The organism is Microcoleus sp. B9-D4 (assembly GCF_036705105.1).
Lineage (GTDB): Bacteria > Cyanobacteriota > Cyanobacteriia > Cyanobacteriales > Microcoleaceae > Microcoleus.
Window position 1 is genome coordinate 1 of record NZ_JAUBTS010000029.1, and the last position, 57,671, is coordinate 57,671.

Here is a 57,671-nt window from a genome sequence, read left to right on the forward strand (position 1 = left end):
ATCTTATCTTCTCTGTTTGACCCTCACGAGTGAGTGTCAGTAACATGATACCTCATCTTTCGCTCGAAAGGCTATATAAAAATATCGTAAACACGATTAAAATGTGGTTTGGGGAGGTAGTAGGACATTTTGAACAAAGAACAAACAACGGAATGGTTGAAGGTATTAATAATAAATTAAAACTGTTAAAACGCAGTGTATTTGATTTGAGAAAGTTTTAAAATTTTTAAATGCGAGCTTTGCTGTTTTGGCATTTTCCTAAAGATTTAGCATACTAAGTACGGAAGAACCACAAAGGGCTGGGGATGGTTATAATAATTACTACTGGGGAAAGTTTTAATGGCGAGAGTGTTTAAGTGTTTAATTGGGAGCATCTCACTTGGGCAGCCCAGCTATAAATTGGAGTTTTGAGGCAGGAGGCAGGAGGCAGAACGAAAGAGAAAGAAGGAAGGAGCCAGAAGAAGTGTTTTTACAAGTATGAGATGTTCTCGTTTAATTGTTGGGTATGTTTTCGATAATAGTATACGATCGCAATTAAAGCTGAAATGAGGAGCGATCGCACAAACCGGGTTTTATCAAAAAATCGGGTTTTAGAGGTGGCATTAATGGGGAGACTGGGGATGGCGCAGACGGCCAATAACGCCTGCAATTGACACGGGCATCGAGGTGCGAAGGTTTTCGATAAAAAATATTATGTAGGAAAAAAACTTGACATCAGCGGGTCATCGAAAGTAAAAATAAATAATAGCCATAACAAAATGAGGCTTTATGTTTGATTCGCGATCGCGAATCTCGGCAAGTATGGCATTGAGAAGTTGCTATCCCCTAAAACAATTTCTGCTAAAATACATCCGGTAATATACGGAGTATCTAGGATTTTTTCCCAATCTAAAATCTCAAATCTCAAATCTAAAATGGCAACAGCTATTCTTGAGCTGGAAATCTCCAAACTCCCCCCAGAAATTACGGTTGAGGAGCGTTACAGTAAAGCCTTGATTTTAATTCGACTGCACGGAAAACCGATCGGTCAAGCTCTTTTGCCCGTAGTCGGAGGCCACCTTGGCGGTGACGAATTACGGGAAACACTGATGAATGCTGCTGGTGACAACTTGTGGAAAAACTGGCTCTACGACACTCTAGAATGGGATGAGCGGGGGTCGGTGGAGGCATTGCCGATCGCCACAGTAGCAGTTTGCACGCGCGATCGCCCGGAAGATTTGCGGCGCACTCTTGACGCGCTGATGCAGCTCCCAGACGAGGGTCAGGAATACTTAGTAATTGACAATTGTCCCAGCACGGACGCTACCAAGGAATTGGTAAAAAATTACCCACAAGTCCGCTATGTGCGCGAAGACGTACCAGGCTCCAGCGCTGCCCGTAACCGAGCTTTACGCGAAGCTAAACACGAATTCGTAGCGTTTACAGATGACGATGCTGCCCCCGATCCGAACTGGCTGCGATCGCTCTTGTGGAATTTTAGCGATCCGCGAGTTATGTGCGTCACGGGGCTGGTGATGCCCTTGGAACTGGAAACCGAAGCGCAAGAATGGTTTGAGTGGTACAGCCCGCACGGGCGGGGATTTGAGCGCCGAGTTTTTGATGGGGCGCAGTGCAATCCTCTGATTGTGCATCTTGTGGGAGTTTCGGCGAGTATGGCTTTGCGGAAAAGTTCGATCGACTACATTGGCCTGTTTGACGAAGCTTTGGGGGCGGGAACACCCACGGTGGGTGGCGAAGACTGTGAACTCTTTGCCCGCATTTTGCGCGCGGGCTACTGCATTGTCTACGAGCCGAGAGCATTGAGCTGGCACCGCCATCGGCGCACTTGGGAAGAATTGCGAAAAACGCTCCAAGGCTACGGCATCGGAGTCTATGCTTTCTGGACGCGGCTGTTTGTAATCAACAGAGAATTCAGTGTGCCTCTATTAGCTTGGGGATGGCTGCGGTATAAGCAAATTCCTGAATTAATTGCTTCTTGGCGAAAGCAACCGGATGCGGTTCCGAGGGATTTGCTGTGGGCTCAATTCCGGGGCTGCATTAGCGGGCCGATGGCTTATTTTGCTTCTCGGAAGTTGTTACAAAAAATTAAGGGGAGCAATGAATAGGGATTTTTAGATTATTTTTAACGCCAGATGAAGGGAGATGAAATGCAGATGAAGTTAATTGTTGTAATGTAAATATGGAAAATCTAACAGTTAGCATAATTATTCCTAGCCACAACCGAAGTTCTTCGCTGCGGCGCGCTCTTGATGCTTTGCACTCGCAGACTTATCCGATCGACCTGATGGAAGTTATTGTAGTGGCAGATAGCTGCATTGACGATACTTTGGCAATGCTACAAGACTACAAAGCTCCGTTTAAACTGCAGGCGATCGAGGTAAATTGCCGGAGTGCTGCCATCGCCCGCAATACGGGAGCGGCTTCGGCTACCGGGAAATTGCTGCTGTTTCTCGACGACGATATCGAAGCGCTGCCACCTTTGGTGGAAAGCCATGCGCGGGTTCACTCTTTGCGTCCGGGAGCGGCTGTCATGGGCCCCTATCCGCCTAAGTTGCATGGAGGAACTAGGTTTTTTGACGTGGAAGTGCGCTCGTGGTGGGAAGAGAAGTTTTATCAGATGAGCCAACCTGGTCACCGATTTACTTATCAAGATTTGCTCAGCGGCAACCTTTCTTTGGATGCAGAACTGTTTGCTCGTCTCGATGGCTTTGATTCGGCTTTCGGGAACTGTGGCGGAGAAGATTACGAGTTTGGGGTGCGTTTGCTGAAAGCTGGTGTACCTTTTGCTGTAGCGGGGGAGGCTGTGGGCTATCATTACGAACACGAAACTAATAATCTCGATCGCTCTTTCCGCCGCTCTCGTCAGGAAGGGCGATCTGATGTTTTGATCGGCCGCCGACACCCGGAACTCAGACCGACGCTGCAAATAAAAGACTACGAAACTCCTTATTTTTTGGTAGACAAGATTGTGGTGGCGATCGCGTTTTTATGGCCGGCGGTTGTCGATGGGCTGGCTGTAGGAGTCAGGAAATCTCTGGATTTGCTGGAAAGCTTGGGGATGCGGGGAACTTGGCGGTGGTTGCGGGCAAAATTGCGCGGTTATTGGTATTTGCGGGGTGTAATTGATGAGCTAAAAAGTCGTTCTGCTATTTCTAGTTTTATGCAAGGGGGCCCGGCCCGTGCTGATTTGGGCGGACATGAAATTAACATTGATTTGCAGCAAGGTTGGGAAGCGGCAGAAAGTCTGCTGGACGCGGAACGACCTGCTGGGGTTTACCTGTATTACGACCAACTAGCAGTCGGCCATATTTTTCCGCAAGCAGGCGCGGAACCGCTGCGAGGCGCTCACTTGCGATCGATTCTGGCGCTTCACTTTGCTCAACCGCTGGCGGGGGCGATCGCGGTTAACGGTATGCCCCGCACTGCTGAAACGCTTGAAGAAAAACCTTTAGTTGCTTTTGAAAGTTACGAGTTAGCAATTAATAACTAAGTAGGTAGGTGCAAATAAACATTACATGATTCGGGCAGATGAGTGCCTTCACCTTATGGCTTATATCTCGTTATCCTTAGCTAAACCAGCCCGTAGAAGATATTTTTTTCGTGCAGATATACTGAATTCGGGGAAGTTAAACCAAAAACTCAAACCTCAAAAGTTGGAAATTGGGAAATTGCAACCCCCAACTTAAAAGCCAAAACTCAAAATTTTTCGATCGAGTTACCGTTGCAAAATTTTACGGAGCAAGTTATGGCAATAAAAGTGATGGAAATTGAGTTTACCGAACAGATTAATCCGATTCGGCAACTCGAACAATACGAAGCAGTTCGCATTTTAGTTCGCTACCGGGGACGGCCTCTGGGCTGGGCTTCTGTTAGTAACAATCCCTGGGAGCAAACAATTTCCGCTGAGAGAGTGCGGCAAACAATTGTGGATCAGTTAGGAAAAGAGTTGGTGCGATCGACTTTAGGAGAGCAGTTCGGCGCTGTTTCTGAAGCAGTGGCGGATCGGCACCTGCCGTCAATTAGCGTTGTCATCTGCACGCGCGATCGCACAGATTTGCTCAAAGGCGCTCTGGAAGCTCTGCTCGCCCTCGACTATCCGCACCGCGAAATTATCGTTATAGACAACGCTCCTGCAAACAGCAGCACGGCTGAATTCGTCGCGCGATTACCGGTACGCTACGTCAAGGAAGAACGGCCAGGATTGGACTGGGCGCGCAATCGCGGGATCGCGGAAGCGCGGCATGAGATTATTGCTTTTACTGACGACGACGTGTGGCCCGATCGGGGTTGGCTGCGGGGTATTGCTGCGGCGTTTGCTGACCCGGAAATTATGGCAGTTAGCGGTTTAGTCGCGCCGGCGGAACTAGAAACAGAGGCTCAAATTCAATTTGAACTCCGCTACGGGGGAATGCTGCAATACCTCGACAGTTTTAAATTTGATGGTAGCAAGCTCTCGACGCGGGAGTTGCTGTGGGCGAGCAAATACGGCGTGGGGGCGAATATGGCTTTCCGGCGGCAAGTTTTCGAGGCTGTGGGCAATTTTGACGTTGCTCTCGATGTGGGTACTGCGACTTGCGGTGCTGGGGATATTGAGATGTTTCATCGGATTCTGGCGAAGGGATACTCGACTTTTTATGAGCCGAGAGCTTTGGTGTGGCATCGGCACAGACGCAGCGCCGAGGCTTTGAGCCGGCAGTTACAGGACAACGGGCGCAGCTTTGGGGCTTATTTACTCACGTGCGATCGCAACCGCACTGTGCCGCGCTGGGAAATTTGGAAATTTGCTATGTTTCAGTGGCTTGGTTGGTGGCTGGTGCGCCGCTTGGGGGTTCCGGGTTTGCTGCCGCGCAAGTTGGTAGTCAGAGAGTTGCTGGGAGCTCTCGACAGTCCTTTTGCTTACAGAAAAGCGCAGTTGCAGGCGCAGAAGTTAGCTGAGATTGAGCCGGAAGAGCAGCTACAGTCGGAACCTGAGCAAGTCGCCGGAGGTGTGCGATGAGAAGTGTTCCAAGGGTGGGTTACAGGCGCAAAATCGCTCATTTCTTCGATTTGCTGCGGGTGTTGGTCGATCGCGATATAAAATTACTTTACAAGCGATCGACTTTGGGGATTGCTTGGACTTTAATCAATCCGCTGTTGCAGTTAGCTGTATTTTCATTTGTATTTCGTTCTGTTGTACCGATTAACGTTCCGCAATTTTCTTCCTTTGCTTTCAGCGGTTTGTTAATCTGGAGTTGGTCTCAAACCGCATTATTTCAAGCAACGGGATTAATTACCAACAATAAAGCGCTAATCAGACAGCCTAATTTTCCCACGGCAATTTTACCGGTAGTCACGACCATGACGGGGCTAATTCACTTTATGTTAGCTTTGCCGGTGTTAATTATCTTTCTGGCAATTGATGGTGTTCAGCCGAGTTTAGTGCTGTTTGTGTTGCCACTGCTGATGGTTATTCAGTTTATTTTGACAGTCAGTTTGGCTTATCCCCTCGCCGCATTGAATGTCACTTTTCGCGATACTCAGTACACTTTGGGTGTACTTTTGCAGATGCTGTTTTACTTGACTCCGATTTTCTACGACATCAGCAGCGTCCCGAAACAATTTCAGCCTTTTTATCAGTTAAATCCTATGGTGCCACTACTTGGAGCTTACCGCGCCATACTGCTCAAAGGTATGCAGCCGGATTGGCTGGCGCTGTTAATTGTTAGCTTGGTTGTGGCTGCTCTTTTGCCGATCGGACTGGGAATTTTTAGACGGCAAAGCAATACTTTTGTGGAGGAATTGTAAATGCGTCAAGCTATTGTTGTCAAGGGTTTGGGGAAACGTTTCAACCGCTATTCTGCCGATCGACCTTATACGATTATGCAGGCCGCTTTGGCGGGTTTTCGGCAGATGAAACCGCAGGCGCGTTTTTGGGCACTGCGGGATATCAATTTCACTGTTTCTCCAGGGGAGATGCTGGGAATTCTCGGCAAGAATGGCGCGGGAAAATCGACGCTGCTGCAACTTGTTGGCGGTATCGGCCAGGCTCAAGAAGGAACTATTGAAGTTAATGGCAGAATTGGCGGTTTGTTGGATTTGGGTGCGGGTTTTCACTCGGATTTAACGGGCAGAGAAAATGTGTTTGTGGGTGCGGTGGTGGCCGGTTTGACTCGTCGGGAAGCGGCGCGCCGATTTGATGATATTGTTGAATTTGCGGAATTGCAACAGTTTATTGATAGTCCGATGCGGACTTACAGTACAGGGATGCAAATGCGGCTGGCTTTTTCGGTGGCGGTGCACACCGATCCAGAAGTGCTGTTAGTTGATGAACATTTGTCGGTTGGTGATGTGGCTTTTCAAAATAAATGTTTGAACAGAATCACCGAGTTTAAGAATCAAGGCTGTGCGATTGTTTTGATTTCTCACAACGCGGCGCAAATTCATAAACTGTGCGATCGGGCTTTGTGGCTGAAATCAGGTGAAATCGTGGCTTACGGGGAACCAGAAGTGGTAGTCGGTCAGTATTTGTCGGAAATGCGCCCACCAACCGAAAAACGCACTCCCATGCGTCCTCCTGAAGTGACGAGTATGGATTCACAACTGCGAATTAATGACAATCGCTTCGGTTCTTTAGAAGTAGAAATTACGGATGTCAAAGTCTTGCCGGATGATGAGATAAACAGTGGCGATTCTATTACTGTGGAAATTAATTATTCTGTACAAAAAGCAATTTTGTCCGCTATTTTTGGCGTGACAATCAGCCGGGAAGACGGTCAAAGTTGTTTTGAGACTAATACTAATCAAATGGGCCGATTGCTGCCGCTGGCGGAAGGTAAAGGCACAATCCGCCTGCACGTAGATAGGCTGGATTTAGGCAACGGTCAGTATTACGTGAATGCTGGGGTTTACGAGAAGAGTTGGGCTTACGCCTATGATTATCATTGGCACATTTATCCGCTGTACGTGCGATCGACTGTAAGCCAAAAAACGATTCTTTGTCCGCCCTACCGCTGGGAATTTGAGGACAAAATGCAGGTTGCGGATTTACCCGAACCAGCCGAGAAAGTTCACCCATTGAATAAGGATAATCCCGCCTATGCCAAAATTTCGGATCAGTTGAAAAATAAGCAGGAACCAGATTTTTTAATTATTGGCGCTCAAAAGTGTGGCACGGAACCTCTATCCGGCTATCTCGCAAATCACTTGCAAATTCTCAAAGAAGGTTCCCGCGAAATTCACTTTTTTGATTTGAATTTTGAGCGGGGCGTTGATTGGTACAGCAAGCAGTTGACTCGCAGTGTGGCGGGTGAAAAGGTGTTGCTGTGGGAGATGACTGCTTACTATATTTATCATCCATTGGTTGCCGAGCGGGTTTACAAGTGCTTCCCGGATGTTAAGCTAATTGTAATGCTGCGAAACCCGGTAAAACGAGCTTGGCTGCAGTATCATTTAGAAGTGGCGATCGGCTGCGAAAAGCTGGATTTTGAAAAGGCGATCGCTTCCGAGCCCGATCGCCTAAAAGGTGAAATTGAAAAGCTCAAAGCTGATCCAAGTTATTACAGTTTCAACCACCAACATTATTCTTATTTGTCGCGAGGAATTTATGTTGAACAAATCAGGAATTGGCTCGATTATTTTCCGAGGGAACAGTTGCTAATTCTCAAAAGCGAAGATTTTGAGGCAAATACCGACAAAGTTGTTTCCGAAGTGTTAGATTTCTTGGATATTAGAGCGTTCGCAAGTAAAGAATATGAGATTAATGCGATCGAGGAATACAGCCAAATACCAGCAGCAATAGAACAACAATTGACAGATTATTTCAAACCTTACAATCAAGAACTTTCTGACTTGTTAAAACAGGATTTTACTTGGAGTTAGGAAAAGAGTTTTTAACCGCAGAGATGGCACAGAGGAACATGAATCCTACCTCTTTATTCTCTCCCTCTGTGCCCTCTGCGCTCTCTGCGGTTAAAAATAATCTCATTCACAAACAACTTATAAAGTATAAAAATGAAACGAATATTTCTCGTAGGATCTCCTCGCAGTGGCACAACAATTCTTCAAAGCTTATTAGCCGCTCATCCCGAAGTTATTTCTTTTCCCGAATCTAAGTTTTTTCACTATTTGCTATACGATCAGTTTGCGGGAAAGTTGCCCGGTAGAATGGAAGCTTTTTTTAAGGATGAGATTAAACGTCCTGAACTTTTGAAAGATTTTGATGACAGCCAAAGTGTGGAAGCTAAAGCTAGTTGGTTTGTGAGAGTTTTGGATGGTTTGGCTGCTGAACAAAAAAACAGCGTTTGGTTGGAAAAAACGCCGGAACACATATATTTTATTGATGACATAGAGCGCTTTTTGCCGAATGCGAAATTCATACATATTTTGCGAAACGGTATGGATACAATAGCTTCTATGTATGAGGCTACTAGGAGTTTTAACGAATTGTGGGGCGCTGGTTGGGATTTAAACCACTGTATCAATCGCTGGGAACACGCGATGTTAACTAGCAACAAATATATTAATAAATATAATCATATATTAGTTAAATATGAGGAGCTTTTAGATAACAAAACACAAATTTTAGCAAAAATTTGTCATTTTATGGGCATTGAATATGACGGCACAATGCTCGTTAATTATCAAGAAAAAGCCGCAAAGCTAAGTTTAAATCTACCTTGGCACAAAGGAATTGAGAGAGATGTCAAAAGTAGTAACGTTCACAAATATCATAAAATTTTCACTCGAAAGGAAATCAGATATATTTTAGATAAAATTCAGCGAGTCCAAGGTGAAATTGCCTGGAAAGTTACGGTGGAAGTGAGCGAACCAATTTCGGATATTTACGCTTGGCAAATATGCGATCGCCTGTGCTGTACGATCAAACTAGAAGGAATTCAACTCGGTATTATTGAATTGCCGATTTGCGATGGCATGGTTGTGGCTTCGGTGTTGGCGGATGCGGTTGCAGCCCAGTTTGCTTGGCCAATTCTCGATCGCTTCTTTCGACGCAATCGCTGCGAAAAAGGCAATAAATTGTGGGAAACTTTGCTGGAACCATTGCACCGTAAACATGACTGGAGGCTATTTCTGCAAGAATTATGGGGGCGTCCGCATTGGCATTTGCAGGATTTCTACAAGCCAGAAATAGCAGAGGAAGTCCCCACAATTACCCTCGAAAAAGATTTGATTGTCTTAGAAATTAGCGAGGAATTTGCTAATATAAAAGTTGACCTTTCTGAAATAGACGTGCTGGTGAAAGTAGGCGGCGTTGCTGTCGGTATTGTCACTGTTGCGGTGGAAAATAATTTGGTTTCGGCTCAAAAATTGCGATCGACAATTACTCGAAATATGGGTTTTGAGTTGTGCGTCGCCGTCGTGCGAGAAGCTTTGCTGGGAAAACCACTCAACGGCAAGCAAGGGCTACGATCGCGCTTAGCCTCTTGTGCTCAACAAAGGTCTAATTTGCCCGACAGTTTGAATGCACCGGGTGCTGGGGGCATTTACCCCCAAAATGCGGTGATGTTCGGCAGGCGATCGGGTGCGATCGGGACAAGTGTCAGCCGCCGGGCCGCACTCCCGGCGGCGGCGCTGCCGGAAATCGAGTCAGCCGCGGCAATCGCGGGGGAACCGACAATGCAAATTCCCCAAGAAAACGAGTTTCCAAAGCAAGTATTTTACGCACCGGAAATCATTGGCTCAAAATCTTCTTATCGGGAAGTTTCTCACTCGGTGAAACCTCAAGTTTTGGACAATCATAGCGTTACAAAAAAAGTCCCGATTCTCTCCTACCGCCGCATTTCTCCTGACGGTTTAGACGCAGTTACTCCCCAGATTTTTGAACAACAGTTACACAATCTCAAAAATCTCGGTTATTACAGTGCGAGTTGGGAGAATTGGCGAAGCGCGAAACTGGCTAAAACTCCTTTACCCGGTAAAGCTGTATTGATGACATTTGACGGCGGCTATCTCGACTTTTTCCAATATGCTTGGCCTCTGCTAAAACGCTTTGATTTTACAGCAACTGTTTTTCTCGTAGCGGAGTCAATAGGAAAGACAAATAGTTGGGAAAAAGCCGAATTTGAAGAAGTGCAGTTAATGGGATGGCCGGAAATTTTGCAACTGCGGGATGCAGGGATTGAATTCGGTTCTATGTCTGCTACTCATCAACCTTTGACTGCATTGTCGCCGACAGAAATTGTGCGGGAGGCAGCCAAATCCCGTGCTATCTTGGAACGGGGATTAGAGAAACCTGTTAAATGTTTTGCCTATCCTTACGGCGATGTCGATCCAATTGTAGCGCATTTAATTGGAGCGAGTGGATATACTTTTGGTGTATCATATCACTTAAATTTTAGCATTTTTGACGATTCTTTATTGTCGCTGCCTCGCATTCAAGTCACCGCAGAAAATGCCTTAAAATTAGCTTAGAAATGAGAATTAAATAACTTAGAATGCGTGATGTTTCTTGTGGAATGGGCGTCCCGCCCGTCCAGAAAGGGCGGGCTATAAGCCCAACCCCTACTCCCCACTTTCAAGAGTGTAAATTATTTAATTCGTGATCCTTAGTAATGTGCGTCAATCCGCGACATTTTTGACTCAACTAAAAATCAATCAACGGACGCACCTTACAAGTGAAATTTATTAATCAATGCCTTGATTTTTCTCTGCAGATAACCGCCTAACCCTCTAGAAATCTTCTCAAACTTATAATAAAATAAAATCTCCATAACATCTTCAGTTTTCATATACTTTAAATAAGAAATCATTTTATCGGTTAGTTCATCATTAACATCATCGATATACTTTCTCACCGCCAAACTTTCCGAAATATTCCATTTCTGAGCAAACTTGCGGTGCATTTCCGTCTCGTAATCCCGAAAATCTGAGATTTTCCCCTCCAAATACCTTTGAATATATTTCCCGGCGATTTGGGCACCATCCATCCCGTGTCTAATCCCTTCGCCACCCAAAAAATTTACTGTCGAAACACTATCGCCGATCGCAATTACATTATTTTCTTTCCAATAAATATCCTTCAAGCCGCGACTGTACTTCAGCGTCGAACCGTGTTTGTCAATAATTTTATAATTTTTAGACTTCAGATATTCATCAATCAGTAAATCAATATATTTTTTCAGCGGTGACAAATGTCTCACCGTTTTCGGATCTAAAAAAATGCGACCCGCACCAACTTTCAGCCTGTTTGGTTCCATTGGGAATATCCAGGAATAACCCTTTGGCATCCATTTATCGCCCAAAAAGAAGATTAAATCACCGCTGTATTTATTGTAAACTTCTGGCTCTACTTCAATTAAATATTCAATTCCAGTTCCCGACAAAAAATCCGGCTTATCATTCTCTTTTTCGTACATAATCGCCCTAGCAAAGCCAGTAGCATCAACCAATACTTTAGTGCTAAATTTGATAATTTGACCGTCGGATAACTGTTTGAATTGTACTATTGTTTCGCCGTTTTCTTGTGAGTGTCGAATGTAGCGATAACCCAACAAAACTTCACCGCCAAATCGCTCAACTTCGCGGGCTAAAAATTCTCTAAACTTAGCAAAGTTGAGAACAACTCCCAAGCTTTCGGGAGACTCCCAAGTTTGACTGACTTTGCTAGTTTCAATAGTAAGTTTGTGCCAAAAACTGCCGATAACGGATTCAGGTAAATCGAATTTAGAGAGGGTTTCTAGAGGTGTAGCGGCGCTAGAAAAGTCATTTTTATTAAAATTGTCGTTTTGCTCGGCCAGCAAGACTTTGTTGCCGGATTGGGCTAGGATTCTCGCGCAGTGACCGCCAGCAGGGCCTGCTCCTACTATTACTATGTCAAAACTTTTTAAATTCATTTTGCTTTTAACTCGCTTCCAATGTCAAAACACCCGCAGACATATCAACTACTAACCGCCGAGTTTTCAGCCACTGGCGGCCGATTAAAATTTCCGGTACTCCCGCACCTACGTGAACAGGAATGTCAAATTCTTGACCCTCAATACGCACTTTTCCTGCATAAAGATCGAAATTAAATTCTCCCTTAGCTGTTCGCATTTTTTCTTGTTTGACATATGTCCAATCAAGTCCGTCTAAATCTTGATCGTTCATAGCTAACCAGCCAGAAAAACCTGTATCTAGCAGGGCATCAACAGGTAATTCTAAGCCGTTATCAGTAATCAATGAAATTTCAAAAAATAGCTCATCCTCATCACCCAATGTTCCTTGAATCATATCGTGCCACAAACTCCGGTTTCATTGATCCGAAAAACGTGCAATTTAGCTTTCGGGTATTTCTCATGGGCTATGTTTGCAACTAGCATATCATCCTTGTCGATAAAATATTCCCCGCTGTCGGGTTCAACTGCCATGTACCAGTTGTAGTGGGTTTTAATCAATTCTGGTTTGAGGCGATCGAAAATAGGTTTGCAGCGCTGATAAAATGCTTCTCTTTCAGCATACCATTGGGCTATTTCTTCTGAAGAACGTGTACGTTTTGGGTGTAATCTTTTTCGGGATACTGTGCGAGTTCGGTTGAGATAAGTCATTGTTGATTCTCCTTTATGTCAGATGGTACTATATTGTCTGGCGTCAAAAACTATGACAAATGACTGAAAGCATTGATTCATAGTTGGCTAAATTTTTCCTTGAAGCTGATTGGATTCAAACAACAGTCGCTTGACTTCTTCCTCAGTTAAACTATCTCTGTTCAACCGATTAACATAGTCAGCTACATAGGCAGCGGTTACATAACTGCTGAAAAAAATTACTTTCTTGTTAGCACCCCCCGAAATGGGTTCATCAGAATTTTTACCGACTGTAAAAACACAATTTTCTTCGGGATTACCGTAAGTATTTTTGGGAGCTTCTTGTGATTCGTACCAAAAAACTTTGTACTTTTTGGAAACTGGGGGCTTTACAACCAAAACGTTAATATTGGAAGGCAAATCATCATCCAAGATCGTTTTGCCTTGCGACAGCCAATCCATAAGCGCTTTTTTATCGCCCGACACTTCATAAACAGCATCGTCATCAGAATAATCACCGTAAGTCCCAATCAAACTGCTAATGAAATTGCTAGTAATTTGATCGTTGCTTTGCAGATGAAAATATTTAAGCTTAGATAAAATATCTTGGCAATAAACAAGTATTTTCCATGCGTCAAGGATGCTTGCGTGAGCTGATATAAGTCTGCGTTCTACGCTTCCCTTTCTTCCAATTCCAAGGTAGACAGCATGAGCATCGCTGGAAGTATAAGCAGCGATAAAACATCCAATATTAAGGCTGTTACCGTAATTTGAATCGAATCTTTTTCGGCGGTTAGCTTCTCCCATAAAATCCTCCTCTTCGATCGATGGCTATCAACTAATGACCTTAACTATATAGTAGGACTAATGAGTTTTTCAGTCCTCTTGAGAGGACTTTAGCTTTGAGGCAGGGGTTTAAACCCCTGCCGGACTTCGGGAAATAGGGTGTTTGTTGACACCAATGGTGGGGCAGCACCCACCCTACAATTCTAGCTATTTACACGCTAACGGGTGACTGTTTGCGGCTGAATGTTGCTAAGATACGATCGCACATTTGCGACGGAGTTAATCCTAAACTTGCAAATGATTGCTCTGGCGTTGCATGATCTACTAATGTATCCGGTACGCCCAGCCGGATCAGCGGCACCAGGATATTATTGTCGAGCAAAGATTCAGCTACTGCTGAACCAAAGCCTCCCATCAAACAGCCTTCTTCCATTGTGACAACTTTGCCGATTCGCTGTGCTAAAGGCAAGATTAATTCGGTGTCCAAAGGCTTGACAAAACGCGCATTGATGACAGTTGCTTCAATACCGTGTTCGCTCAGAATCTGGGCGGTTTGCATTGCCGGATAAACCATTGAACCGTAACCCAATATCAGCACATCGTCGCCGTTGCGGAGAATTTCGGCTTTGCCGATCGGCAACTCTTCCCAACCTTCCTCCATCAAAGGCACGCCGTAACCGTTGCCGCGCGGGTAACGCATGGTGATCGGGCCACTTGTGTGGTTGATTCCTGTGACTACCATCCGCTGCAATTCTGCCTCATCTTTTGGTGCCATAACTACCATATTTGGCAGGCACCGCAAGAAGGCAATGTCGTACATTCCTTGGTGAGTTGGCCCGTCAGCCCCGACAATGCCGGCGCGATCCAAACAGAAGAAAACTGGCAAATTTTGGATACAAACATCGTGAATTATTTGGTCGTATCCCCGCTGCACAAATGTCGAGTAAATTGCCACAACCGGGCGCATTCCTTCGCAGGCTAAACCAGCGGATAAAGTCACGGCGTGCTGTTCGGCAATCCCGACATCAATGTACTGTTTAGGCAGTTTTTCATGAAGTTTATCCAGACCTGTTCCGGTTGCCATCGCAGCGGTAATGCCGACAATTTTGGGATTATCTTCTGCTAGCTTGACTAGGGCGTGGGCAAAGACTTTCGAGTAAGCTGGAGGCTTGGGTTTAGTGGAGGGAATGCCTTTGCCTGTGGCTAAGTTAAAAGGATTTTGGGCATGATATCCTACTTGGTCTTTTTCGGCGATCGCATATCCTTTGCCTTTTACCGTCACCACATGAACCAACACCGGCCCTTGAATAGTATGAGCTTGTTTGAAAGTGGCAATTAACTCTTCCAAATTGTGTCCATCTACCGGGCCCATGTAAGTAAAGCCCAATTCTTCAATTACTGCTCCAACTTTCGAGACGGCCAAGCGTTTCATCCCTTCTTTGAGGCGTTCCATTTCAGGAGTAAAAGTTTCGCCGACAAAGGGAATGTGTTTGAATTGTTCCTCTAAGTTATCTTTGAGAAACTGCACCGGTGGCGACAATCGCATCTTGTTCAAATAGCGGGTAATTGCGCCGACGTTGGGCGAGATTGACATCTCGTTGTCGTTGAGCACAACTAACAAATTGGTTTTCGGCATATGGCCCGCGTGGTTAATCGCTTCGAGTGCCATGCCACCAGTCAAGGCGCCGTCGCCGATGACTGCTACAGTTTTAAAGTTTTCCCCCTTGAGATCGCGCGCCATCGCCATTCCTAACGCTGCGGAAATGCTTGTGGAAGCGTGGCCTGCGCCGAAGTGGTCAAATTTGCTCTCGCAGCGCTTGAGATAGCCTGCAACGCCGTCTTTTTGGCGTAGCGTGTGGAATTGGTTGTAGCGGCCGGTGATTAATTTGTGAGGATAAGCTTGGTGGCCGACATCCCAGGTAACTTTGTCGCGATCGAGGTCGAGTGTTTGGTAGAGTGCTAAGGTCAGTTCGACTACACCCAATCCTGGGCCGAGGTGGCCGCCGCTAGCGGCTACAGTTTCTAAATGCTTTTCTCGAATTTGTCGGGCAATTTGTTCGAGTTGATGAATCGAGAGGCCGTGTAATTGGTTTGGGTGAGTCAGTTCGCTGAGATGCATATTTTAAAATCTTGCTCCTGTGAATCAGGACGAATCCTTAACAGATATAGGTTGTGCCTGCAACGTTGGGTACGCGCAAACGTTAGAATAGTTTAACGGTTATTTGAGAAAAACTGTTAGGCGTAAGATTTTTGTTAGTTTTGGCCTGGTAATTATAGTTAATAAATTGTGCGCCGTCAATCGATTTTAGATTTTAGATTTTAGATTTTAGATTTTAGAGGCGACCCCACGGATAAATGCTCTTTCTTGAGGATTTTCGATTTTCGATTTTGGATTGATTCCACGGATAAATCAGGTGGCGGATACCACCTTTGAAATTCGTGGTCAATATAAAAAAGCTTATGTTGTTATACCATTTATCTAAAGATGTGCTATGGATGAAGTCTTAGCCCCCCCGCGGGAGGGGGGGTTGGGGGGGTAATATCTAGCGCTACTTTATGAAATTGGTATTAGTTCCTAATCGCTAATTGTTAGCTGCATGGAGATTCTTAAGCATTTTTAACTACTTTTTGTAGTGATGGCTGACTTTTTAGCCATCTTGTTTCTACCAGCGGACTATGATACAAAACCATTAACTGTGATGGGAGCATCTCATATTTGTAAAAACACTTCTTCTGGCTCCTTCCTTCTGCCTTTTTCCTTCTGCCTCAAATTAATTCAATAGACCTCTTGCAAAAATAATTAGGACGGGCTCTGGGGCCCATCAATTGAGAAAAAATAACTCTTGTGGGATGGGCCCCAGAGCCCGTCCCATCAATTGAGGAAAAGAATTTTTGCAAGAGGTCTAATCTCCCTTACTCCGCTGATGGCAAAGGAGTTTCCGCTTCTTCGGGCGGCGGAATTTCTGCAGGAGTCGATTCGGGAGACGGCGAGGGACTCTCGCTATCGGGCGACGGAATTTCTGCAGGAGTCGATTCGGGAGACGGCGAGGGACTCTCGCTATCGGGCGAGGGAGTCTCCGAAGGACTTGGGGCGGGAGTTTCCGGCGGTGGCGGAAGTTGTTCGGGTTGGGGCTGGGGGCTTTGGAGGCTTTGCACCCACAAACCTAAACCGCCGCCTGCTAATATCAGCCCCAACACCCCCAGTAGAGGCAGTGGCAGCTTGGAGCGCTGTTTTTGAACGGGTTCCGGGGCGGGGGAAGTTTCGGGGTACAACAACTGTTTGGACGATTCTGAAAGCGGAGATTCTGGAATCCTCCCGGACTTCTGGAGGGACGCAGCGACGAGGGAAGGCGGCAGCGACACCGAGGCTGACACTGGCGCTGACGCCGGCGCTGAGGCCACCGCCGGATCAAACAGTACCAATCTCTCCGGCGACATCCGACAGTGAGTCGCCACCACGGAGGTGTTGTCATAACCGTTTTTCTCGTTGGCGAGACGAATCCAAGACTGAACTGCGGCTTCCAAAGACATTTTGCCCTCAAGCACCTCTGGGCTATAATTCTCCCAAGATTTCTCTACCCAGTCGTTGTCGCTCAAACCGTCGGAACACAGCAGCAGTAAGCCTTCTTCTTCGATAATAAATCGCTGAATCGTCGGGCGCAGGAAATCGGCATCCCGCGTGCCCAAAGCTTGAGTCAGGGCTCCTGCATCCGATCGCAGTTGAGTCTCCCAGTATAAACTGTGTCCTAGCTGGACTTCCCTTGAGGCTACGTCGTCGTCCACAGTCAGCCGGTGACAGTAATTTTTGCCAATCCAATAAGCGCGGCTGTCTCCAACATTGACTAAATAAAGTTCGTGGCTGTTATTCGAGGGCAAATCCTCGGAAATTTTCACTTTTTGAGGCAACTGGAGGGCCATCACCAAAGTCGTCCCCATCCGTTGCCGCAACTCTTTTCCCTGCTCATTATTTTGAGCAGAAATCACATTATTCACAACTCTGACTATTTCTTCGAGTTGCTTGATCACCATTGTTGGCGTCATCAACTCTTCTTGTTGAGCAATTTCTGAGAGCAAATTTTGGATTAAAGCTTTCAGGGACTGCACGGCTAATTGACTGGCAACTTCTCCTCCTTCGTGGCCTCCAACCCCGTCGCAAACCATTGTTAAGTAAGGAATTAATTTCTCGCCCCCTGAAGTTTTGCTAAATTGAAAATCAGCAGCAACCGGATAGCAACTGTCTTCATTTTGGGAGCGCTGCGGCCCGGTATCGGTCATGCCGACTACTTCTAAGTGCAGAGGCAATTTAGCGGCTTGTTCTAATAATAAATCGTTTAGTTCCAGGGCGATCGCGTCGAAATTCATGCTGCTGCGGCGCATAAACTGACAAATCTCTCCGAGTTTTGACTGCACCTCGGGCCCGGCTGATTCCACCAAACCTGACCACACATCTCCCAAATCCCGCAGCGTCGGTACAAAATTGCCCCGGTGCAGTTCCAGCAGGCGTACCCGCCAACCTTCCACCCGCAAATTTTCCGGTACCAGCAAACTCGAAGCGACTCCCTGTTCCGATAGCGGCGCCCACAGTTGGAGCATTTGCCACAGCCAGTATACTTGGCGCGCGCCGGTTGTCCCAGACCAAGCTTCTAAAATAGAAGGATACAGGCGACCAAAATTATTGATGGGCACATTTTCCAACAACAGCACTTCTGTCGCTTCGGGTGCTTCCCCCAGGGAACAATAACCGTATACTTCCGGCGTATGCAGCCGTTGGGGATACAAATGCAGGTAAGGCATAATGGTATCCGGCAGGTGTTCCGGGACGCTCGGAGGCAAAGCTGGACGGCTGTCGAGCCAGATTTGCGGTGCAATGACAAAGTATCGATCGGCTATTACCTTACCCGCCGACACTTCCTCGGCTGCTTGCCCCACCACCCACACATAGCGATAAATTAAATCCGTTTCGCACGCTGCACAGTGCTGGCGGCCAAAGGTATTGCGGGGATCGGCACAGCTAAGATTCGGGCAATAAATGGGTTCGGAGAAACTGCTGATCATATCGAAATAGTTTGTGTAAAAACATTCTGAAGATATTTGATTCGCCAGCCCAAATTCATGAGCTTGAGAATAAACTGATTTTAGCCCCTATCAATTTCTTAACTGCCTTTGGGCCCCTAGAAATTGTAGTTTCTGCCAGTCTGCACCGGCTTAAATTGTAATTTAAGTTACTTAACTCAGACTTGGAGTACGATGGAAGCCTCAACCTGGTACCACGGCGCGAAAAATCGCTCTGAGGGCCAGCAAGTCGCAAACCCTTGCAGAGTCAGTTGTTTGCATTTCTTAAATCTTAAATTTCCAATCTAAGATCTAAATAGTATCACCTATTCTTTTTATGATCTGGACTCCGACGCTCCTTTGGCTGATAGCTGGGTCTTTGCTCTGTTTGGCAGAGATATTTCTCCCCACTGCTTTTGTCGCTTTTATGATGGGACTGAGCGCCTTCGCCGTAGCTGGATGCTCTCTAGTTCTACCTTACGTTAATTTACAAATATTCCTCTGGATGGTATTTTCGACAGTTTTTGTGCTGCTGTCTCGGCGGTTGATACCCAAAGGCACCGCAAGGGCGATCGCAGATTCTCAGGAAGCAAAAACTTTAACAGAAATTCCCCCCGGAGAAGCCGGCAGAGTCATTTATGAGGGGAATTCTTGGCAAGCTCGCTGCGAAGACACGAAGGCTACTATCCCCCCCAACCAAAACGTAATTGTCGTCGGACGGAAAGGCACTACTCTGATAGTTTTGCCAGAAAATCTCTTGCATTCTTAAACAAAATGCGTAATTAATCACAGGCAATTAGTAGTCATTAGTCAGTAGTGATTAGTCAGTAGTCAGTAGTCAGTAGTCATTAGTCATTAGTCATTAGTCATTAGTCAGTAGTCATTACTCATTAGTCATTAGTCATTAGTCATTAGTCCACAAACATTTAACAGTCAACAGTCAACAGTCAACAGTCAACATTTATAGGAGGCAACCGTGGAACAATTTTTTTTACTTGTATTTTTAGCACTCGGTGGCTCAGCCCTCGCAGGTTCCGTCAAGATTATCAATCAGGGAAATGAAGCGCTGGTGGAAACTTTAGGTAAATACAGTGGCAAGAAACTGGAACCAGGTTTAAATTTTGTCACGCCGTTTCTCGATCGCGTCGTGTACGAGCAAACAATTCGGGAAAAAGTTTTAGATATTCCCCCGCAAGCTTGTATTACCCGCGATAATGTTTCCTTCACCGTTGATGCTGTGGTTTACTGGCGCATTGTAGACTTGGAAAAAGCTTGTTACAAAGTAGAAAATCTCCAGTCAGCAATGGTAAATATGGTGCTGACTCAAATTCGCGCCGAAATGGGTCAACTGGATCTAGAACAAACCTTTACTGCTCGTTCTCAAATTAATGAAATCTTGCTCAGAGACTTAGATATTGTTACAGATCCTTGGGGAGTGAAAGTAACGCGGGTAGAATTGCGGGATATTATCCCTTCTAAAACTGTACAGGAATCGATGGAATTGCAGATGGCAGCCGATCGACGCAAGCGGGCGGCAATTCTGACATCCGAGGGCGAACGCGAGTCAGCAGTTAACAGCGCCAAAGGTAAAGCAGAAGCGCAAGTTCTGGATGCAGAAGCGCGCCAAAAAGCGACTATTTTGGAGGCGGAAGCTCAACAAAAGGCGATCGTCCTGAAAGCTCAAGCAGAACGCCAAAGTCAGGTTTTGAAAGCTCAAGCTACTTCCGAGGCTTTGCAAATAATCGGCAAAACTCTGCAAAATGACCCCAATGCTCGCGAAGCTTTACAATTTTTGTTAGCTCAAAACTATCTGGATATGGGTGAAAAAATTGGCACCAGCGACAGCAGCAAGGTGATGTTTATGGACCCGCGCAGCATTCCCGCTACGCTCGAAGGAATGCGAGCGATAGTTGGGGAAGGTAATAATAATGAGGTAAAAAAGTAGGGAGCATCTCATATTTGTAAAAACACTTCTTCTGGCTCCTTCCTTCTGACTCTTTCCTCCTGCCTCGCAGCAAGAGAGCCTCCTGCCTCAAAACTCAAATTTCGACTAGCTTGGCTGCTTTCATTGAGATGCTCCCAAAAGTAGGGGAGCATCTCATATTTGTAAAAACACTTCTTTTGGCTCCTTCCTTCTGACTCTTTCCTCCTGCCTCAAAACTCCAATTTTCTAGCTTGACTGCTTTCATTGAGATGCTCCCCTTGGTATCTATTTAAACATCGATATTCAGGCAACTTCTCTTCGCCGTTAACCTAATAACTCGACACAGTTAAAACGATCGCCTCCCTATCTCCCAACACCAAACCATACTCCAAACCCTCAACAACCGCCTGATAAGAAGCATCCAAAATATTACCAGAAACCCCCACAGTCGTCCAGCGGTCTTGACCGTTGCTAAACTCAACCAACACGCGAGTTTTAGCAGAAGTTCCCGCACATCCGTCCAGAATTCGCACCTTATAATCGGTTAAGTTAAAATCAGTAATGGCCGGATAAAAATTCCGCAAAGCCTTCCGCAAAGCCGCATCAAGTGCCGAAACAGGCCCATTTCCTTCCGCGCATTCCAGAATATCTTGACCGTTAACAGTCACTTTCACCGTTGCTAAAGAATTAACTGTTTCCTCCCTACCTTTATCGCAGTGAACTTGAAAACCTTTGATTTCAAATAAACGCTTGCGCTTGCCCAAGGCCTCCCGCATTAACAATTCAAAAGAAGCCTCAGCACCCTCAAATTGATATCCCTGGCTTTCCAAATCTTTCAATTTTTCCAAAATTTGGCGGCAAGCAGGATTTTTGCGATCGAGATCCATGCCAAAAGTGCGCGCCTTCGCCAAAACATTGCTCAAACCAGCTTGATCCGAAATCACAATTCGCCGCCTGTTGCCAATTTTTTCCGGTTCCAAATGTTCGTAAGTTAACGGATTTTTCTCAACCGCCGATACATGAATTCCGCCTTTGTGAGCAAAAGCCGAAAGACCGACAAAAGGAGCACGATCGTCGGGAGCAAGATTGACAATTTCACTAATCGATCGACTTACTTGAGTTAATCTAACTAATTGCTCGTCTTCAATGCAATTCTGACCCAACTTTAGCTGAAAATTAGGAATCAAGGAACATAAATCGGCATTGCCGCAGCGTTCGCCGTAACCGTTTATAGTTCCCTGTACCATCCTCACTCCTTCCCGCACAGCAGCCAAAGCATTAGCAACCGCAACTCCTGAGTCGTTGTGAGTGTGAACTCCCAGTTGAATTTGAGACTTTCTGCCCGCCTTAATAAGGGGTTGAATTTGAGACTTTCTGCCCGCCTTAATAAGGGGTTGAATTTGAGACTTTCTCCCCCCCTTAATAAGGGGGGGTTGGGGGGGGTGAATTTCCGATTCCGAAATATCCCAACTTTCTATTATTTCTGCCACCTCGCGAACAACCTGACTGACTTCGTGAGGCAAAGTACCGCCGTTAGTATCGCAAAGCACCAGCCATTCTGCACCGGCATCGGCGGCTACTTCTAAAGTTTTAATAGCATAATCTCGATTGTGTTTGTAGCCGTCAAACCAGTGTTCAGCATCGTAAATAACGCGCCTTCCCTGACTCCGCAAATATTCAATTGTATCTCGAATCATCGCCAGATTTTCGTCTAGCGTGGTCTTCAAACTTTCAATAACGTGCAAATCCCACGACTTGCCAAACAGCGTCACCCAGCGAGTACCGGCGGACAAAATAGCCTGCAACATTTCATCATTAGCTGCGGTAGTTCCCGGCCGCCTAGTCGAACAAAAAGCTACAACTTCTGCTTGAGTTAGGGGCTGTTCTTTGAGTCGCCAAAAAAATTGTACGTCTTTAGGATTCGCCCCCGGCCAGCCGCCTTCAATAAAGGGAATTCCTAAACTGTCTAACTGTCGAGCAATTCGCAGTTTGTCTTCGAGAGATAAGGAGAGTCCCTCGCACTGAGCACCGTCTCGCAGCGTGGTATCGTAGATCCAGAGCCGATTTGTCATGGGAAATTGCGATCGAGAAATTGGTAATATATCACTTACCATATTAGATGAATTTATTTGAATTTAATGCGATAATATATAGGAAAATTAACATAAATCTAACTGGGGTAAATTGCTGTGGTCAAGGTACAAGCGCAAGGAAAAACATTTGAGTGCGATCGCGGAGCCAATCTCCGTGAAGTATTGCTCAAAAACGGCATCGATCTCTACAACGGCAACGCCAAAGTCATCAACTGCCACGGCCTCGGCACTTGCGGCACCTGCGCCGTCACCGTCGAGGGCGAAGTTTCCGAGTCCCAGTGGCGCGAAAAAGCCCGACTTTCGGTTCCTCCCCATTCTCCCGCCTCCAACCGCCGTTTGTCCTGCCAAACCAAGGTTTTAGGCGATATTAAGGTGACAAAATATGACGGTTTCTGGGGTCAGGGTTCTGAAACTGTCTGGAAAACCCAACCATAGATTTTTTGTTAAGGAAGGTAGATAGGACGATCGCCTTGCCAGATAATCTGTAAGATTTGTGCAAGAATTCTAACTGTAAGGTGCACACGAGGCACCTTACCATAAAGAAATCCGAGAGGTCAATCGATTTTAGATTTTAGATTTTAGATTTTAGATTGAAGCATTGACCCCACGGATAAATTCGGGGGGCAAGTTTCTCGGATACACGTTTTTTTTATTTCTCCACGGATGAATCCGGGGGCTTGTATCCTAGATGCTTGATTGTCAAAAAGCTCAGAAAGTCCATATAAAAGTTAATGAATTCATCTAAAGATATTCTGATTATTGGCGGCGGAATAATTGGTCTTTCGCTAGCAGTAGAACTGAAATTGCGAGGGGCATCTGTCGCGGTTCTCACCGCCGATTCTAAACAACCGACGGCTCGGGCTGCCGCTGGAATGCTTGCCCCGCAAGCCGAACGAATTCCCCCCAGTCCGATGCTGGATTTGTGCTTGCAAAGTCGCGCACTGTATCCTGCCTGGGTGGAACGGCTAGAAGATATTACCGGATTGAAAACAGGATATTGGCGATCGGGAATTCTCGCACCAGTTTGTCAAAATGAGCCTCAAGAAAAGCCGCTTTTGTCAAACCTTAATTATCAATGGTTGGACAGAGATACTGTTCGCCAGCACCAGTTTGGATTAGGTCAAGAAGTAATTGGCGGTTGGTGGTATCCTGACGACGCTCAAGTAGACAACCGCGCTTTATTTCGGACGCTTCAGGCCGCAACTAAAGAATTGCAGATTGAGATTATTCAAGGCAATGCAGGGGAAATTGTTCGGCAGGGAAACCGAGTTTTTGGCATTGAAACAACAGCAGGAAAATTGCAAGCCGACCGTTATGTTTTGGCGGCGGGTGCTTGGTCTGAGCAGTTATTGAATATTCCTGTTTTTCCAAGAAAGGGACAAATGCTGTCAGTATGTGTACCAGAAGATAGGGGAGTTATCCAGCCCCTGCAAACCGTTCTATTCGGGACGGGAATTTATATTGTGCCACGTCAAGATGGCAGAATTATTATTGGTGCAACTAGCGAAAATGTGGATTTCACCCCAGGAAATACGCCTGCTGGAATGCAAAGTTTGCTAGCAGGAGCGATTAAGTTATATCCCGAATTACAAAATTATCCGATTCTGGAGTTTTGGTGGGGATTTCGGCCAGCTACTCCTGATGAGTTGCCGATTTTGGGTGATAGTGCTTGGGAGAATTTGACATGGGCTACGGGGCATTACCGCAATGGCATTTTGTTGGCTCCGGTGACGGCTAAATTATTGGCGGATTTGATTTGGAATCAGAAATCAGATCCGTTATTGGCTGCTTTTCATTATTCGAGGTTTCCTGAATCTTGGAAGGTTTAAAATGGTAAATAGTGAGATTTGTTGCTTTTTTTAAGACGAGGCAGAGCCGCATAACGAGAAACAAAAGTCAACCAAAAGGATATTTTTTGCTATAATCTAATCAGCACAATAGGGTTTTGTAAGTTATGACTTTCAGTGATGTGGTCGAGACGATCAAAAATCTTTCTACTGACGAAAAGCAAGAGCTTCAACTGTTGTTGAAGCAATATCTCCGGGAAGAACGTCGCGAAGAGATGTATCAAAACTTTAAGTCAGCGCAGATTGAACAACAAAAAGGTGAACTGAAATTTTCGGCTAACATCAATGAACTCAGAGTAATGATAGAGGAATAATCGTGGAAGTCAGTTTCAGTTCTTCATTCAAGCGTGCTTTCAAAAAGCGGATCAAAGGCGATGCTGATTTGGAGGCTAGGTTTTTGCCAAAGCTGGAACAGTTCATCAGATAGCCGTTTGAATCAAGCTTAAAAACTCATAAATTGTCCGGTAGGCTCAAGGAGTTTTGGAGCTTTAGCGTAGATTACGACGAAAGGGTACTTTTCTACTTTACAGAAGACGGAAAAGCCGTGTTTGTAGACTTGGGAAGTCATGATGAAGTATATTAATCGACGGAACAATTGCTACAGTAGCGCTGTAAGTAGCGCGCCAAACCATTTTTTGGTAAGTCCTGAATTAGTTCGCATCCTGTTTTTTGGGTTGGTTTAATTCCCTGCATTTAGCGGCCGCCAAATCGTAAGCATTTTGGTAATCGCTACCGCCTAACATCAAATCACCGTAATATTCATAAGGTTGATTGCCATAAATCGGCAGCGGGTCGTCTTCAGGATAATCTTCTTTTGATTCTTCTAGGATTGCTTTGAGTTTCTTGACGCTGAAGCGCTGGACTGGGAAGTAATGAATGTCTTGAGCGATGAAACCGAGATGGGGAAAGGTTGGGTCAACAATTCGCTCGTCGAGTTCAATCCAGCTATACTCGATGGGTTTATATGGCACTCCAGGCACAGCTAAAAAGCCTTGAACATAAATTGCGCCTTCGGTGGCTAACGCTGCTTTACAAGCGTTGTCAAAGCAGTTTTTACGGTTGCTTTTGATGCGAGTCGCCATTTCAATAGAAAGCGCCTCATCTAATAGTTCGGTCATAACCCATTTCTAGTCGCGTGTGCGATTAGATTGTAGCAAACCCGAGCTATCTCCGAGCACAAAAAACGCAGGCAATTGCGATCGCTCCTCAAATTCTCGTTTCAAGGAGTTGATCCAAAATCCTCTGCGCTTCTGGATGTTGTGTCAGCTTTGGTTTCCGGGGCGGGCGGTTTGTCGATCGCCCCTATAGCCCTCCCAACGGATAAAAAGTTTTCGCCAGTATCCCAACTTTTGAGCGTGCGATCGAGTTGAGGGTAGATCCCGGTACGGTAAAGTGTGGCACATACGATGCAAGCAAAAATAGCGGCATACATCACCACAGGTCGATCGTGCAACCAATCAATCATATTAATGCCTTCCGGTGCAGCAATTTGTTCGGCTGCTAACAGGCTTTACAGTTTTTTTTGTAAACAAACCAGAGTTGTGATAACCTCATAAATGTGCAAAAATCGGTTCCCACAAAAAAAACCTTTGGAAGAAACGGGGAAAGTCCGGGGTAAATCCGCCGCTGTCCCGCAACTGTGATGCTAAGCTAAGCACTTATCCACACACCATAGATATACTGAATGAAAAGCGCGATCAAAAAGTCGGATTTTGTGCTGGCTCCTTATATGAAGAGCAACAATTTGAAAGCTACTTGCCAAATACTCAATACAGTTATTCCTTATATATTCTTATGGTTTTTAGCATTTAAAGCTGTTGCTATTTCTGTATTCTTGCTGCCGCCGATAATGGTGTTGATGACACTTTTTTCAGGACGTTGTTTCTCTTTGATGCACGATTGCGGACACTATTCTCTTTTTAGTTCCAAAAAAGTCAATCGCATTATGGGTTTTCTGCTAGGTATCATCAATGCGATTCCTCAGTATCCCTGGTCGAGGGGGCACGCTTATCACCACAAACATAATGGTAATTGGGATATGTACCGAGGCCCTTCGGCGTTGATATCCACCGAAAAATTTGCGGCGCTAAGTCCATTTAGTCAAAAGATCTATCAGTTACTCAGACACCCATTGATGCTGTTTCCCGGTGGTTTTTTCTATCTAATTATTAAGCCCCGACTCGCGCTAATCTTAGGAATTACGGGTTTTATCCGACATATTTTTGCTTGTCTCAAGCAAGATTTAGGCATGGGTTTATCTGCAATCATTGCTTCTTATAAATCTAAACATTGGTATACGACGGCTGAGTTTTGGGATTTACTCTTCAACAATATTTGTGTTGTTGGTAGCTGGATTTATCTGAGCAACTTACTGGGGTTTGGCTTTTTCTGGAGTGTTTACTCAATTGTCATGACCTGTTCAGCAGCGATATTTATCTGTATTTTCTTTGTTCAGCATAATTTTGACGGTTCCTACGCTCATAAAGCCGAAGGTTGGGACTATCTTCTGGGCGCAATTGAAGGCAGTAGTTACCTAAAATTACCGACTATTCTCAATTGGTTTTCTGCTGATATTGCTTACCACAATATTCATCATCTTTCGGAGCGAATACCTAACTATAATCTTGAAGCTTGTCACAATGCTAATATTCACCTGCTTGCTAATTCAAAATCACTGACAATCCGCGATATTCCTGACTGCTTCCAATTCATTCTTTGGGATGCTGCTTCAGATAGTCTGCAATCGATTAAATTGTTTCAAGAAGCAGAAGAAATTCCATTCAGTAATGTAGCTAATTAAAATCGGTTAGCAATAAATTTGGTCGCTTTTTTAGCACCAAAATCATATGATTAGGGATGCAGTTAGTGGGAGCAATTTTAACAGTAACTTTCCTAGTTAAGTAGGTGGTTACAAATAAACATTAGATGGGTCGGGCGGGTTTAGCCGGGAGCTATGCTAGCAGCCAATTTATTCTCACAAAACCCGCCCTCCTCGTGACCAGTTTATTTGCACCAACCTACTTATCTAGGGTCTAAGTATAGATGACTCAAAGTATTTATCATATGATGTCCGATCGCCCATAATACAATTGCCGGGGCCCGTTTGTGAGATTGTCCGTTTTTGGCAAATATTATTGGTGAACCCGCCCCTACAGGAATCAGGGTAATCGACCGGACATGATATCCTTTGTCAATGCAGCAATTCCTCTAATTTTTGCTGGTTCCACAAATACTGATAAAGCCCTGTTTGCCCTACCAATTCAACGTGAGTGCCACTCTGAACTATTTCTCCTTGCTCCATCACAAAAATGCGATCGGCACTGGCCGCCGCTGACATTTGATGCGAGATAAAAATTACCGTTTTGCGATCGGTTCCCGTTGCCAAGTTTCGCAAAATGTCGGTAGCAGTTTGATTGTCAACGCTGGAAAGAGCGTCATCCAAAATGAGCACGGGGGCGTCAACTAGCAAAGCGCGAGCAAGTGCTGTCCGCTGCCGCTGTCCGCCGGATAAAGTAATGCCGCGCTCGCCGACAACTGTTTTGTACTGCTGGGGAAAGTTGAGGATTTCGGCGTGAATTTGCGCTTGTTTTGCTGCGGCTTCAATCTCCGGCTGTTCCGCTAAGGGGTTTCCGTAGCGGATGTTATTCTTGATGGTAGTGCCGAACAGAAAGCTTTCTTGCGGAACGTAGGCGATCGCCCCGCGCAATTCGGTCAACTTTACCTTGGTAATATCCTGTCCGTCTACAAATAACTCGCCCGGATCGATGTCCAGCAAGCGTGGCAGTGCATTAGCTAAAGTTGATTTTCCAGATCCGATCGCCCCGACAATTGCGACAGTTTCGCCCGGTTTTATGGTAAAATCAACATTTTTAAGCGCGGGTATCTTAGCACCGGGATAAGTATAATTTAGATGGCGAGCCACAATTTCTCCTTTGACTGGAGTTGCCAGTTCAACTGCATCGGCAGTATCCTTAATTTGCGGTTCCACAGTCAGAATTGATTCGATGCGATCGACACTCACTTCTCCCCGCTGGTAAGCAGTAATTGTGAAACCCAACAGCGCCGTCGGAAACACCAAACGCTCGACATAAATCAGCAACGCCACAAAATCGCCAATGCTAATTTGACCATTAGCAATTGCCCCGCCACCAGCAGAAAGCAGCACCAACAAACTGATGCTTGCCAAACCGCCCAGCAGCGGAAAAATAAAGTTTCTAGTTTTTGCTAATTCCAAATTTGCTGATAGCAACTTCGCATTGGAATTGCGAAAAGCTCGGCGTTCGTTTTCTTCTTGAGCGTAGATTTTAATTACGGACATCCCGCTCATATCTTCCTGAATTAAATCGCTCATCGCCGACAATTCCTCTTGCACGGCTAACTGTTGGATGCGAAGTTTGTCGCTAAATAACTGTACCAAAACCAGCATTAAAGGATAAACTGCGATCGCAAACAGTGTCAACCTTACATTAATCCCCAGCATCACCGGCAAAGTCAAAGCATAGGCAAATGCCGTATTCGCTAAACTGAGTACCGCAAACCCCACCAAGCGCCGAATATTGTCCAAATCGGAAGTAGCGCGGTTAATTAAATCTCCTACCGTATTGGCTGCAAAATAAGACGGTTCTAATGTTAATAAATGATTAAATATTTGCTGTTTGAGGTCAAATTCGACTTGACGCCCGACGCCAAACAGCAAAATCCGCGACGCCATCCGAATTACCCACATAATTGAGGCGAGAATCAGAATTAGTGCCACGAAGTTGAAAACTTCGTCAAATTTAGTCGCCACTTGCAGAGTGTCCACTGCATTCCGAATCAGTAGGGGAATGTAAACGCCCACAGCATTGACAACTAATAGCGAAAAAACGCCCCAGAAGGTTGGTTTCCAGTGCGGGCGCATATAAGAGCCGAGTTTTTGCAGTCGAGAATAACGAGCCATTTGTTAGTGCGTAATTTGAGATTGATTGAGGAAAGAAAGAAGGTTCCGCAACGAGCAATGTACGGGATGTAACGGATGGATGCTGAAGGAAGAAGGAATCTTCCCCAAGGTTTTTAGCAATTAAGAACGTCCTAATAGTCTTGGCGGTTGCTATAGGGATGAGAATTAAATAAAATCCACTTTTCATGACTGTTGTGGGATGGGCGTCCCGCCCGTCCCCAATAGACGGGCGGGACGCCCATCCCACAAGAAAAAAGGGAAATTATTTAATTGACGATCCATAGAAGGTAGAAGTTTGAAAAAAAGAATAGAAGCTCTATCGAAAGGTAGATGACCGAAAACACAAGTTAAGAAATTTTTATTAAAAATTCTGCTTTGGGATAACGCGCCATCAAAATTAGGTTTAGGCCTGAACCAAAACCTGATTATATCGATATGTAACAAACCACATTATATCTGTGGGGACACGAGATATGTGGGGACACGGCATTGCCCTGTCCTTAGCCACCCGGAACGATCGCGCCCAAATCTCCCATCCGTCCCCCTAATCCCCCACACCGTTGAGGCGCGCTACAATCAAAAATCGATCGGCTTAGCACTCAGACTCAGAGAGTGCTAAATTTGCTAATGTAAGCGATTGGAGACAAACATGACAAAAATAGTTGCATTTAGCGACAAATCTCGGCGGGCACTAGAACGCGGCGTCAATCAACTCGCCGATGCTGTCCGCATCACCTTGGGCCCGAAAGGCCGGAACGTCCTATTGGAAAAGAAATACGGCGCTCCCCAAATCGTTAACGACGGTATCACCGTTGCTAGGGATATCGAGCTCGAAGACCCCCTGGAAAATGCCGGCGCTCGCTTAATTCAAGAAGTCGCCTCCAAAACTAAAGATATCGCAGGCGACGGCACTACAACCGCAACGGTTATCGCTCAATCCCTCATTCGCGAAGGTTTGAAGAATGTCGCAGCAGGCGCAAACCCAGTCGCGCTGCGCCGGGGTATTGAAAAAACGATCGCCCACTTGGTGCTGGAAATCGAGAAATTGGCGAAACCCGTCGAAGGAAGCGCCATTGCTCAAGTCGCTACTGTCTCCGCCGGTAACGACGAAGAAGTCGGCGCCATGATTGCCCAAGCAATGGAAAAAGTCACCAAAGACGGCGTAATTACTGTTGAAGAGTCGAAATCTCTGACAACGGAATTGGAAGTTGTCGAAGGGATGCAGTACGATCGCGGATATCTTTCTCCGTATTTCGTCACTAACACCGATCGCATGGAAGTTGAGTACGAAAACGCTCGCATCCTGATTACCGACAAAAAAATTAGCTCGATTCAAGAACTAATTCCAGTTCTCGAAAAAATCGCCCGCACAGGTCAACCGCTGCTAATTATCGCCGAAGATATTGAAGGCGAAGCTTTGGCAACTCTGGTAGTCAACAAAGCCCGCGGCGTATTGAACATCGCAGCAACCAAATCTCCTGGTTTTGGCGATCGACGCAAAGCTATGCTTCAAGATATCGCCGTACTCACCGGCGGTCAACTGATTTCTGAAGAAGTCGGACTCAGCATCGATACGGCAACCCTAGAAATGCTCGGTACCGCCCGCAAAATTACGATCGACAAAGAAAACACGATCATTGTTGCAGGCGAAGAACACAAAGCTGACGTGCTAAAACGGATCGAGCAAATCCGCAAACAGCTAGAAGCGACGGATTCCGACTACGACAAGGAAAAGCTAACCGAACGCATCGCCAAACTCGCCGGCGGCATCGCTGTAATTAAAGTCGGCGCAGCTACCGAAACCGAGCTCAAAGACCGTAAACTGCGTATTGAAGACGCTCTGAACGCTACTAAAGCTGCTGTGGAAGAAGGTATCGTTGCCGGAGGTGGCACGACGCTAATTCACCTGATTACAAAAATAGATGCGATCAGAAATACTTTAGACACCGAAGAACAAGTAGGCGCTGACTTGGTGAAGAAAGCTTTGGAAGCACCTTTGCGTCAAATCGCTGATAATGCCGGCGTTGAAGGTTCGATCGTCATCGAACGAGTGCGGGCGAGCGAGTTCAACGTTGGCTACAACGCTCTCACCGACGTGTACGAAGATATGATTGCCGCCGGGATTATTGACCCGGCTAAGGTAGTGCGATCGGCTTTGCAAAATGCCGGTTCCATTGCTGGCATGGTTTTGACCACTGAAGCTGTGATTGTCGAAAAACCCGAGAAGAAAAAAGCCGGCGGCGACATGGGCGACATGGGCGGCATGGGCGGCATGGGCGGCATGGGCGGCATGGGCGGCATGGGCGGCATGGGCGGCATGGGCGGCATGGGCATGATGTAGTTTTCAACCATAAGCACCATGCGTGTAAACAAGCGCGTCTTATGTACTACCCGTCTACTGTTTGACGATTAAGGCAGTTTATCCCCCCGGCATCCCCTGATTGTCCGGGGGGATTTTTCATTCTCTTGTAGGGGCAATCCCCCCGTGGTTGCCCCAATCCCCCCGTGGTTGCCCCAATCCCCCCGTGGTTGCCCCAATATTTGAAACACCGATTCCCTCGTCAGTGGAGGGGGTAGGCACGGGGAGTAGGGGTAGCACTACCCCTACAAAATCGCGATTTTCGTGAGAATGAAACCGCCCTGCTTCTTAAGGGAGATGCAATGGGGCTCTGCATTAAGCTATAAGCGATAGTTCTCAGGGATTTTAAGCTTAAGTTGACACCTATGCAGTGGGCGCCCTCTCGGTCAACTAAAATCCTTCCCAGAAACCGCGTCTCCCCCTCTCCCCTGATCCTTTAAGAGGACGGAGTTACATTGTTGCTGTGCAAGTCTTGAGGAGATTGAAACAGAGTTTCGAGATAAACTCTCGCAGCTTGGCGATAACTGCGCGAAGCTTCAGGCGTACCGCTATCGGCATTCTGCAACAAAAACAGCGACAGGGCGGCGCAAAATACTCGGTCTAGATCCCATTCGGGATGGGTTTCCAGGTAAGTTTTGAGAGAATCGTGCAGCGTTTCGGGAATTTCAGCAAAAATACTGACTGTTGGGTTCATCATTTTTTTTAGTCTCGCTAATAAATTGAAAACAGAACCCCCCTTTCGGCCGGATACAGGTGCAGGGACGGCCGAAATCAGAGCGCTTTTTTTAGGTCGGTCGCATCATTGTGCGCTATGAGGGGGTGGGTTTGTCAATGTTGCGAAATATTACAAAGTCCTTTAGATAAAAAAAAGGTTTACCAAAGAATCAGCTTTTTAGGGCATTTTTTGTTACATATCTTTATGTGTTGGGCGGTTTATGAGGAATTAGCCAGCAAGTTAAGGAAATCCCCAATTCCGCAGCAAGATGCTACCGTGCCGTTAATTTCTGTGGAAAACTTTGTCGGATCTGTGGAAAACCTCAGACTTGCCTGTGGAAACGCTGTGGAATGTTTAGGGAAAAGTCAGGGAAAAAATAAGAATTGCAAAGGGCATGGGGCATGGGCATGGGGCATGGGGCATTGTTGACTGTTGACTGTTGACTGTTGACTGTTGATTAATGTTAAGGGCATGGGGCATGGGGCATGGGGCATTGTTGACTGTTGACTGTTGACTGTTGACTGTTGATTAATGTTATTGGTTATTTGTTATTAGCCACTGCCAAGGATTAACAAATGACAACTGACAACAGTCAACTGACAACTGACAACAGTCAACTGACTAAGTGCCACTCTGCTGCTTTTTGGCGGATGGTTGCCAATTCTGCTGGCGGCATTTTGTCGAGATTGGCTAAGATAAAGCTCATGCGACCGATCGACTGAAGTTTTTCCCGGTGGCGCGCTAGGAAATCCCAGTAGAAGAAGTTGAAGGGACAGGCATTTTCGCCCGATCGCACTGTGCGATCGAATTTGCACCCCCGACAATAATCGCTCATTTTATTAATGTAATTGGCAGAAGCAGCATAGGGCTTCGAGGCCAACACACCGCCGTCAGCAAACAAACCCATGCCCAGCACATTAGTCTGCATTACCCAGTCATAGGCATCCACAAACGCACTGTGGAACCATTTTTCTAGCTCCTGGGGCGAGATTCCCGCAATTAGACCAAAATTGCTCAAAATCATCAACCGCTGGATATGGTGCGCGTAACCGCTGCCTTCGACTTGAGTTAAAACTTGGCGCAAACAGTTCATATCTGTTTTACTAGCGTCCCAAAAAAACTCCGGCAGCGGTTGAGTGTGGTTGAACCAATTCTTTTCAAAATAATCAGCATCCACGTAAAAATACACACCGCGAATGTATTCTCGCCAGCCCAGAATTTGGCGGATAAAACCTTCTACACCGTTTAAATTTAAGTTTTTTTCGAGGTAGGCTGTTTCAGCCGCTTGAATAACTTCTAAAGGATGCAGCAAGCCAATATTAAGATACGGAGAAATTAGGGAATGCCACATTGTTTCCTCCCCCGTTACCATCGCGTCTTGATAAGGGCCAAAAGCGGGGAGACAATGTTCGATGAAATTATCTAATACTTGCAATGCTTGCTCTCGCGTAACCGCCCAGGGAAAAGGTTCAATCTTGCCGTAAGTTGGGAAAGATAGAGATTTAACTTGTGCGATAACTTCTTGAGTTATGGCGTCCGGTTCAAACCAGAGAGGTTTCGGGGTATCCAGTTTTCCTTTGGGTGGCTGACGATTTTCTTTGTCAAAATTCCACTTCCCTCCCACAGGTTTATTGCTGCTATCCATTAAAACTTGAAAACGTTGGCGGCTGGCTCGATAGAAGTCTTCCATTAACAAACGTTTGCGGCTTGAAGCCCAATCTTTGAATTCTGTTTCTGTCCAGAGGAATTGATTGTTGGGAATTAGGGTTATTTGACAGGGGAGTTGCAAGTTTTGAACGAGCTGTAAAAAAGGTCGATCGTTCGGAGCCATTACCCGCACTTCGGTGATATTGTGAGCTTGTATCCAAGCTTTGAGAGGTGCTTCAAAGTCCTCCGATTTTGTGTAAGTAACTTGCCATCCACTGCCGCGCAATTCTTTAGCGAAGTGCCGCATTGCTGACCAAATTAATACTAATTTTTGTTGGTGGTAGCGCCGCTGTTGAACGTGCTGCCAAGATTCAATTAAAATTATCGGTAGGGAGGGTTTATCATCTGTGCGGTTGAGAGCAGCTTGCTTCTCCCACAGTTGATCGCCTAATATCCAAACGCCAACAGTCATTTTACTTGTTTTTTAGTGAAACTTATTTTTTACTTTTTATGATGCCTGGTGGTCTAGTCAAGAAACTTAATTTATTGACAACTCACCACTCATAAGTTTTCAGGTTATCCTGAAAACTTACTAGAGCATAACATTGATTTCCAAAGATAGGGACACCGACCAGCAAATTTAAATTTTATGTCGGTGTATCCTTCATGTGTTAATAATTTGGTCAGCGTCTCTACTGAGAAAAATTTAATGTGACCGTTATCCCAAAGAACAGTAAAATGTTGATCTAGTTTGCCAGAAACCGCTAAAGCCAGATTTTTTAAATAGCCGTGATATGGTGTGGAAATAATTAATCTTCCTCCCGGATTGATGCATTTTTTGGCAGTTTTTGCTAGTTCTTTAGGATAAAGCAAGTGTTCGATTACTTCAATAGCTAAGACAACATCAAATGAGTTCAAAATATCGGTATCTGGAAGGTCGTAAATATCTGCTTCGATAAACTGACAATCGGGGAAACTTTGACGGGAGATGGCAATTCCGGCCGCTGAAGTGTCAACGCCGACAACTTCGCAGCCGTGCTCTGCGATAACGTGACTGAGGCTGCCATTGCCGCAGCCGAGATCCAAAACTCGGAGTTTTGTCTTGCTGGTCTGCTGAAGTGTCGCCAGCATTTCTAAAAGGGGAGATATCAAATATGCGTGATGATATCTCGGACGGTTGTTTGTGTAATAATACGTATAATTGCTAAAGTTTTTTTTCATCGATTAAGCTATGGAGATTATTGCCGAGACCGCGAATTTACGGAGCGTGGGTGCACTGTTTGGGCCAAGGTTCCCCACATTAGGGTTGTCAGAGTCGATCGGCAGCTCGATCGTCTCATTCTTTTTGTTTGACCGGTGAATTATTGTCACCGAATCAATCGGATGGCAAAAGAAATCTTTGACAGGATGCCAAATCTCGCATCGCCCATCTCTGGCCCATCTCTCGAAGGCATTCGGAAAGAAAAAGTCCGATCTAGCAAGAATTATCTCTGTACACTAGCCGGAAACCGAACTTTTTGCCTGTTAATTTGGGGTGAAGGCATCTATGCGATTCTAGCTTCAAGCAACTGCGGTATGTCCACCCGACGCTTTTTCCAGCCGGAAAAATGTGCCTTGGGGCGATGGGGCGCAAGTCGAGCCGAGAATTGAAGAGGGAAGTGTGACCTAGATCACAGGCAGTTGCCAAACAAATTGCTGAGTATCTTTAAGTCCACACACTTAGAATCGAGATTACTACAGTGGCTTCTATAATTGTGTTTAAATGTTGTTCTGAAGCTGTGTTGTCCAGTCAGCAGAGCCCCCTAGACAGATTCGCGCTTTCGGTCTGGTTTATTTCACTTTAATGGTCGCTGTTGGGTGTTGCACCTTAATTTAGATATTTCCTATGGTTAAGTTAGGTCAATCCTCCTTTCGCCGTATTTTACTGTCGCGGATTTTGTTGCTCAGCGTACCGGTTCTACTGGTGGGGGAGTATGTTACCTATCGCAAGGCACGCTCGACGCTTCTGGAAACTGCTCGTCAAAACTTGACAGAAAGTGCAGTCAGAAAAGCAGAAACTATTGAACAGTGGGCGAAATCGCTGAAGTCGAATCTGATCGGCGCTTCGGAAAGCTCGATGTTGCAGTCGGTAGATCCGAAGGATTATCAAAAGTTTATCGCCCAATTAGGGCAGCGGTTGCCAGCGCAGGTTGATTGCTTGCAATTGACTAATTTAAAGACAAATCAAGTGATAGCAAGCACTTGCGGGCAGCAGCCGATTCAGTCGTTGCCGGCAAAATTTTGGCCACCCGTACAGCAGCAGCAAACGCTGCTGGACGACAAGAGCGTTTACATCAGTCTGTCCTTACCTCCGCAGCGACAGGGGACAGCAAACGATCAGAAGGTGGCTTTGGGGGCTGAGGATTTTCCCGATCCGGGTAAAGAAGGCTCCGATAGCCAAGCGAGTTTGGTGTTGAGCGCTCCTGTTTACATTCGTCGGGGCAATACCCTGCAGTTGAGTTATGCTTTGAGTTTGCAGTCGGCATTGCCTGTGCAAACCAGCGCTCCCAAGGGTTCTTTAGCCGGCTATACGGTGGCGATCGACCAAGATGGGACGATTTTGGCGCACCCGAATGTCAACCGCGTGGGCCGCAATATCGACCAAGAGGCAGATGCCGCTCGACTAAAAAGTATTGTCAAAAGGGCGATCGCCGGCGGACAAGCTTTTCTCCACCTATTTTCCTTTGAAAGAAATGGTGTAGAGTTGCTAGCAGGATACGCCGCTATCCCGAGTCCTTCAACTACACAGGAGAACAGCAAGTGGATTATTTTAGCTGTTTCTCGTTTAGATTACGCTCTGTCAGGTTTGGAAGAAATTCAGCAAGTTTTATTTAATTTAATTGTAGGTTTGGTTGCTGCTAGTATCATCGCGACCTTATATCTGTCTCGCGACTTGGCGCGTCCTGTGGAAAAACTGAGAGACTACGCGATGAAAGTAGATACGGAAGCGTCGCAGACAGTGCCCCAAGATTTCCAAATTAGGGAATTCAATCAACTATCAGAAGCACTCAACAGCATGGTGCAGCGCCTTAGATCCTGGGCCAAAGAATTGGAAGTCGCCACCAAAGAAGCGCAAGTTGCCAATCAATTAAAAAATGAATTTTTGGGGAATATTTCTCACGAATTGAGAACGCCGCTCAACGGGATTATTGGTTTTATTCAAATTGTGCGGGACGGCTACTGCGATGACCGAGATGAAGAAATGGAATTTCTACAGCGGGCCCACGACTCGTCAATGCAATTGCTCAATATTATTAATGATATTTTGGACATTGCTAAAATAGAATCCGGCACGTTCTCCATGATGTTAGAAGTAGTTGATATTACTCAGGTACTTGAAGACGCGATTGATTTGCAAGCGACTCCAATCGAGGAAAAAGGCTTGAAGTTAAGTTTGCCAGCTCCTCACGATCCGATTATTGTTCATGCCGATCCGGAGAAGCTAAAACAGGTGTTTTTAAATGTTTTGAGCAATGCCGTTAAGTTTACAGAGTCGGGGAGCATTAATATATCTGTGCGACTAGAATCTAGGACTAATTCTGGTAGTTTTAACGGCAGTGCTGAAAGTACGACGGGTCCCAGCGGTCAAAGCGATTGGGTGGTGGTGACAATTAAAGATACGGGAATTGGTATCGATCCCGAGCACCAGCAGAAATTGTTTCAACCTTTTGTGATGGCTGATGGTTCTACAACTCGCAAGTTTGGCGGTAACGGTTTGGGCTTGGCTATCTCGCGAAGGATAATGGAATCTATGAGCGGAAGCATTACCCTGCACAGCGCGGGCGTGAATCAAGGTACTACGGTGATGATTTCTTTGCCTGTCAATCAGCAGTCAAGTTTTTATTTTCACAGCCCCGACTTAGTAACGGAAAAGGGAAGTTTCAAAAGTTGAGGAGTGATTTTCCCAATCTAAAATCTCAAATCTAAAATGGTATTAGGGGCTGTCCGCCGAGTTCGAGGGATTTGCTCAAAGTGCTGAGAATGCGGATTAATTCGACGGAGGCCGCGCCCGAAGAGGTAAGACAGGGGGTATTTGTTTGCACGCAATTGAGGAAGCGATCGCACACTCGCCTCAGCGGTTCTACTTGTTCTAAACTCAACACTTCGCGGTGTCTGAGGCTTGTTGGCTGTGGCGCGATGATCGCACTTTCAAAAGAGTTATTCTCTTCGCCTCCCCAATCTGCATTCCCACGCTGCAAAATCAGGGGAGTTTCTGGCGACATTTCATCAAAAATCAAGGTTCCCAAACTGCCAACAACTGTTAAGCGCCGTTGTTTGTCGGGATTTAGCCAGCACAGGTGAATAAATGCTTGAAATCCGTCGGGATAGGTGAGCGTTACCCAAACTAAATCTGCTAGTTTTTCTGCAGGATTAGTAGTCAGCAGTGAAGGAGAAAATTGATTTTCAATTTCTGCTGCTTCTTCTTTATTTATTCCTGATTCCTGATTCCTGATTCCTGATTCCTTCGGAAAAACAGTGCCGATCGCCCTTACTTCAATTGGCATTTGTTCCAGCCAAGTATTGAAAATAGCGATATCGTGAATAGCCAAGTCCCAAAGAGCATCAACGTCATGGCGCACCGGTTCAAAATGGGTGCGCTGGGCGTAACCGTAGCGCAATTTTCCAAGTTGATGCTGTTGAATAATTCTTTGGCCTCGATCGACTGCTGGATGAAACAGATAAGTGTGGTCAACGAAGAGTTGCCGCTGCTGTTTTTCGGCTAATTGACAGAGTTCTATTGCTTCAGTCAGGTTGAGGGCGAGGGGTTTTTCTGCTAAGACGTGGTAGCCTTGTTTGAGCGCTGCTGCTACGAGGGTGTAGTGTGTGGAAGCTGGAGTAGCGATCGCCACAGCTTGCAGTCCCGGCAAGGCTTGCACTTGAGACCAATCGGTAGCTAGAATCACCGAGGCATCAAGATTAAACTGTTTTTGAACGGCCGCCAATGAATCTCGATTCGGGTCTACCACCGCTAAAACTTGGCTGTTGGGATGTTCGAGAAAGTTGCGAATTAGGTTAACTCCCCAGCGACCTGCACCCAATACAGCTATTCCGATTTTCATTAATTATAATTTCAAAAATCGCACAGCAATTATAGCATATTTTGTTATTATTATCTATGTTTTAACTCAAAAAAATCACTGTTGACTGTTGACTGTTGGCAGTAGTTATTGGTTATTGGTTATTGGTTATTGGTTATTGGTTATTGGTTATTGGTTATTGGTTATTGGTTATTGGTTATTGGTAGCAGCTAACAAATAACCTATAACTGATAACACCAGTCAACAGTCAACAGTCAACAGTCAACTGACTACTCACTACTCACTACCAACTAATTTATTGAAAGCTACCTGAGCCGCTGCTTGTTCCGCCGCTTTGATCGATCGACCTTTTCCCTCTGCTACCAACTTTCCCAGAATGAGAACTTCTGCGGTAAAACGATCCTCTCCGCCCTGCACTGTCCCGGTTTCTTGCACGCTATATTTGGGCAAAGTTTTGTATTTGCCTTGAGTCAACTCTTGGAGAGCAGCTTTGTAGTTTTGGCGAGCCGGATCGCTGCGGATTTCCGCCGCTAAGCGTTGAAAGTGAGAATCTAGCCAAGGGCGAATTAATTCTAAGCTCTGGGTACTCAAATAAAGCGCAGCCAGTACCGCTTCCAAAGCATCGGCCAGCCGGGGTTCAGCGCCTGTTTTGTCTGCGGCGGCGCTGCTGGAAACAATTAAATAGCGATCGAACCCGTAACTTTCAGCGATTTTAGCAAGAATTCGATCGCTCACCAAGATCGATCGAATAGCAGCAAATTCTCCCACTGTACAGTCAGGATAAATCTCAAACAACAATTCCGACGCAGCCAGTCGCACAACTGCATCGCCGACAAACTCTAGTTGCTCGTAATTTGCCTTAGCTGACGCGCTCGCATGAGTCAAGGCTAAATCGAGGAGATGCCATTTGATCGAAGCATTCTTCCTCAGTCCCAATTTTTGAATTAATGTTTCAAGTTGCTTTTGGCGACCCGGATAAATCATACCATTTTAGATTTTAGATTTTAGATTTTAGATTTTAGATTTTAGAAGTGGCAATCACGGATGACTATCCGGGTTGGGAGGTTTTCAAAAGTGGCATTATTTTTTTTAACTGGTATCAGATTCATATTAATAAAAAACTTTCCTTAAAAAACTAAATATTCCTCCCGGTGCTTATGGTGCACCTTACCCAAAATCTTCCTCCCGGTGTGCACTGCACACCTTTCCCAACATAAAACAGGTCTAAAGGATTGGTCAACCTGATTTCCCAGCGGTAATTTTAATTAAATGGGGGGAAAAAGTCGGACATAAGCCGGGTTCTGTTCTCTCAACTGCAAGCAGTTTTTGAGGGCAGTTATCTATCTGGGACGCCTGTTACCAGACGCCTCAAGCGGTACCAAAAAACGGAACTGGTAAAAAACCAACCATAGTCCCTCCGACCTTGCTCCCAACTGGGGTTTACCGAGCCAGCACCTCTCGATGCTGCTGGTGCGCTCTTACCGCACCTTTGCACCCTTACCCCCTAACACTTTGCGATTTTCGATGCTTGATTTTTGATTCAATCTCAAATCTCCAATCTCCAATCTCAAATCGGGGGGCGGTATCTTTCTGTGGCACTATCCTCACGATCGCTCGCACTGGGCGTTACCCAGCAAGTTTGGTTTTTCGGGAGCCCGGACTTTCCTCAGACAAGCTTTCGCTAATCCGCAACCGCCTGCGCCTACTTTTTCCCCAGATTTATTGTACGCGATCGTTTGTCAATCAATTTGGGATTTGAGATTGAATATTTTAAATTGTCGCCCACTTAACTTGGACATTTGTGTTTATTCTCACATCTGGCACTATTGTCAATAAGCTTTTTATGAACAGGCTTTCCGGCCTGTTCCACAATAAAATTCATCTCTTGTGGAACAGGCCGGAAAGCCTGTTCTTGACAATGGTGCAACATCTCAGTTTATTCAAACTCTTGTACGGTGTGCCCGAAAGCCCGCCCAACAATTAAATTTCCCTGCAACTCCCTTAAAATCACTCACGGATGAATCAGGGGGCACAAAAGTTGGCAATTATCATCCAAGGATTTATCGCAGGGATTCAACTAGGGGCAGGAAACCTTTTTACCTAACATAATTTTGAATTTTTCAATCTTTAATCCCCAATCTCAAATCTTCAATTCGGTTACTTTAATGAGTCATCTTTGATAGTAGAAAAATTATCAAACCAGCCGCGCCGCCAGAAAAAGTAAACTAAACCAGAGGCGATTCCTACCATAACAGCCCAACACAGCGGATAGCCAAAATACCAATTCAGTTCCGGCATATTTAATGGCGATTTCTCTGTATTGAAATTCATCCCGTATACTCCCGCCACAAAGGTTAGAGGAATAAATATACTCGAAATCACCGTCAGCAATTTCATGATTTCATTCATTTTATTACCAACCGAAGACAAGTAAACATCCATTAAACCCGAAGACAACTCTCGATAGGTTTCCACCATATCCATCACCTGCACCGTGTGATCGTAACAGTCGCGCAGGTAAATTCGCACCTCTGGACTAATCAAATCACTGCTATCTCGAATCAAAACATTAATTGCATCCCGCTGCGGCCAAATGGCGCGGCGCAGAGTCAGCAATTCTCGCCGGATTTTATAGATTTTTTCCAGGGTTTTGCGGGTGGGGTTCACCACCACTTCATCCTCTAATTCTTCAATGCGCTCTCCGTAAACTTCTAATACAGGGAAGAATCCATCTATAATCGAATCTAACAGAGTATAAGCTAGATAATCTGCTCCGTGTTTGCGAATCATTCCTTGTCCTTTACGAATGCGATCGCGCACTGGTTCAAAACAATCATAGTCTGGTTCTTCCTGAACAGTTAGCAGGTAATGCTTGCCCAAAATAAAACTTACTTGTTCTTTATGAAAAGTATCAGATTCTGGATGCAGCATCACCATCCAAGCAATGATTAAAATGTGTTCTTCATAGTCTACTACTTTCGGTCGCTGGGGAACATTAACTACATCTTCCTGAGCCATTAGGTGCAAATTAAATACTTCGCCCATTTGTCGCCAGGTTTCTTTGTTTCCCAATCCCAACATATCAACCCAAGAAACAGATGCTGTATCTAAATACGCAGCACCTTCTCGAGGATTTGCCAAGTGGGCGCGAGTAGCTGCTGTTTCGCAATAGTCAATTAATACAATCTCGGGAGGCGGCGCATCGGGTTCTAAGTCGAGAGTTCCCGGCGGAGCCCCCGGATTGTCATAAAAATAGTCAACATAGGAATCATCATTATCTTCTTCTTCTTTAATTTGTTTGGCAACGGCACTAGAAGTATGTATGTTTTTGTATACCATGCTAATATTCCTGACTTTTACAACCTTTAACTAGATTATCATTTTTCCAGTAAAACGACCAATTCCCAATGACAACAGTAAACAGTAAACAGTGAACAGTCAACAGTAAACAGTAAACAGTCAACAGTCAACAGTGAACAGTGAACAGTCAACAGTCAACAGTCAACAGTCAACAGTCAACTGACTAATTACCTCTGCCGAATTGGAATCTCGATCGCAAATTCAGTTCCCTCTCCCGGCGCGGAAATGCACTGCAGCGTCCCTCCGTGTCTTTCCACCACAATCTGATAGGAGATAGACATTCCCAAACCTGTACCTTTGCCTACTGGTTTAGTAGTAAAAAACGGGTCAAATACCCGACACTTAACAGACTCTGCCATGCCAGACCCGTTATCTGAAATTACGATCGCCACCCGATTGTTCTCCAGCAACTCCGTGCGAATCCGAATCCACGGCAATGCGGAGCAACTTAAAGGTAAACTAGCAAAATCTTGCCGTTCCTCTTCCGAATAACTAGACAATTCCAACTTCCTCTGCCGGACATCTGCTAAAGCATCAACAGCATTATTTAAAATATTCATAAACACTTGATTTAACTGTCCCACGTAGCACTGTATCTGCGGTAATTTTCCATATTCTTTAACTATTTGAATATGACGATTTCTGCCATTTTCTTTAATCTTGTGTTGCAAAATCAACAGAGCACTGTCTATTCCTTCGTGAATATTAACACGCTTAAGATCGGATTCTTCCAGGCGCGAAAAATTACGCAAAGACAGAACTATTTGGCGAATGCGATCGGCTCCGGTTTGAATTGAATTCAGCAGGTGCGGGAAATCCTCTTTCATGAATTCCAGTTCTATTTCTTCTGCCAAATCTTGGATAACCGCAACAGGTTCCGGGTAGTGTGCTTGGTACAAACTGCACAGTTCCAGCAAGTTTTTGGCATACTCACTAGCGTAAGTGATATTACCGTAAATAAAACTGACAGGATTATTGATTTCGTGAGCAATTCCCGCCACTAGCTGTCCCAAACCCGACATTTTTTCCGCTTGAATTAGTTGAGCTTGAGTCCTGCCTAATTGTTTCAATGTTTGCTCTAGCTGGCGATTTTTATGTTTTAATTGAGCTTCGGCTTGTTTGCGCTTGGTAATATTGCGGGCTAAAATAATAATCTGATCTGAATTAAACGGCAACAGTCTGGCTTCATAAGTTGTTTCTCCTTCCGACATGGAAAGCGAATATTCTATATCGATTGAGTTTCTTGTTTCGGAAACTTCAAAGATTGCTTGGGCAAATTGGCAGGCGACATTGTGTGGCAATATGTCTGTCATTCGTTGACCCATAAAATGTTCGGGAGGTACGTATAAATTCGAGGAAGTTCCTGACAAATAATCCACAATGATACCGTCAGCATCTAGTCGAAAATACAAATCAGGCAAAGCGCGAAAAACTGCTTCTAACTCTAAAGTTTTTTGGCGCAATGCTTCCTCGGCGTAGTACCGATCGCTAATATCAAAAATCACCCCGTCCAAATAGCAAACGTTTCCCTCTGCGTCGAACACAGGAGAACCTTTATCCCAAACCCATTTAACCGTGCCGTCTGCTGCTAGCAAGCGGTATTCCAAGTTATAAGACTCTTTGTTTTCTATGCTTTGCCGAATAGTTGCTTCTACTTTTGCCAAATCTTCCGGATAAATAATGCTAGCAAAAGTCCGGCCTCTCCTGTCCAAAAGCCAAATAAAATCTGCCGCCGGGTAGCCGGTTAATAAGTAAACGGCATCGCTAATAAAATTAGTCGAAAAATCGCACTTCCAGCGATAAACAACTCCGGGAATATTAGCAACCAAAGACCTAAATCTTGATTCACTTCTACGCAAAGCTGCTTCCGATTCATGTCGTTCGGTAATATCGTGAGCGAAAGCTAGCACTGCAAATACATTACCTTCAGCGTCGCGTAGGGGAAGTTTTTGGGTATCAAAAATATGTACTGAACCGTCAGCAATAGTTGCCGGATCGCAGGGATTGTGGATGATTTCGCCGGCTAGTACAGCAGAGTCGTCTGTGCGGAAGCCTCGGATATTTTGGGCGGAATTCCCAAACACGAGCTCTTCGGAAAATCCTAATTCTAAATCGGATTTGCCAATTATCTCTTCGACTGTTTTGCCGATCGCTTGAGCGAAACTTCTGTTAGCCAAAATACAGCGAAAGTTTTTGTCTTTGGCTAAAATCCAGTCGCTAGTTTTGTCTATTACTGTACGCAGGAGTTGTTCGGAACGTTCGGTTTTTTCCAAAGACGCCTGCAGTTCTAGTTCTAGGCGCTTGCGAGCAGTAATGTTTTCAAAAGCAACACCGACGCAGTTGTTGGGTAATGGAAAAGCTTTAATAGAAAAAGCGCGAGTTATTCGACCCCCTTCATCGCAGTCAATATCTTCAAGTTCTACGGCTTTCTGGGTGCGAATTACCGAAGCAAATGCTTGGGGAATGTTTTTCGATCGCAGTTGGGGAAAAATCTCGTCGATTGTCATTCCCAAAACATCAGCCATTTCTAATCCGGTAAATAGGGTAGCCGCAGGATTGGAGGCGATCGCCCTGAGAGTGCTGTCATCGTCTATATTTTCTAAATGGTAGACGTACAAACCAATTTGCATATTCTCCACAATTTGGTCGTAGAGGCGCACGCTTTCGTCTACCTGCCTGCGTTCGGTAATATCTTCAGTAATCCCCAAAACGTACTGAGGACGCCCTGCAGCGTCGAGAATTGGCACTTTGCGGGTGTGCAGTATTCTCATACCTTTGTGGCGAGTTTGGATCGGCTCTTCGGCTATGTCTTTAACAGTAGATTGGTTGTGCTCACCGGTCAATATTTCCCTGTCTTGAGCAGTAAAAACATCAGCTTGTTCTTTGGGGTAAATATCGTAGTCATTTTTGCCGATCGCCTCTTGAGAGGTAACACCGGCGATCGTTTCTCCCGCTTTATTCCACAGCACAAATTTCAGCGAAGAAGCATCTTTAGCAAAAACTCCCACCGGCAGATTTTCTACTACGGAATTGAGGAAACCTCTAGCTGATTTTAATTCAGCTTCGGCACGCTTGCGTTCGATGCCTAAAGCAATGACATCAGCAACCGATGCTAAAGTTTCCTGAAAAGGTGCACTCAGCGGCTGGCGGCTGATAATTACCATGACTCCCACCAGCCGTTCTTCGACTATCAAAGGGTAGCCGGCGAAGGTTATAATTTGGTTGGGAATTTGGCAATTTGTCGGCTTTTGACTGGTGTTGATAATTGCTACTTCGGACTTTTGCGCCTCTGTTGCTTTCGGGGATTCTTCCTCTGGGAGTCCAAAATTGTTCAGTTCAAATCCGCAGTCAAATTCTGGTTTTTGCTGTTTGGCGATCGAGTTAACCTTACTTTCAATAAAGCTAGCGCGATCGTGTGTGCGGCTGTAGATTCCCGATACTGCTTGCAATTGGCAAACATTATGTTGAGTGTTGAAAGTCCAAATTTCCGCCGAAGTGACATCGAGATTTCGCACCATTGCCTCGCAGCAGGGAAGCAGGATATCTTGAGGGTGTCTGGTGAGGGCAATACCCACATCGGCTACCATGGCTGTGAGGCGAGAAGCTTGGGCTTTTTCTGCTTCCAACCGTTTGCGATCGGTGATATCTTCCACCAAAGAAAGCACGGTAAAAGTGTCGCCACTGCGAATAATCGAGTTGAACCAGCGACACCAAATCACCTGTCCGCTTTTAGTATAGTTGCGGTTAATTGAAGTATTACCGTTGCCGGTGGCTAGTTCAAGCTCGATCGCGCTTACAGCCTCTCTATCTTCTTCGCAAACCAAATCTAAATCGCCAAAGTGCTTGCCCATCATATCATCGGCTGTCCAGCCAAAGATTTCCTCGGCGCGTTTCGACCATTGAACTATCCGAAAATCTTCATCCCAGCCCACCATTGCCAGGGGACTGTTAGCTGCATTCAACCACAGTAAATGATTCGATCGGCGCAACTGTTGAGTTTTCTGCTGCTGCCAGCGGTAATGCCTGGTGATATCTCTACCGACGCCCAAAACCCGCATCTGCTTGCTAGAGGCATCCACCGCTGGCGTGTAAGCAGTTTCGTAAATTTTAATCCCGCCGTCTGCCGTCGTCACCTCATGAATTGCCAGCCGCTTTTCCCCGGTAATAAATACTTGTTGCAGGCAAGAATCAATCTGCGAGATTATATTTTTGACAGCAGCATTATTGGGATATAATTTTAATAATTCCTGATTAGTTTTGTTGACTATTTCAGCAGGCTCCAATCCCATCCAAGCAGCAGCGACTGGATTTATCGATAGGTAATTTTGCTGTCGATCGCACTCTAGGAAAGCATCAACAGAGTTAGAGAAAAAAGACTGAAACGAGTTGATAACTTCCTGCATGGGTATTTTTTCATGAGAAAAGCTTAGTATTATGAAAACCTCGTGTCTTTAGACTCATATGTTGCCCCATTTTCAATAAGCTTTTATGGGCGGGCAGGATGCCCAACCCCTACTCCCCACAAGAAATTAACTCTTTGTGGAACAGGCCGGAAAGCCTGTTAAGCGAGAATGGTGCAAGATGTGAGTAGACCGATCGAGGAAAACACTCATCAGGCAGTTTTAACCGCCTTGAATATTGATTACTTCTACAGGGGGCTACTTGGTCACTTGGTACTTTTATGATCTACTTTCAACGGAAGAATTACCGTTTCAAATATTTCACGCGCGATCTCATAGCAGCTTGAGCTACACCCATATTTTTGATAACCTAATCAGTTAAGACGATAGCTGGTCAACTATGTCTTTTGATTAGGGCATAAAGCCCCATCTCTTCCGAGCGGGGTGCTGACTTGCTTAAGCTCTCAAATTTTCCTAAAGTTAGTTTAACCCACTCAAATCTTTTTGGACACTGTACTGCTGCGTTTCCCGGTGCAATTTTCGGCGCTGTTGCCTATAATACAAAAATTTTAAAGAAATAGTATTTTTGGGAATATAGCTTAATAACAGCAGATGCTCTTTTTTTAAACCAGACCCAGCGGATACAAAAGCGAGATCGAGAGACGGGGAGACGGGGAGGTGGGCAGATGTTAATCCACAACCTGCGAGAAAAATGCTTAAGAAATGCCCGACAGCTTACCGATTCCCAATTCCCATTTGGGTAATCTGAAAGCGGTTTGGCAGTACGCCCAGCAAAGAACGCAAGCCGTGCAAAGCCATGTAACATAAAGATTGCGATATTTTTCTATGTAATATGGAACTATTAGATACCTTGATTGTGGGTGCGGGTATTAGCGGTTTGAGTTTGGCGCACGCACTTCACAAGGAAGCAACGAGTGCATCGCCGCTGAAGATTTTAGTCGCTGAGAGTCAGGGACGTGTGGGCGGGAACATCACCACTGTGACAGCCGAAGGGTTTCTCTGGGAGGAGGGCCCGAACAGTTTTTCGCCGACGCCAGAATTGATGAAGTTGGCTGTGGATGTGGGATTGAAGCAAGAGTTGATTTTTGCCGATCGCAAATTGCCTCGTTTTGTTTATTGGCAAAAAAAGCTGCAACCGGTGCCGATGACTCCACCGGCGATGATTCAGTCTCAGTTACTGAGTTTTCCGGGGAAACTGCGGGCGTTGTTCGGGGCTTTGGGATTTGTCGCGCCGGCAATGGGCGATCGACTTTCGCAGCAGGGTAACGAGGAAACTGTTTCTCAATTTTTCCGCCGTCATCTGGGGACGGAAGTGATGCAGCGGTTGGTGGAACCTTTTGTTTCTGGGGTTTATGCGGGCGATCCGCAACAACTTAGCGCGGCGGCGGCTTTTGGCCGGGTAGCAAAGATGGCTGATCTGGGTGGCGGGCTGATGGCGGGGGCGCTGCTTTCTGCTAGGAAAAGACCCCCCCAACCCCCCCTTACCAAGGAGGGGCTAAAGACTGTTGCAGACCCGAATGTGCCTAAGACTAGGCCGGGGGAGTTGGGTTCGTTCAAACAGGGGTTGAAGGCTTTGCCAGAGGCGATCGCTGCTGAATTGGGCGATCGAGTGAAACTCAACTGGCACCTGACTCGCCTCCAGCGTACAGAACGCGAAACTTACATTGCTGTATTCTCGACGCCCGACGGACCGCAGGAAGTTGAGGCGCGTACCGTGGTTTTGACCACGCCGGCTTATGTTACAGCCGATTTGTTGCAGCCTCTGCAACCGGAAGTTAGCACTCCTTTACAAGCTTTTACTTATCCTACGGTTGCCTGCGTGGTGTTAGCATATCCGCATTCTGATGTCAAGGGTAAATTAGTAGGTTTTGGAAATTTAATTCCGAGGGGGCAGGGAATTCGCACTCTGGGGACGATTTGGACATCAAGTTTATTTGCCGATCGCACGCCTGGGGGCTGGCACACTCTCACCAGTTTCATCGGCGGGGCAACAGACTCGGAAATTGGCAATCTCGACTCAGAAGAAATCGTTCGGGAGGTGCACCGAGATTTGTCTCGGATTTTGCTGAAACCAGATGTGCCACAGCCCAAAGTTTTAGCGGTGAATGTGTGGAAGCGGGCGATTCCTCAGTACAATTTGGGGCATTTCGATCGCCTGCAACAAATCGATGAAGGCTTAAAATCTTTGCCGGGGGTGTATTTGTGCAGTAACTACATTGGCGGCGTGGCTTTGGGAGATTGCGTGCGAAGGGGTTTTGAGCGTGCACGAGAAGTGGGCGAGTATTTGCAGAAAAAACAATCAGATACTCGATCGATCTGAATTATTGTGTGGGGAGGGCGGGTTTACAAATATCGAGGATGTGAATCAGAGATATTGGTGAACCCGCCCCTATACAGCCTTCTGCCTGGTGTTCCGGCGGACATGCCGGCGAATGCTACTAGGTTGTTGGCTCAAACTTGTAACCCACCCCCCTGACGGTTTGAATCATCGATATTTGAGTGGCATCTGGTTCAATTTTGCGGCGAATTTGACCTATATGGACATCCACCACGCGATCGGCTCCTACATACTCGTAGTCCCACACTTCATGCAGCAATTCCGATCGCCTCCACACGCGACCGGGTTTGCTGGCCAAACAGTACAGCAGATCGAATTCTAAAGCAGTCAAAGCAACTATCTGACTGCCGAGAATTACCTCGCGGCGAACCGGATCTATTAGTAGCTCTCCAAAAGTAAGAGTTTGTTGTTCAGCGGGAGTAACAATGCGTTTGCGCTTCAAAATTGCTGCAACGCGAGCTCCAATCTCTACAAGACTAAAAGGTTTAGTAATGTAGTCGTCAGCACCTTCGGCAAACCCTTTCATTTTGTCAGCTTCATCGGTTCGGGCAGTCAGCATCAACACAAACACGCCCGTGCGTCTTTGCATTTCTTGACACAGTTTGTAGCCAGTTGTATCAGGTAAATTTACATCTAGAACTACTAAGTCAGGATTGAGTTGCTCAAATAATTCCAGACCCGTCTGACCGTCCTCGCCAGACTCAACTTGATAACCTTGCTGGCTCAAAAAACGGTGAATTAAATTTCGGATTGCCGGGTCGTCATCAACCACAAGGATTTTTACAGGGGCCATGACCACAAGTTTGCTTGAAGAATTAGGCAAGAAGATTCAGCCATAATAATAGAAAACTGGATACAAATCTCGAAAAAATTGAGCTTTTAATAGTTATAGCCATATTTATAACCTACGCAAGATTTCGGGCAATAAATCTCCGGGAACTTTGGATAAGGCTAAATTTTGGCCTGGCAGCCCACATTCACTATAGAAAGCTCTAATCGTTTTGACAATATAGCTCAATGCTGTTTGCCGGGAATCAGCAGCTTGGGAGTTTGCCGCGGCTTGCAAGTTGAGTTTATCCCCATATATTAACCCTTTGTCATTGAGATATTGTCCCCATTCGGCGCACACTTGCAACTGGTGGTGCAGTGCTGCTTCTAGATGGCTTGTCTGTGCGACTTTGTTAGTGGCGAAATCTGGGTCTGTGGCTAGTTGATAGTGGGCTAGTCCGAGATTGTTGCGGGCGGCCAAGGCGTCAAAAGTGAGTTTGGTTCGATCGAGCTCTCCGGCGATCTCCAGGGCGGCTTCGTAGGCGGTAATCGCCTGCTGCAATGATTCCGTCCGCGCCAGTTTCTGCTGAAACTGGTTCGCCAAATGCCAATAAGCGGTACCGAGATTGTTGTAGGTGGCGGCTGCTGCTGCGGGTACTAATTCTCGGGTGCGGTATTTCAATGCTTCGCGGTAGGCGGAAATCGCCCTGACTAGCAGGGGTTCTGAGGGTTGGTGCTGGGCGAGGTTCCAGCAGGCGGTACCGAGGTTGTTTTGCACTCCGGCATAGTTGAGGGGTTCTCGTTCGGGACTGTAGCAGGAGAGGGCTTGGGTGTAAGCTGCGATCGCGCTTTTGAGATATACGATCGGCTCACCATCTTGGGCTAAATTCCAGTATGCTGTCGCCAAATTATTCTGAGCAGCAGCGTACTGCTGAGGCTCCACGGCGGGGTCTAGATCCAGCAGCGCTTGTTGGTAAGCTGCAACTGCGTGCTGCAAGTTCTCTGTCTTGTCTCGATAGCGGGCTAAATCGGCCGAGGCGATTCCCAAATTTTTGTTTAATCTAACGCGGGTTTGGGGTACGGTTTCGGCATCTGTTCGGTTCAAACCTTCAAGGTAGAGGGCGATGCTGCGTTCAAGGCTGGATACCGGATCTGAGGCGTTATGCTGCGTGCGATCGCGCGACAGCATCCAGTAAAGAGTGCCGAGATCGTTGAGCAGATCGGAAATTGGCGGTAGGCTGTTGGACTCCTGGGCGTACTGAGTTAAATTTTCTGTCAATTGGGCAATCAGTCGCGCGCATTCCTCAGTTAGTGGTTGATTTTGCTGCGAGTTACTGTCAACGTCGAGATAGGCAATCACTTGTTCGATCGCGCGAATGGCGATTGTCAGGTTTTGCTCTGAAACGTCTCCGCCCAGAATGCGATCGCGGTAGTAATTTCCCAAACCGTGATAAGCCAAAGCCAATGCTTCACAACAACACTGATGTTCTTGCAGCAGTTCGATGTATTGCAGGGTTTGCAGCGGCAGAAAATTCTCCTCTGATGCGGCATTATTTTCGGCTGCCAAATCCTCAGAAGCTGCTGCTAGCACCAAATCTGCCAGTTGGAGGGATTTAGAATCTGGCGCTGGGGACGGGGGATAGGAAATTGGTGGGGATTGTTCGTCATCTGCCAGTTGGAGGGATTTAGAATCTGGCGCTGGGGACGGGGGATAGGAAATTGGGAATTGTTCATCGGGAATTGGGGATTGTTCGTCGGGAATTGGGGATTGTCCAGACAAAGAAGATATTAAAAGTTGGTTGCCAAAGTTTCCGCTGTCCCGCAAGTTTCGCAAGTCTCCTGAGTTCCCGAAGTCCTCAAAGTGCCCGAAGTCTCCCTTAGCTGGAGTTGGTTCGCCTTCAAACTCAAATACTCCGGTTCGCCAGTGCCAAAATTCTGGGGCCGATTGCTCGATCGAACTTAGCCAGGGGCGCGACACCCACAGCAACAGAGCAGACTCGCACAATTGCAGGTGTGCTTCAATGTCCCTCAAATAGCTCAGGAACGACCACTGCACGGAGGCTGACTGCCTGGTCAGGTGTTCGGCCCCGAGAATTTGAAATCCCGGCAAACGGCTGTAGCTGCCTCTGTTTTGCGGCGGTGGGTGGTGGGTCAGCCACGCGGCGATCGAACCCCAAGGATTTGGATCGCTCAAGTCGAGTTCCAAACTGACAAATCGGGGGTAGTCGATCGGGGAGCGAGGATCGGAGCCTGCGCTCTCTGCGATTAATTCTGTGTGCAAGCGGGCAGCCAGACAGTCCCGCAAGCACAAGTCGTCGCAGGCGGCGATAAAAATTTGACGGCGTAAATTGAGGTCGATCGCCTGTTTCAAGCGTTGGTAGATCAGCTTGTTCGAGCTAGAAACTCTTTGGGAAGGAATAGACATCAGGATCAGCCGATTTTAGATTTTAGATTTTAGATTTTAGATTTTGGATTGTAGATTTGAGAGTTGAAAGTTGAAAGTTGAAATCTCGATCGCTCATAACTCGCAACTAAGCCCCGAAGGCAGTGAATCGCACCGGTGATGACCTTCATGATTGTAGATTTTCAATTGGCAATTTTATGTGGGTGGCGAACCAGTGTGATTAAGTGCAACCCAAGTCCCTGAACCCGACAGCCGAGAGAAAAACACCAAATTTATGCTGGTCTTATTTAGCTTTCCCGCTCGCTCGGCACGCTTCAGGATTGTCGCAACTACCTGCTTTGTATTGAAACACAAAAACCATGTTTCCATTGGTTGGAAAACATGGTTTGCTGAAGGATTATTTAAAATTGCGATTTGAAGCAGCTTTGAGTCTCAGCCCAGCTTTTAGACGGAAGCAGCCACATACACCAAACCAGCGACCAACATGGCTGCTGCAATTCCCATGATGATATAGTTCCGTTGCTGGTTCTTGTTGGGAGGTACGGCTTCATACACCTTCGGCTCTTTAGCAAAGTTGTTCAGGCGTCCATCGTCATCTTTGATGTAAGGCATCAGTCACAATCCTTAATATTTTTGATGTTTACAACTGTACCAAAAAAGCGCCCAGGAAAATTCGGCCATTTATTTGGAGGTGACAGTGCCTGTTTGGGGAGAAGAGGCGATCGCGTAATCTTTGATCGGCATTCTGCCTGCTAAGTACGCCATCCGCCCCGCTTCTGCGGCCATTCCCATTGCTTTTGCCATTGCCGGGGAATTTTGGGCATTGGCGATCGCCGAATTAATCAACAGTGCATCGGCTCCCATTTCCATTGCTCGCGCCGCTTCGCTGGGGGTTCCGATACCCGCATCGACTACCACAGGAACCTTCACCGTGTCAATAATTATTTGAATGTTGGCCGCATTGTTGATCCCTTGCCCGGAACCGATGGGCGAACCTAAAGGCATGACTGTCGCACAACCGACTTCTTCTAGGCGTTTTGCCAGCAGGGGATCGGCGTTGATGTAGGGCAAAACGGCAAAACCTTCTTTAACTAATTGTTCTGCAGCTTCCAAAGTGCCGATCGGATCGGGAAGCAAATATTTAGCATCGGGAATCACTTCTAATTTGACAAAATTATTGTCTTCTTGCCCTAAAAGTTTCGCCATTTCCCGCCCCAAACGAGCTACTCTAATCGCCTCATCCGCAGTTTGACAACCGGCAGTATTTGGCAGCATCCAGATTTTAGTCCAATCGAGAGCCTCTGCCAATCCTTCATGCCCCGGAGCATTTGTTTGCACTCGCCGCACAGCTACAGTCACAATTTCGCACCTGCTAGCGTTGACACTTTGCTGCATTTCTGCGATGCTGCGATATTTTCCCGTCCCCGTCATCAAGCGAGAATGAAAAGTTTTGCCAGCAATAACCAGAGGTTTGTCTAAAGATGGCATTTCTGTATCTACTGGATAGCCAAAAATGCTGTACTCAAGTGCCTCTTCCCAGTTTTTTCTGCCTCCCAGCATTGCTTCAAGCTGCCAACCTTCTTTGATAGTTAGATCGTCGCGGGTAACAGCATATAAAATTTGCCCTACAGTAATTAATTTAGCATCTCGCGGCATATTATTTTTCAACCCGCACTCTACGATTTCTTTAAATTCGCTGAAATGGTCTTCCATTTTGCCAGTCTTCCCTTGTAATGAGTTGAATTTGTTTGCTGTTGGCAACAAAAAATATTTGTTGAATCTGATTTTGGGTATCCCAAAACAGACCTTGTTTGATGCCAGCGTTGATTTTCCAGACATCGTAATTTTCTCGGTTGATGTGAAAAACAACTACTGATGCACCTTGATTTTTGGCCCTGCTGATTCCTTCTTGAACTCGATACCTGATGTTCCTCGTAGATTCTGTTAACTCCTTAAATTCGCAAATCTCACCGTCTATCTCAGCATCTGGGGTTCTCACACCCTCTGCTGCTTGCTCGCTCAACATTCTAACTCTCTTCCCTATTTTAGCCAAAACTTCAGCAAGAAAGATTTCCGAATTATTAAGATTATGTTGTTGGTGGATGAGCACAAATCCGCCAGCTATCTCATCAAAATAATATCGCCGATATTCTGGTTCTGCATTTTCGTAGATGGCTCTGCTTGTTTCGATATATTCTGAATTCACCGTTATTATACTGTCAATAGACTCCGATCGGGTAGAGTTAAAGGTATGAAATCAACTGTTGAGCAACTGGCTAAAATTGGAATATTTACCAGCTTAAACCAAACTGAATTAGAGCGATTGCAAGAACATACAGCAATTCGGACTTACCGACAGGGAGAAGTTGTGATGTATGAGGGCGATCGCATCCCCGAAAAATTATACACTCTTTTGAGCGGTTCTCTGCGGGTTGCAAAAACAGCGGCGGCGGGCAAAGAAACAATTCTCCGCACTTTATTTCAGGGAGATATTTTTGCCGCACCTGCTTTGCTAGGCAACGGCATTGCCCCCGCAACGGTGACTGCAGAAACTGATGTCCAAGTTCTTACCACAGAACGGGAAGTTTTGCTAGCAGCAATTCGAGAAAATCCTGAGATTGCTTTACGAATATTGGCGGTGTTTAATCAGCGGTTGCAGCAACTGCACGAGACAGTGCACGGTTTGGTGTCGGAAAGGGCGATCGTGCGGCTGGCCCGATTTATTCATTACTTTGGCGTCGAGCAAGGTACGAAGATTGCGGATAATAGTGTATGTTTAGAAAAACGTTTTCCCTACTATCAAATTGCTCGCAGTATTGGAATTACCTACGAAGAATGCGTGCGGTTATTTAAGAAACTCAAGCCGTTTGTCTCCTACAGTCGAGGCGGTAAAATTATTGTATTGGATTGGGAAAAATTGGAGGATATCGCATCGGGAGAAGAAATAGAATAAATGTTAAAATCCCAATGCTCGTAGGGGCGGGTTTTACCAACAATTTACGTCTCAAACTAACAATCTCGTAAACCCGCCCCGCCCCAACTGATGATGCTACGGGACATGATTTCACAAACAATATTTGACGGCAACTCACGATCTACATAAACCCGCCCCGATTCACGGGTTGTGGGGGGCGGGTTTATGAGATGATTGATTTTAGGCAAGTATGAAACCCGCCCCCCAAGCAATATTGCGGAAATTAATTAGCCTCGGAAAGTGTCAAAATAAACGCCAAATTTTCTTCGGCTTTCAAAGCGTGAAGAGCTTTACCAGGCATGAAGATAAACACCCCCGGTTCCAAAACAATATCCTTGCCTTCAAGAGTCAAAATACCTTTTCCTTCGATGACATTAACTGTGGCATTCCGTGCCGAAGAGTGTTCCGAAATTTCCGTTCCGGCTGCCAAACAAAATAAACTGTACTGACAATTTTTGTCTTTGACTAAAATTTTGTTCAGCACTCCGGCGGCGGGATATTCAATTGCGTCTCGGAGTTGGATTGCTGAAGATTGTAGCGGTAAAAGAGTAGTAGTCATAGTTTTTGACAATTAATTAATTTGGTCACAAGTCTCGAATTTATCAGTGGCTTCACTTTCTTCCATCGAAAATCGAAAATCGATTAATTTGGTCATGAACCCCCGGATTTATCAGTGGCTTCACTTTCTTCAATCGAAAATCGAAAATCGATTAATTTAGTCATGAACCCCCGGATTTATCAGTGGCTTCACTTTCTTCAATCGAAAATCGAAAATCGAAAATCGAAAATCGATTGAGTCGGTTAAGATTGTTTTTTGGCAGAGATAACGATGTAGCCTAGATCCTGTTGGTAATGCTGGAAAACTCGACGCATTGCTAAGATACGATCGCGAATTTGCGATCGACTTAAAATATTCCACACAATCCGCACAGTACCCAAAAACCCTTCATCTTGCAGCATTCGCGACAAATTTAGGAGTCCCATCGCCCCGGTTTGACACTTTTCTACTTGCAAACCCGCGTTTTGGTAAGCAGCAATCCAGCCCGACTCAGACAAAGGCGTTGAATTAGCCCGAGTCACTTCTGATAAAGCTTTTTGAATTTCTGATTCTCGGTTTCTAGCTAAAAGTTCGTGAGAGAGAAATTTGCCGCCTGGTTTTAGCCGATCGCAAATTCCCGATACAATTTTAGCTTTCCCCGACGGTGACTGCATTGTCAGGATAGCTTCAGCCAACACCCAATCAAACTGTTGGGAAATCCGATCCAAGTGAAAAATATCTCCTTCGACAATTTCCACTCGATCGCTCAAACCCGCTGCTGCAACATTAGCACGAGCGCGGGCCACACTTTCGGGATTTTTCTCCACTCCCACTACTTTTACGCCAAAACGTTCAACAAGGGCGATCGAACTATATCCAAAACTAGCAGCCAACTCCAAAACAGTCTCCCCAGGCTGAAAATCCGCCCATTCAAATAACTGTTCCGTAGCAAGTTTCCCCCCCGGCCTCAGCATTTTCTTGCCAGCCGCCGCGAGCACTTCATGTCCCGGTGCAGTCTTAAAATTAAGAGCAGTATTGGTCATTAAATTGACCTCCTATTTAACCTTACTCTCAGTTTGCCAAATTTTCCCAAATCTTTCTATGATCTAGCTCATATTCAAATTATCGTAGGCAAACGCACCCTACAATATCAGGAATTATACCATGTCCGCCCCTCAACAATTCGGACTTTTGTTGATTGCCAACACGGAATCTAATAATAAACAAGAAATTTGAGAGTTTTATGACTTACGCAAAATTTCCACATCAGCGGGACAATCACGGGGATTATCCCTACAAACATCCTATTAAGAAACAATTGTCTCATTCCGCTCTTTAAAACATTGCTGCAACACCGAAACAGGCAGCTCCTTCAATTGACCCGATCGCACAAATTCAGCATAAGTATCAGCCTCTATTGCCTCCAAATCCCCTTCGAGTTTGTCGATAGTCATCTGCCGCAGTTCAGGAGATCGATCGTACATTTGATTGATTCCTGCTTGCAGCAAGTTTAATTTTTCTTGAAGCTGACTCACGAGATGATTGGAAAACTCAGGCTCGATTTTACGATCGCTCGATACTTCAGATAGATGCTTGAGAACCCGATTGAGAGCAACACGTTGGGCGATCGCCTCCAGATACTCCTGGCGGAACTCCTGGTTGCTCAACAACCCCAGTTTTTCCAGCAGCGCCTTGGTGGTTAAACCTTGTACTAGCAGCGTAAATAAAACTACACCAAACACGATCGCAATAATTTTTGGTCGATCGGGCAGAACATGGGGTACGCTCAAAGCTAAAGCAATCGAGACAGAACCCCGCAATCCTCCCCACCAAATTACAGTTTGATCTGGCAATGAAATTTCAGAGTGTCCTAACCAATTGCTCAACCATCCTAAACCAAAAATAGCGATCGCTCGCGTCACAAACATCGC

The 57,671-nt window shown here is 45.8% G+C and carries 43 protein-coding genes and 1 other RNA gene (1 of these 44 running past the window's edge); 18 read left to right on the forward strand and 26 right to left on the reverse strand.

The annotated features are described in order from the left end of the window. Positions 1-44 precede the first annotated feature (44 nt). The 7 genes from QUB24_RS18125 (at position 45) to QUB24_RS18155 (ending at position 10,407) form a co-directional block, all read left to right on the forward strand. Entirely contained in the window at positions 45-221 is a 177-nt protein-coding gene (locus QUB24_RS18125) for a transposase (RefSeq protein ID WP_445300418.1), read from the forward strand. Positions 222-914: 693 nt separating this feature from the next. Further along, positions 915-2,105 (forward strand): glycosyltransferase, encoded by a 1,191-nt coding sequence (locus QUB24_RS18130; RefSeq protein WP_333154571.1) that lies wholly within the window; start codon positions 915-917, stop codon positions 2,103-2,105. A gap of 74 nt (positions 2,106-2,179) precedes the next feature. Continuing rightward, the gene (locus QUB24_RS18135; protein ID WP_333154572.1) at positions 2,180-3,490 is read left to right on the forward strand and encodes a glycosyltransferase family 2 protein; all 1,311 of its coding nucleotides are present in this window, start codon (positions 2,180-2,182) and stop codon (positions 3,488-3,490) included. Positions 3,491-3,745: 255 nt separating this feature from the next. Further along, on the forward strand, positions 3,746-4,996 hold the full coding sequence (locus tag QUB24_RS18140) for a glycosyltransferase (protein WP_333154573.1): 1,251 nt from the start codon (positions 3,746-3,748) through the stop codon (positions 4,994-4,996). Then, on the forward strand, positions 4,993-5,784 hold the full coding sequence (locus QUB24_RS18145; protein WP_333154574.1) for an ABC transporter permease: 792 nt from the start codon (positions 4,993-4,995) through the stop codon (positions 5,782-5,784). The genes QUB24_RS18140 and QUB24_RS18145 overlap by 4 nt, the downstream gene beginning before the upstream one ends. Beyond that, on the forward strand, positions 5,785-7,857 hold the full coding sequence (locus QUB24_RS18150) for a Wzt carbohydrate-binding domain-containing protein (RefSeq protein ID WP_333154575.1): 2,073 nt from the start codon (positions 5,785-5,787) through the stop codon (positions 7,855-7,857). Positions 7,858-7,989: 132 nt separating this feature from the next. Continuing rightward, positions 7,990-10,407: a sulfotransferase gene (locus QUB24_RS18155; RefSeq protein WP_333154576.1), complete on the forward strand. Its 2,418-nt coding sequence runs from the start codon at positions 7,990-7,992 to the stop codon at positions 10,405-10,407. 197 nt (positions 10,408-10,604) lie between these two features. Here QUB24_RS18155 and QUB24_RS18160 read toward each other — a convergent pair whose 3' ends face one another. The 6 genes from QUB24_RS18160 to QUB24_RS18185 all read right to left on the reverse strand — a co-directional run bounded on the left by QUB24_RS18160 (position 10,605) and on the right by QUB24_RS18185 (position 18,338). Further along, the gene (locus QUB24_RS18160; RefSeq protein ID WP_333154577.1) at positions 10,605-11,828 is read right to left on the reverse strand and encodes an NAD(P)/FAD-dependent oxidoreductase; all 1,224 of its coding nucleotides are present in this window, start codon (positions 11,826-11,828) and stop codon (positions 10,605-10,607) included. Positions 11,829-11,835: 7 nt separating this feature from the next. Continuing rightward, positions 11,836-12,204 carry an aspartyl protease gene (locus QUB24_RS18165; protein WP_333154578.1) on the reverse strand — a complete coding sequence of 123 codons (369 nt, stop codon included), beginning with the start codon at positions 12,202-12,204 and terminating at the stop codon, positions 11,836-11,838. After that, the gene (locus tag QUB24_RS18170; protein WP_333154579.1) at positions 12,201-12,518 is read right to left on the reverse strand and encodes a hypothetical protein; all 318 of its coding nucleotides are present in this window, start codon (positions 12,516-12,518) and stop codon (positions 12,201-12,203) included. Before QUB24_RS18170 ends, QUB24_RS18165 begins: the two co-directional genes overlap by 4 nt. Positions 12,519-12,605: 87 nt before the next feature. Then, complete coding sequence (locus QUB24_RS18175; RefSeq protein WP_333154580.1) at positions 12,606-13,304, reverse strand: hypothetical protein; 699 nt, start codon at positions 13,302-13,304, stop codon at positions 12,606-12,608. 190 nt (positions 13,305-13,494) lie between these two features. Then, on the reverse strand, positions 13,495-15,402 hold the full coding sequence (gene dxs / locus QUB24_RS18180; protein WP_333154581.1) for a 1-deoxy-D-xylulose-5-phosphate synthase: 1,908 nt from the start codon (positions 15,400-15,402) through the stop codon (positions 13,495-13,497). Between the two features lie 794 nt (positions 15,403-16,196). Further along, on the reverse strand, positions 16,197-18,338 hold the full coding sequence (locus tag QUB24_RS18185; RefSeq protein ID WP_333154582.1) for a protein phosphatase 2C domain-containing protein: 2,142 nt from the start codon (positions 18,336-18,338) through the stop codon (positions 16,197-16,199). Between the two features lie 334 nt (positions 18,339-18,672). Between QUB24_RS18185 and QUB24_RS18190 the strand changes: the two genes are divergently transcribed. Both QUB24_RS18190 and QUB24_RS18195 read left to right on the forward strand, forming a co-directional pair. After that, positions 18,673-19,104 (forward strand): NfeD family protein, encoded by a 432-nt coding sequence (locus QUB24_RS18190; RefSeq protein WP_333154583.1) that lies wholly within the window; start codon positions 18,673-18,675, stop codon positions 19,102-19,104. Positions 19,105-19,311: 207 nt separating this feature from the next. Next, a complete protein-coding gene (locus tag QUB24_RS18195) occupies positions 19,312-20,280 on the forward strand; it encodes an SPFH domain-containing protein (protein WP_333154584.1) in 969 nt (322 codons plus the stop codon). Positions 20,281-20,588: 308 nt separating this feature from the next. On the opposite strand, the gene cimA is transcribed toward QUB24_RS18195, so the two are convergent. Beyond that, entirely contained in the window at positions 20,589-22,373 is a 1,785-nt protein-coding gene (gene cimA, locus QUB24_RS18200; RefSeq protein ID WP_445300419.1) for a citramalate synthase, read from the reverse strand. A 75-nt stretch (positions 22,374-22,448) separates the two neighbouring features. Between cimA and QUB24_RS18205 the strand changes: the two genes are divergently transcribed. From QUB24_RS18205 to QUB24_RS18215, 3 genes are all read left to right on the forward strand, one after another. After that, entirely contained in the window at positions 22,449-22,787 is a 339-nt protein-coding gene (locus QUB24_RS18205) for a 2Fe-2S iron-sulfur cluster-binding protein (protein WP_333154585.1), read from the forward strand. Between the two features lie 296 nt (positions 22,788-23,083). After that, positions 23,084-24,181: a glycine oxidase ThiO gene (gene thiO, locus QUB24_RS18210; protein ID WP_333154586.1), complete on the forward strand. Its 1,098-nt coding sequence runs from the start codon at positions 23,084-23,086 to the stop codon at positions 24,179-24,181. Positions 24,182-24,306: 125 nt separating this feature from the next. After that, positions 24,307-24,513 (forward strand): hypothetical protein, encoded by a 207-nt coding sequence (locus QUB24_RS18215; RefSeq protein WP_190734189.1) that lies wholly within the window; start codon positions 24,307-24,309, stop codon positions 24,511-24,513. 336 nt (positions 24,514-24,849) lie between these two features. On the opposite strand, the gene QUB24_RS18220 is transcribed toward QUB24_RS18215, so the two are convergent. Further along, entirely contained in the window at positions 24,850-25,317 is a 468-nt protein-coding gene (locus tag QUB24_RS18220) for a hypothetical protein (RefSeq protein ID WP_333051426.1), read from the reverse strand. Between the two features lie 101 nt (positions 25,318-25,418). Next, on the reverse strand, positions 25,419-25,664 hold the full coding sequence (locus tag QUB24_RS18225) for a hypothetical protein (protein WP_333154587.1): 246 nt from the start codon (positions 25,662-25,664) through the stop codon (positions 25,419-25,421). Positions 25,665-25,883: 219 nt separating this feature from the next. Between QUB24_RS18225 and QUB24_RS18230 the strand changes: the two genes are divergently transcribed. Then, positions 25,884-26,999, forward strand: coding sequence for a fatty acid desaturase (locus QUB24_RS18230; protein WP_333154588.1), 1,116 nt, complete (start codon positions 25,884-25,886; stop codon positions 26,997-26,999). Positions 27,000-27,389: 390 nt separating this feature from the next. On the opposite strand, the gene QUB24_RS18235 is transcribed toward QUB24_RS18230, so the two are convergent. After that, on the reverse strand, positions 27,390-29,138 hold the full coding sequence (locus QUB24_RS18235) for an ABC transporter ATP-binding protein (RefSeq protein ID WP_333154589.1): 1,749 nt from the start codon (positions 29,136-29,138) through the stop codon (positions 27,390-27,392). A gap of 649 nt (positions 29,139-29,787) precedes the next feature. Here QUB24_RS18235 and groL point away from each other — a divergent pair. Beyond that, complete coding sequence (groL, locus tag QUB24_RS18240; protein WP_333154590.1) at positions 29,788-31,479, forward strand: chaperonin GroEL; 1,692 nt, start codon at positions 29,788-29,790, stop codon at positions 31,477-31,479. Positions 31,480-31,933: 454 nt separating this feature from the next. On the opposite strand, the gene QUB24_RS18245 is transcribed toward groL, so the two are convergent. From QUB24_RS18245 to QUB24_RS18255, 3 genes are all read right to left on the reverse strand, one after another. Further along, positions 31,934-32,191, reverse strand: a complete 258-nt coding sequence (locus QUB24_RS18245; RefSeq protein WP_050813024.1) for a DUF2811 domain-containing protein — start codon at positions 32,189-32,191, stop codon at positions 31,934-31,936. A gap of 634 nt (positions 32,192-32,825) precedes the next feature. Then, a complete protein-coding gene (locus tag QUB24_RS18250) occupies positions 32,826-34,331 on the reverse strand; it encodes a cryptochrome/photolyase family protein (RefSeq protein WP_333154591.1) in 1,506 nt (501 codons plus the stop codon). A 104-nt stretch (positions 34,332-34,435) separates the two neighbouring features. Next, complete coding sequence (locus tag QUB24_RS18255; protein ID WP_333154592.1) at positions 34,436-35,080, reverse strand: class I SAM-dependent methyltransferase; 645 nt, start codon at positions 35,078-35,080, stop codon at positions 34,436-34,438. 162 nt (positions 35,081-35,242) lie between these two features. Here QUB24_RS18255 and QUB24_RS18260 point away from each other — a divergent pair, with 162 nt between their 5' ends. Then, positions 35,243-35,509: a hypothetical protein gene (locus QUB24_RS18260; RefSeq protein WP_333154593.1), complete on the forward strand. Its 267-nt coding sequence runs from the start codon at positions 35,243-35,245 to the stop codon at positions 35,507-35,509. 235 nt (positions 35,510-35,744) lie between these two features. After that, complete coding sequence (locus tag QUB24_RS18265) at positions 35,745-37,790, forward strand: sensor histidine kinase (protein WP_333154594.1); 2,046 nt, start codon at positions 35,745-35,747, stop codon at positions 37,788-37,790. A gap of 31 nt (positions 37,791-37,821) precedes the next feature. Here QUB24_RS18265 and QUB24_RS18270 read toward each other — a convergent pair whose 3' ends face one another. The 5 genes from QUB24_RS18270 to QUB24_RS18290 form a co-directional block, all read right to left on the reverse strand. Beyond that, complete coding sequence (locus QUB24_RS18270; RefSeq protein ID WP_333154595.1) at positions 37,822-38,958, reverse strand: Gfo/Idh/MocA family oxidoreductase; 1,137 nt, start codon at positions 38,956-38,958, stop codon at positions 37,822-37,824. A gap of 255 nt (positions 38,959-39,213) precedes the next feature. Continuing rightward, positions 39,214-39,921 (reverse strand): ribonuclease III, encoded by a 708-nt coding sequence (rnc, locus tag QUB24_RS18275; RefSeq protein WP_333154596.1) that lies wholly within the window; start codon positions 39,919-39,921, stop codon positions 39,214-39,216. A gap of 291 nt (positions 39,922-40,212) precedes the next feature. Then, an RNA gene (gene rnpB, locus QUB24_RS18280) (RNase P RNA component class A) lies at positions 40,213-40,646 on the reverse strand. Positions 40,647-41,094: 448 nt separating this feature from the next. Continuing rightward, the gene (corA, locus tag QUB24_RS18285) at positions 41,095-42,276 is read right to left on the reverse strand and encodes a magnesium/cobalt transporter CorA (protein ID WP_333154597.1); all 1,182 of its coding nucleotides are present in this window, start codon (positions 42,274-42,276) and stop codon (positions 41,095-41,097) included. Between the two features lie 188 nt (positions 42,277-42,464). Then, positions 42,465-46,700, reverse strand: coding sequence for a PAS domain-containing protein (locus tag QUB24_RS18290; protein WP_333154598.1), 4,236 nt, complete (start codon positions 46,698-46,700; stop codon positions 42,465-42,467). 850 nt (positions 46,701-47,550) lie between these two features. Here QUB24_RS18290 and hemG point away from each other — a divergent pair. Continuing rightward, entirely contained in the window at positions 47,551-49,038 is a 1,488-nt protein-coding gene (gene hemG, locus QUB24_RS18295; RefSeq protein WP_333154599.1) for a protoporphyrinogen oxidase, read from the forward strand. A 118-nt stretch (positions 49,039-49,156) separates the two neighbouring features. Here the strand turns inward: hemG and QUB24_RS18300 are convergent, their stop codons facing one another. From QUB24_RS18300 to QUB24_RS18320, 5 genes are all read right to left on the reverse strand, one after another. Continuing rightward, positions 49,157-49,849, reverse strand: coding sequence for a response regulator transcription factor (locus QUB24_RS18300; RefSeq protein WP_333036365.1), 693 nt, complete (start codon positions 49,847-49,849; stop codon positions 49,157-49,159). A gap of 105 nt (positions 49,850-49,954) precedes the next feature. Next, positions 49,955-52,249 (reverse strand): hypothetical protein, encoded by a 2,295-nt coding sequence (locus QUB24_RS18305; protein WP_333154600.1) that lies wholly within the window; start codon positions 52,247-52,249, stop codon positions 49,955-49,957. A 423-nt stretch (positions 52,250-52,672) separates the two neighbouring features. Next, positions 52,673-52,840, reverse strand: a complete 168-nt coding sequence (gene psb34 / locus QUB24_RS18310; protein WP_106333461.1) for a photosystem II assembly protein Psb34 — start codon at positions 52,838-52,840, stop codon at positions 52,673-52,675. Between the two features lie 69 nt (positions 52,841-52,909). Continuing rightward, the gene (locus QUB24_RS18315; RefSeq protein ID WP_333154621.1) at positions 52,910-53,716 is read right to left on the reverse strand and encodes a thiazole synthase; all 807 of its coding nucleotides are present in this window, start codon (positions 53,714-53,716) and stop codon (positions 52,910-52,912) included. A gap of 199 nt (positions 53,717-53,915) precedes the next feature. Then, entirely contained in the window at positions 53,916-54,434 is a 519-nt protein-coding gene (locus tag QUB24_RS18320; RefSeq protein WP_333146453.1) for a CdiA C-terminal domain-containing protein, read from the reverse strand. A 45-nt stretch (positions 54,435-54,479) separates the two neighbouring features. On the opposite strand from QUB24_RS18320, the gene QUB24_RS18325 reads away from it, so the two are divergent. Next, positions 54,480-55,181, forward strand: coding sequence for a Crp/Fnr family transcriptional regulator (locus tag QUB24_RS18325; RefSeq protein WP_333154601.1), 702 nt, complete (start codon positions 54,480-54,482; stop codon positions 55,179-55,181). A gap of 244 nt (positions 55,182-55,425) precedes the next feature. Here QUB24_RS18325 and QUB24_RS18330 read toward each other — a convergent pair whose 3' ends face one another. From QUB24_RS18330 to QUB24_RS18340, 3 genes are all read right to left on the reverse strand, one after another. After that, complete coding sequence (locus QUB24_RS18330) at positions 55,426-55,761, reverse strand: cupin domain-containing protein (protein ID WP_333154602.1); 336 nt, start codon at positions 55,759-55,761, stop codon at positions 55,426-55,428. A gap of 242 nt (positions 55,762-56,003) precedes the next feature. Beyond that, on the reverse strand, positions 56,004-56,783 hold the full coding sequence (locus QUB24_RS18335) for a class I SAM-dependent methyltransferase (protein ID WP_333154603.1): 780 nt from the start codon (positions 56,781-56,783) through the stop codon (positions 56,004-56,006). A 264-nt stretch (positions 56,784-57,047) separates the two neighbouring features. Then, positions 57,048-57,671, reverse strand: partial view of a sodium:proton antiporter gene (locus tag QUB24_RS18340; RefSeq protein ID WP_333154604.1) — the final stretch only. Its footprint extends 954 nt past the window's final position; only the last 624 of its 1,578 coding nucleotides appear in the window; the start codon falls outside the window, past its right edge; its stop codon occupies positions 57,048-57,050.

Excerpts from the sequence above, each read along its gene's own strand:
- QUB24_RS18125 (WP_445300418.1), top strand. The coding sequence starts at position 45 with ATGATACCTCATCTTTCGCTCGAAAGGCTATATAAAAATATCGTAAAC.
- QUB24_RS18130 (WP_333154571.1), top strand. The coding sequence starts at position 915 with ATGGCAACAGCTATTCTTGAGCTGGAAATCTCCAAACTCCCCCCAGAA.
- QUB24_RS18135 (WP_333154572.1), top strand. The coding sequence starts at position 2,180 with ATGGAAAATCTAACAGTTAGCATAATTATTCCTAGCCACAACCGAAGT.
- QUB24_RS18140 (WP_333154573.1), top strand. The coding sequence starts at position 3,746 with ATGGCAATAAAAGTGATGGAAATTGAGTTTACCGAACAGATTAATCCG.
- QUB24_RS18145 (WP_333154574.1), top strand. The coding sequence starts at position 4,993 with ATGAGAAGTGTTCCAAGGGTGGGTTACAGGCGCAAAATCGCTCATTTC.
- QUB24_RS18150 (WP_333154575.1), top strand. The coding sequence starts at position 5,785 with ATGCGTCAAGCTATTGTTGTCAAGGGTTTGGGGAAACGTTTCAACCGC.
- QUB24_RS18155 (WP_333154576.1), top strand. The coding sequence starts at position 7,990 with ATGAAACGAATATTTCTCGTAGGATCTCCTCGCAGTGGCACAACAATT.
- QUB24_RS18160 (WP_333154577.1), bottom strand. The coding sequence starts at position 11,828 with ATGAATTTAAAAAGTTTTGACATAGTAATAGTAGGAGCAGGCCCTGCT.
- QUB24_RS18165 (WP_333154578.1), bottom strand. The coding sequence starts at position 12,204 with ATGATTCAAGGAACATTGGGTGATGAGGATGAGCTATTTTTTGAAATT.
- QUB24_RS18170 (WP_333154579.1), bottom strand. The coding sequence starts at position 12,518 with ATGACTTATCTCAACCGAACTCGCACAGTATCCCGAAAAAGATTACAC.
- QUB24_RS18175 (WP_333154580.1), bottom strand. The coding sequence starts at position 13,304 with ATGGGAGAAGCTAACCGCCGAAAAAGATTCGATTCAAATTACGGTAAC.
- dxs (WP_333154581.1), bottom strand. The coding sequence starts at position 15,402 with ATGCATCTCAGCGAACTGACTCACCCAAACCAATTACACGGCCTCTCG.
- QUB24_RS18185 (WP_333154582.1), bottom strand. The coding sequence starts at position 18,338 with ATGATCAGCAGTTTCTCCGAACCCATTTATTGCCCGAATCTTAGCTGT.
- QUB24_RS18190 (WP_333154583.1), top strand. The coding sequence starts at position 18,673 with ATGATCTGGACTCCGACGCTCCTTTGGCTGATAGCTGGGTCTTTGCTC.
- cimA (WP_445300419.1), bottom strand. The coding sequence starts at position 22,373 with ATGGTAAGTGATATATTACCAATTTCTCGATCGCAATTTCCCATGACA.
- thiO (WP_333154586.1), top strand. The coding sequence starts at position 23,084 with ATGAATTCATCTAAAGATATTCTGATTATTGGCGGCGGAATAATTGGT.
- QUB24_RS18215 (WP_190734189.1), top strand. The coding sequence starts at position 24,307 with ATGACTTTCAGTGATGTGGTCGAGACGATCAAAAATCTTTCTACTGAC.
- QUB24_RS18220 (WP_333051426.1), bottom strand. The coding sequence starts at position 25,317 with ATGACCGAACTATTAGATGAGGCGCTTTCTATTGAAATGGCGACTCGC.
- QUB24_RS18225 (WP_333154587.1), bottom strand. The coding sequence starts at position 25,664 with ATGATTGATTGGTTGCACGATCGACCTGTGGTGATGTATGCCGCTATT.
- QUB24_RS18230 (WP_333154588.1), top strand. The coding sequence starts at position 25,884 with ATGAAAAGCGCGATCAAAAAGTCGGATTTTGTGCTGGCTCCTTATATG.
- QUB24_RS18235 (WP_333154589.1), bottom strand. The coding sequence starts at position 29,138 with ATGGCTCGTTATTCTCGACTGCAAAAACTCGGCTCTTATATGCGCCCG.
- groL (WP_333154590.1), top strand. The coding sequence starts at position 29,788 with ATGACAAAAATAGTTGCATTTAGCGACAAATCTCGGCGGGCACTAGAA.
- QUB24_RS18245 (WP_050813024.1), bottom strand. The coding sequence starts at position 32,191 with ATGAACCCAACAGTCAGTATTTTTGCTGAAATTCCCGAAACGCTGCAC.
- QUB24_RS18250 (WP_333154591.1), bottom strand. The coding sequence starts at position 34,331 with ATGACTGTTGGCGTTTGGATATTAGGCGATCAACTGTGGGAGAAGCAA.
- QUB24_RS18255 (WP_333154592.1), bottom strand. The coding sequence starts at position 35,080 with ATGAAAAAAAACTTTAGCAATTATACGTATTATTACACAAACAACCGT.
- QUB24_RS18260 (WP_333154593.1), top strand. The coding sequence starts at position 35,243 with ATGGCAAAAGAAATCTTTGACAGGATGCCAAATCTCGCATCGCCCATC.
- QUB24_RS18265 (WP_333154594.1), top strand. The coding sequence starts at position 35,745 with ATGGTTAAGTTAGGTCAATCCTCCTTTCGCCGTATTTTACTGTCGCGG.
- QUB24_RS18270 (WP_333154595.1), bottom strand. The coding sequence starts at position 38,958 with ATGAAAATCGGAATAGCTGTATTGGGTGCAGGTCGCTGGGGAGTTAAC.
- rnc (WP_333154596.1), bottom strand. The coding sequence starts at position 39,921 with ATGATTTATCCGGGTCGCCAAAAGCAACTTGAAACATTAATTCAAAAA.
- corA (WP_333154597.1), bottom strand. The coding sequence starts at position 42,276 with ATGGTATACAAAAACATACATACTTCTAGTGCCGTTGCCAAACAAATT.
- QUB24_RS18290 (WP_333154598.1), bottom strand. The coding sequence starts at position 46,700 with ATGCAGGAAGTTATCAACTCGTTTCAGTCTTTTTTCTCTAACTCTGTT.
- hemG (WP_333154599.1), top strand. The coding sequence starts at position 47,551 with ATGGAACTATTAGATACCTTGATTGTGGGTGCGGGTATTAGCGGTTTG.
- QUB24_RS18300 (WP_333036365.1), bottom strand. The coding sequence starts at position 49,849 with ATGGCCCCTGTAAAAATCCTTGTGGTTGATGACGACCCGGCAATCCGA.
- QUB24_RS18305 (WP_333154600.1), bottom strand. The coding sequence starts at position 52,249 with ATGTCTATTCCTTCCCAAAGAGTTTCTAGCTCGAACAAGCTGATCTAC.
- psb34 (WP_106333461.1), bottom strand. The coding sequence starts at position 52,840 with ATGCCTTACATCAAAGATGACGATGGACGCCTGAACAACTTTGCTAAA.
- QUB24_RS18315 (WP_333154621.1), bottom strand. The coding sequence starts at position 53,716 with ATGCCATCTTTAGACAAACCTCTGGTTATTGCTGGCAAAACTTTTCAT.
- QUB24_RS18325 (WP_333154601.1), top strand. The coding sequence starts at position 54,480 with ATGAAATCAACTGTTGAGCAACTGGCTAAAATTGGAATATTTACCAGC.
- QUB24_RS18330 (WP_333154602.1), bottom strand. The coding sequence starts at position 55,761 with ATGACTACTACTCTTTTACCGCTACAATCTTCAGCAATCCAACTCCGA.
- QUB24_RS18335 (WP_333154603.1), bottom strand. The coding sequence starts at position 56,783 with ATGACCAATACTGCTCTTAATTTTAAGACTGCACCGGGACATGAAGTG.